56 protein-coding genes (2 of these 56 running past the window's edge) are annotated in these 54957 nt (G+C 65.8%); 27 read left to right on the top strand and 29 right to left on the bottom strand.

Annotated features, from left to right (window positions below; genetic code table 11):
• From CI41S_RS34610 to coxB, 4 genes are all read right to left on the bottom strand, one after another.
• Nucleotides 1-240, bottom strand: partial view of a heme-copper oxidase subunit III family protein gene (locus tag CI41S_RS34610; RefSeq protein WP_139863475.1) — the 5' portion only. The gene continues 483 nt to the left of window position 1, outside the view; only the first 240 of its 723 coding nucleotides appear in the window; the start codon lies at nucleotides 238-240; the stop codon falls past the left edge of the window.
• A 16-nt stretch (nucleotides 241-256) separates the two neighbouring features.
• Nucleotides 257-961, bottom strand: a complete 705-nt coding sequence (locus CI41S_RS34605; RefSeq protein WP_139863474.1) for a cytochrome c oxidase subunit 3 — start codon at nucleotides 959-961, stop codon at nucleotides 257-259.
• Nucleotides 958-2733 carry a cytochrome c oxidase subunit I gene (gene ctaD / locus CI41S_RS34600; protein WP_139863473.1) on the bottom strand — a complete coding sequence of 592 codons (1776 nt, stop codon included), beginning with the start codon at nucleotides 2731-2733 and terminating at the stop codon, nucleotides 958-960. The genes CI41S_RS34605 and ctaD overlap by 4 nt, the downstream gene beginning before the upstream one ends.
• 71 nt (nucleotides 2734-2804) lie before the next feature.
• Nucleotides 2805-3638, bottom strand: a complete 834-nt coding sequence (gene coxB, locus CI41S_RS34595; RefSeq protein ID WP_139480685.1) for a cytochrome c oxidase subunit II — start codon at nucleotides 3636-3638, stop codon at nucleotides 2805-2807.
• 549 nt (nucleotides 3639-4187) lie between these two features.
• Here coxB and CI41S_RS34590 point away from each other — a divergent pair.
• On the top strand, nucleotides 4188-5084 hold the full coding sequence (locus tag CI41S_RS34590) for a DUF2189 domain-containing protein (protein WP_139480859.1): 897 nt from the start codon (nucleotides 4188-4190) through the stop codon (nucleotides 5082-5084).
• A gap of 144 nt (nucleotides 5085-5228) precedes the next feature.
• Here CI41S_RS34590 and CI41S_RS34585 read toward each other — a convergent pair whose 3' ends face one another.
• The gene (locus tag CI41S_RS34585; RefSeq protein ID WP_139863472.1) at nucleotides 5229-5567 is read right to left on the bottom strand and encodes a putative quinol monooxygenase; all 339 of its coding nucleotides are present in this window, start codon (nucleotides 5565-5567) and stop codon (nucleotides 5229-5231) included.
• A 70-nt stretch (nucleotides 5568-5637) separates the two neighbouring features.
• Here CI41S_RS34585 and CI41S_RS43860 point away from each other — a divergent pair, with 70 nt between their 5' ends.
• From CI41S_RS43860 to CI41S_RS34555, 7 genes are all read left to right on the top strand, one after another.
• Nucleotides 5638-5790, top strand: coding sequence for a hypothetical protein (locus CI41S_RS43860; RefSeq protein WP_172628297.1), 153 nt, complete (start codon nucleotides 5638-5640; stop codon nucleotides 5788-5790).
• 201 nt (nucleotides 5791-5991) lie between these two features.
• The gene (locus CI41S_RS34580; protein WP_139863471.1) at nucleotides 5992-6681 is read left to right on the top strand and encodes an ArsR/SmtB family transcription factor; all 690 of its coding nucleotides are present in this window, start codon (nucleotides 5992-5994) and stop codon (nucleotides 6679-6681) included.
• Nucleotides 6682-6713: 32 nt separating this feature from the next.
• Nucleotides 6714-7952 carry an FAD-binding protein gene (locus CI41S_RS34575; protein WP_139863470.1) on the top strand — a complete coding sequence of 413 codons (1239 nt, stop codon included), beginning with the start codon at nucleotides 6714-6716 and terminating at the stop codon, nucleotides 7950-7952.
• Complete coding sequence (glcF, locus tag CI41S_RS34570) at nucleotides 7949-9265, top strand: glycolate oxidase subunit GlcF (RefSeq protein WP_139863469.1); 1317 nt, start codon at nucleotides 7949-7951, stop codon at nucleotides 9263-9265. Before CI41S_RS34575 ends, glcF begins: the two co-directional genes overlap by 4 nt.
• A 208-nt stretch (nucleotides 9266-9473) precedes the next feature.
• A complete protein-coding gene (locus CI41S_RS34565) occupies nucleotides 9474-9875 on the top strand; it encodes a histone (RefSeq protein WP_139863468.1) in 402 nt (133 codons plus the stop codon).
• A 392-nt stretch (nucleotides 9876-10267) separates the two neighbouring features.
• Nucleotides 10268-11254: a TorF family putative porin gene (locus CI41S_RS34560; RefSeq protein WP_139480678.1), complete on the top strand. Its 987-nt coding sequence runs from the start codon at nucleotides 10268-10270 to the stop codon at nucleotides 11252-11254.
• 69 nt (nucleotides 11255-11323) lie between these two features.
• Nucleotides 11324-11824 (top strand): HPP family protein, encoded by a 501-nt coding sequence (locus CI41S_RS34555; protein WP_139863467.1) that lies wholly within the window; start codon nucleotides 11324-11326, stop codon nucleotides 11822-11824.
• A gap of 229 nt (nucleotides 11825-12053) precedes the next feature.
• On the opposite strand, the gene CI41S_RS34550 is transcribed toward CI41S_RS34555, so the two are convergent.
• Nucleotides 12054-13799: an ABC transporter ATP-binding protein/permease gene (locus tag CI41S_RS34550; RefSeq protein ID WP_139863466.1), complete on the bottom strand. Its 1746-nt coding sequence runs from the start codon at nucleotides 13797-13799 to the stop codon at nucleotides 12054-12056.
• Between the two features lie 309 nt (nucleotides 13800-14108).
• On the opposite strand from CI41S_RS34550, the gene CI41S_RS34545 reads away from it, so the two are divergent.
• Nucleotides 14109-15779: an L-lactate permease gene (locus CI41S_RS34545; RefSeq protein ID WP_139480675.1), complete on the top strand. Its 1671-nt coding sequence runs from the start codon at nucleotides 14109-14111 to the stop codon at nucleotides 15777-15779.
• A 231-nt stretch (nucleotides 15780-16010) separates the two neighbouring features.
• Here CI41S_RS34545 and CI41S_RS34540 read toward each other — a convergent pair whose 3' ends face one another.
• From CI41S_RS34540 to CI41S_RS34525, 4 genes are all read right to left on the bottom strand, one after another.
• Nucleotides 16011-16838 (bottom strand): hypothetical protein, encoded by an 828-nt coding sequence (locus CI41S_RS34540; RefSeq protein WP_139863465.1) that lies wholly within the window; start codon nucleotides 16836-16838, stop codon nucleotides 16011-16013.
• A gap of 39 nt (nucleotides 16839-16877) precedes the next feature.
• Entirely contained in the window at nucleotides 16878-17135 is a 258-nt protein-coding gene (locus CI41S_RS34535; RefSeq protein ID WP_139863464.1) for a hypothetical protein, read from the bottom strand.
• A gap of 93 nt (nucleotides 17136-17228) precedes the next feature.
• The gene (locus tag CI41S_RS34530) at nucleotides 17229-18665 is read right to left on the bottom strand and encodes a YCF48-related protein (RefSeq protein ID WP_139863463.1); all 1437 of its coding nucleotides are present in this window, start codon (nucleotides 18663-18665) and stop codon (nucleotides 17229-17231) included.
• A gap of 70 nt (nucleotides 18666-18735) precedes the next feature.
• Complete coding sequence (locus CI41S_RS34525; RefSeq protein WP_139863462.1) at nucleotides 18736-20568, bottom strand: hypothetical protein; 1833 nt, start codon at nucleotides 20566-20568, stop codon at nucleotides 18736-18738.
• A gap of 230 nt (nucleotides 20569-20798) precedes the next feature.
• On the opposite strand from CI41S_RS34525, the gene CI41S_RS34520 reads away from it, so the two are divergent.
• Nucleotides 20799-21203, top strand: coding sequence for an META domain-containing protein (locus CI41S_RS34520; RefSeq protein ID WP_430650057.1), 405 nt, complete (start codon nucleotides 20799-20801; stop codon nucleotides 21201-21203).
• Between the two features lie 15 nt (nucleotides 21204-21218).
• On the opposite strand, the gene CI41S_RS34515 is transcribed toward CI41S_RS34520, so the two are convergent.
• Nucleotides 21219-21893 carry a hypothetical protein gene (locus tag CI41S_RS34515; RefSeq protein WP_139863460.1) on the bottom strand — a complete coding sequence of 225 codons (675 nt, stop codon included), beginning with the start codon at nucleotides 21891-21893 and terminating at the stop codon, nucleotides 21219-21221.
• Nucleotides 21894-22091: 198 nt separating this feature from the next.
• On the opposite strand from CI41S_RS34515, the gene CI41S_RS34510 reads away from it, so the two are divergent.
• The gene (locus tag CI41S_RS34510; RefSeq protein ID WP_139863576.1) at nucleotides 22092-22664 is read left to right on the top strand and encodes a bifunctional transcriptional activator/DNA repair enzyme AdaA; all 573 of its coding nucleotides are present in this window, start codon (nucleotides 22092-22094) and stop codon (nucleotides 22662-22664) included.
• Between the two features lie 18 nt (nucleotides 22665-22682).
• Entirely contained in the window at nucleotides 22683-23150 is a 468-nt protein-coding gene (locus tag CI41S_RS34505) for a PaaI family thioesterase (RefSeq protein ID WP_139863459.1), read from the top strand.
• Nucleotides 23151-23199: 49 nt separating this feature from the next.
• Here CI41S_RS34505 and CI41S_RS34500 read toward each other — a convergent pair whose 3' ends face one another.
• On the bottom strand, nucleotides 23200-23727 hold the full coding sequence (locus CI41S_RS34500) for an ester cyclase (RefSeq protein ID WP_139863458.1): 528 nt from the start codon (nucleotides 23725-23727) through the stop codon (nucleotides 23200-23202).
• Between the two features lie 252 nt (nucleotides 23728-23979).
• Here CI41S_RS34500 and CI41S_RS34495 point away from each other — a divergent pair, with 252 nt between their 5' ends.
• Nucleotides 23980-24222 (top strand): hypothetical protein, encoded by a 243-nt coding sequence (locus CI41S_RS34495; protein ID WP_139863457.1) that lies wholly within the window; start codon nucleotides 23980-23982, stop codon nucleotides 24220-24222.
• A 31-nt stretch (nucleotides 24223-24253) separates the two neighbouring features.
• On the opposite strand, the gene CI41S_RS34490 is transcribed toward CI41S_RS34495, so the two are convergent.
• The 5 genes from CI41S_RS34490 to CI41S_RS34470 all read right to left on the bottom strand — a co-directional run bounded on the left by CI41S_RS34490 (nucleotide 24254) and on the right by CI41S_RS34470 (nucleotide 29336).
• On the bottom strand, nucleotides 24254-25387 hold the full coding sequence (locus tag CI41S_RS34490; protein WP_430650062.1) for a hypothetical protein: 1134 nt from the start codon (nucleotides 25385-25387) through the stop codon (nucleotides 24254-24256).
• A gap of 190 nt (nucleotides 25388-25577) precedes the next feature.
• Nucleotides 25578-26897, bottom strand: a complete 1320-nt coding sequence (locus CI41S_RS34485) for a tetratricopeptide repeat protein (RefSeq protein WP_139863455.1) — start codon at nucleotides 26895-26897, stop codon at nucleotides 25578-25580.
• 14 nt (nucleotides 26898-26911) lie between these two features.
• The gene (locus CI41S_RS34480; protein ID WP_139863454.1) at nucleotides 26912-28114 is read right to left on the bottom strand and encodes an AAA family ATPase; all 1203 of its coding nucleotides are present in this window, start codon (nucleotides 28112-28114) and stop codon (nucleotides 26912-26914) included.
• The gene (locus CI41S_RS34475; protein WP_139863453.1) at nucleotides 28111-28680 is read right to left on the bottom strand and encodes a hypothetical protein; all 570 of its coding nucleotides are present in this window, start codon (nucleotides 28678-28680) and stop codon (nucleotides 28111-28113) included. The genes CI41S_RS34480 and CI41S_RS34475 overlap by 4 nt, the downstream gene beginning before the upstream one ends.
• A gap of 179 nt (nucleotides 28681-28859) precedes the next feature.
• A complete protein-coding gene (locus CI41S_RS34470; RefSeq protein ID WP_139863452.1) occupies nucleotides 28860-29336 on the bottom strand; it encodes a MarR family winged helix-turn-helix transcriptional regulator in 477 nt (158 codons plus the stop codon).
• 98 nt (nucleotides 29337-29434) lie between these two features.
• Between CI41S_RS34470 and CI41S_RS34465 the strand changes: the two genes are divergently transcribed.
• Entirely contained in the window at nucleotides 29435-29803 is a 369-nt protein-coding gene (locus tag CI41S_RS34465; protein WP_139863451.1) for an antibiotic biosynthesis monooxygenase family protein, read from the top strand.
• Nucleotides 29804-30072: 269 nt separating this feature from the next.
• Here the strand turns inward: CI41S_RS34465 and groL are convergent, their stop codons facing one another.
• Nucleotides 30073-31716, bottom strand: a complete 1644-nt coding sequence (gene groL, locus CI41S_RS34460) for a chaperonin GroEL (RefSeq protein WP_139863450.1) — start codon at nucleotides 31714-31716, stop codon at nucleotides 30073-30075.
• Nucleotides 31717-31932: 216 nt separating this feature from the next.
• The gene (locus CI41S_RS34455) at nucleotides 31933-32229 is read right to left on the bottom strand and encodes a co-chaperone GroES (RefSeq protein WP_139480663.1); all 297 of its coding nucleotides are present in this window, start codon (nucleotides 32227-32229) and stop codon (nucleotides 31933-31935) included.
• A 334-nt stretch (nucleotides 32230-32563) separates the two neighbouring features.
• Here CI41S_RS34455 and CI41S_RS34450 point away from each other — a divergent pair, with 334 nt between their 5' ends.
• Nucleotides 32564-33079 carry a hypothetical protein gene (locus CI41S_RS34450; RefSeq protein ID WP_172628296.1) on the top strand — a complete coding sequence of 172 codons (516 nt, stop codon included), beginning with the start codon at nucleotides 32564-32566 and terminating at the stop codon, nucleotides 33077-33079.
• Nucleotides 33080-33433: 354 nt separating this feature from the next.
• Here CI41S_RS34450 and CI41S_RS34445 read toward each other — a convergent pair whose 3' ends face one another.
• Nucleotides 33434-34222 carry a protein phosphatase CheZ gene (locus CI41S_RS34445; RefSeq protein WP_139480660.1) on the bottom strand — a complete coding sequence of 263 codons (789 nt, stop codon included), beginning with the start codon at nucleotides 34220-34222 and terminating at the stop codon, nucleotides 33434-33436.
• 310 nt (nucleotides 34223-34532) lie between these two features.
• On the opposite strand from CI41S_RS34445, the gene CI41S_RS34440 reads away from it, so the two are divergent.
• Nucleotides 34533-35333: a L,D-transpeptidase gene (locus tag CI41S_RS34440; RefSeq protein ID WP_139480659.1), complete on the top strand. Its 801-nt coding sequence runs from the start codon at nucleotides 34533-34535 to the stop codon at nucleotides 35331-35333.
• Between the two features lie 153 nt (nucleotides 35334-35486).
• Here CI41S_RS34440 and CI41S_RS34435 read toward each other — a convergent pair whose 3' ends face one another.
• The 6 genes from CI41S_RS34435 to CI41S_RS34410 form a co-directional block, all read right to left on the bottom strand.
• Entirely contained in the window at nucleotides 35487-36365 is an 879-nt protein-coding gene (locus tag CI41S_RS34435) for a DUF2076 domain-containing protein (RefSeq protein WP_139863448.1), read from the bottom strand.
• 131 nt (nucleotides 36366-36496) lie between these two features.
• Nucleotides 36497-37339 (bottom strand): ChbG/HpnK family deacetylase, encoded by an 843-nt coding sequence (locus tag CI41S_RS34430; RefSeq protein WP_139863447.1) that lies wholly within the window; start codon nucleotides 37337-37339, stop codon nucleotides 36497-36499.
• Nucleotides 37336-38382, bottom strand: a complete 1047-nt coding sequence (locus CI41S_RS34425; protein ID WP_139863446.1) for a glycosyltransferase family 2 protein — start codon at nucleotides 38380-38382, stop codon at nucleotides 37336-37338. Before CI41S_RS34425 ends, CI41S_RS34430 begins: the two co-directional genes overlap by 4 nt.
• A gap of 77 nt (nucleotides 38383-38459) precedes the next feature.
• Nucleotides 38460-39437, bottom strand: a complete 978-nt coding sequence (gene hisG / locus CI41S_RS34420; protein ID WP_139863445.1) for an ATP phosphoribosyltransferase — start codon at nucleotides 39435-39437, stop codon at nucleotides 38460-38462.
• Entirely contained in the window at nucleotides 39434-40603 is a 1170-nt protein-coding gene (locus tag CI41S_RS34415) for an ATP phosphoribosyltransferase regulatory subunit (protein WP_139863444.1), read from the bottom strand. Before CI41S_RS34415 ends, hisG begins: the two co-directional genes overlap by 4 nt.
• Before the next feature lie 335 nt (nucleotides 40604-40938).
• Nucleotides 40939-41685, bottom strand: a complete 747-nt coding sequence (locus CI41S_RS34410) for a 16S rRNA (uracil(1498)-N(3))-methyltransferase (RefSeq protein WP_139863443.1) — start codon at nucleotides 41683-41685, stop codon at nucleotides 40939-40941.
• Between the two features lie 207 nt (nucleotides 41686-41892).
• Here CI41S_RS34410 and CI41S_RS34405 point away from each other — a divergent pair, with 207 nt between their 5' ends.
• Nucleotides 41893-42678 carry a hypothetical protein gene (locus CI41S_RS34405; RefSeq protein WP_139863442.1) on the top strand — a complete coding sequence of 262 codons (786 nt, stop codon included), beginning with the start codon at nucleotides 41893-41895 and terminating at the stop codon, nucleotides 42676-42678.
• Nucleotides 42679-42688: 10 nt separating this feature from the next.
• Nucleotides 42689-43621: a 4-hydroxybenzoate octaprenyltransferase gene (ubiA, locus tag CI41S_RS34400; RefSeq protein WP_139480651.1), complete on the top strand. Its 933-nt coding sequence runs from the start codon at nucleotides 42689-42691 to the stop codon at nucleotides 43619-43621.
• Between the two features lie 203 nt (nucleotides 43622-43824).
• Here the strand turns inward: ubiA and CI41S_RS34395 are convergent, their stop codons facing one another.
• Complete coding sequence (locus CI41S_RS34395) at nucleotides 43825-44349, bottom strand: DUF6101 family protein (protein ID WP_139863441.1); 525 nt, start codon at nucleotides 44347-44349, stop codon at nucleotides 43825-43827.
• Between the two features lie 274 nt (nucleotides 44350-44623).
• Here CI41S_RS34395 and CI41S_RS34390 point away from each other — a divergent pair, with 274 nt between their 5' ends.
• From CI41S_RS34390 to lpxK, 6 genes are all read left to right on the top strand, one after another.
• Nucleotides 44624-45991: a TldD/PmbA family protein gene (locus CI41S_RS34390; RefSeq protein ID WP_172628295.1), complete on the top strand. Its 1368-nt coding sequence runs from the start codon at nucleotides 44624-44626 to the stop codon at nucleotides 45989-45991.
• Entirely contained in the window at nucleotides 45978-46787 is an 810-nt protein-coding gene (locus tag CI41S_RS34385; RefSeq protein ID WP_139863439.1) for a 3'(2'),5'-bisphosphate nucleotidase CysQ, read from the top strand. Before CI41S_RS34390 ends, CI41S_RS34385 begins: the two co-directional genes overlap by 14 nt.
• 93 nt (nucleotides 46788-46880) lie before the next feature.
• A complete protein-coding gene (locus CI41S_RS34380) occupies nucleotides 46881-47129 on the top strand; it encodes a DUF4170 domain-containing protein (RefSeq protein ID WP_139863438.1) in 249 nt (82 codons plus the stop codon).
• Nucleotides 47126-47839, top strand: a complete 714-nt coding sequence (locus CI41S_RS34375; RefSeq protein WP_139480976.1) for a lysophospholipid acyltransferase family protein — start codon at nucleotides 47126-47128, stop codon at nucleotides 47837-47839. The genes CI41S_RS34380 and CI41S_RS34375 overlap by 4 nt, the downstream gene beginning before the upstream one ends.
• Nucleotides 47802-49136 carry a 3-deoxy-D-manno-octulosonic acid transferase gene (locus CI41S_RS34370; RefSeq protein WP_139863437.1) on the top strand — a complete coding sequence of 445 codons (1335 nt, stop codon included), beginning with the start codon at nucleotides 47802-47804 and terminating at the stop codon, nucleotides 49134-49136. Before CI41S_RS34375 ends, CI41S_RS34370 begins: the two co-directional genes overlap by 38 nt.
• Nucleotides 49129-50157 (top strand): tetraacyldisaccharide 4'-kinase, encoded by a 1029-nt coding sequence (gene lpxK / locus CI41S_RS34365; protein WP_139863436.1) that lies wholly within the window; start codon nucleotides 49129-49131, stop codon nucleotides 50155-50157. Before CI41S_RS34370 ends, lpxK begins: the two co-directional genes overlap by 8 nt.
• Here the strand turns inward: lpxK and CI41S_RS34360 are convergent.
• A complete protein-coding gene (locus CI41S_RS34360) occupies nucleotides 50154-50381 on the bottom strand; it encodes a DUF2093 domain-containing protein (protein WP_139480993.1) in 228 nt (75 codons plus the stop codon). The two genes, lpxK and CI41S_RS34360, sit on opposite strands and share 4 nt — an antisense overlap.
• Nucleotides 50382-50588: 207 nt before the next feature.
• Between CI41S_RS34360 and CI41S_RS34355 the strand changes: the two genes are divergently transcribed.
• The gene (locus CI41S_RS34355) at nucleotides 50589-51404 is read left to right on the top strand and encodes a dienelactone hydrolase family protein (protein ID WP_430650056.1); all 816 of its coding nucleotides are present in this window, start codon (nucleotides 50589-50591) and stop codon (nucleotides 51402-51404) included.
• Here CI41S_RS34355 and xseA read toward each other — a convergent pair.
• Entirely contained in the window at nucleotides 51401-53008 is a 1608-nt protein-coding gene (gene xseA, locus CI41S_RS34350; RefSeq protein ID WP_139863434.1) for an exodeoxyribonuclease VII large subunit, read from the bottom strand. The genes CI41S_RS34355 and xseA overlap by 4 nt on opposite strands.
• A gap of 163 nt (nucleotides 53009-53171) precedes the next feature.
• Here xseA and purD point away from each other — a divergent pair, with 163 nt between their 5' ends.
• Entirely contained in the window at nucleotides 53172-54449 is a 1278-nt protein-coding gene (gene purD / locus CI41S_RS34345) for a phosphoribosylamine--glycine ligase (protein ID WP_139863433.1), read from the top strand.
• A gap of 46 nt (nucleotides 54450-54495) precedes the next feature.
• On the top strand, nucleotides 54496-54957 hold the 5' portion of the coding sequence (locus CI41S_RS34340; protein WP_139863432.1) for an adenylate/guanylate cyclase domain-containing protein. It continues 864 nt past the right edge of the window; only the first 462 of its 1326 coding nucleotides appear in the window; it begins with the start codon at nucleotides 54496-54498; its stop codon lies beyond the right edge, outside the window.

The raw sequence follows: 54957 nt of genomic DNA, 5'->3' as shown, positions 1-54957 counted from the left end.
GGCGAAGACCTCGCTCGGGTTGGGCCAAGGCACGGTCGTCGACATCCGCGCCGTCATGTACGACAGCAGGAAGCAGCTGAAGATGAAGGTGTCGCTGAGCAGGAAGATCCACATCATGGCCTTCCCCCACGACACGTTCTTGAACGCGCGCTGATCCGAGGCCCAGTCGGCGGCGATGCCGCGCAGCCCGGGAATCGTCCCGGGCGGCGCCTTGGGAGTTGCCAATGTGGTTTCTGTCATCGCGTCCTGCCCTCGCTTAACTGAGCAACTGGCGACAGATGTCGACGAAATTGTCGGTCCAGCCGGTCAGGAGACCGAGCAGCACCAGCCAGACCAACAACAGGAAATGCCAATAGATGGTGCAGAGCTCGATGCTCAGGCGCAGCTGCGCCATCGGCGCGCCGCGCCACACCTTTGCGGTCGTCCTGCCGAGCGCCACCAGGCCGCCGGTCACGTGCAGCCCGTGCAGCGCGGTGATCAGGTAGAAGAAGGAATTCGCCGGGTTCGACGCCACGACATAGCCGGCGATCTTCAGCTGCTGCCACACCACGAGCTGCCCGGTCAGGAACATCACGGCCGATGCACCACCGATCAGAAGACCGACGATCAGGCCCTCATTGTCGTCGCGGCGCGCGGCCATCAGCGCCCATTGCAGCGCCACGCTGCTGATGACGAGGACGCCGGTGTTGAACCACAATAATTTCGGCAGCGGCAGGTCGCGCCAGTCCACCATGGTGGTGCGCATCGAGTAGGCGCTGATCAGGAGCGCGAACAGCGAGCCGACCACCGCGAGAAAAACCCCGAGGCCGATTTTCGCCGCCGGCACCGACGAGCCGCGATCGCCGCGAAGATCGACGGCAACGCCCTGCTCCAGCCACGGCTTGGCGGCCAGCCGTTGCTGCGAGAGCCACCATCCCGCGATCGCTGCAATCGTAGCAATGAACAGGACGATGGCACTCACGGATGGGCTCCCTGCGCCGCCACCCTGGCCGGCGGTTCATTCTGCGGGATGAAGTCCCTCGCGGCACCGGGCACGCTGTAATCGTAGGCCCAGCGGTAGACGACGGGGAGCTCCTTGCCCCAGTTGCCATGCCCCGGCGGGGTCTCCGGCGTCTGCCATTCCAGCGAGGTGGCGCGCCAGGGATTGCCGCCCGCCTCTTTTCCTTTGACCAGGCTCCAGACCAGATTGAACAGGAAGACGATCTGGGCGAAGCCGACAATCAGCGCCGCCACGCTCATGAACGCATTGAGGTCATGGGCGGATGCCGGCACGAACGCGGTCTCGCCGATGTCGTGATAGCGGCGCGGCATCCCGAGCAGGCCGAGATAGTGCATCGGGAAGAACACCGCATAGGCCCCGATGAACGTCACCCAGAAGTGGAAGTGTCCGAGCGCGTCATTGAGCATCCGCCCGGTAACCTTCGGATACCAGTGATAGATCCCGCCGAACACGGCCATGATCGGCGCAATCCCCATCACCATGTGGAAGTGCGCCACAACGAACATCGTGTCGGACAGCGGGACGTCGACGACCACGTTGCCGAGGAACAGCCCCGTCAGGCCGCCGTTGACGAAGGTGATGATGAAGCCGAGCGCAAACAGCATCGGCACCGTGAGATGGATGTCGCCGCGCCACAGGGTCAGCACCCAGTTGTAGACCTTGATCGCGGTCGGGATCGCGATGATCAGCGTCGTGGTGGCGAAGAAGAACCCGAAATACGGGTGCATGCCGCTGACATACATGTGGTGCGCCCACACGACGAAGCTCAGCGCCCCGATCGCCACGATCGCCCAGACCATCATGCGATAGCCGAAGATGTTCTTGCGCGCGTGCGTGCTGATCAGGTCCGAGATGATGCCGAACGCCGGGAGCGCGACGATGTAGACCTCGGGGTGGCCGAAGAACCAGAACAGATGCTGGAACAGGATCGGGCTGCCGCCGCCATACTTGGTCAACTGGCCCATCTCGACCAGCGTTGGCATGAAGAAGCTGGTTCCAAGGAGGCGGTCAAGCAACAGCATCACGGAGGCGACGAACAGCGCCGGGAACGCCAGCAGCGCCATCACGGTGGCGGTGAAGATGCCCCACACCGTCAGCGGCATCCGCATCAAGGTCATGCCGCGGGTGCGGGCCTGCAGCACCGTCACCACGTAATTGAGCCCGCCCATCGTGAAGCCGATGATGAACAGGATCAGCGAGGCCAGCATGAGAACGATGCCCCAGTCCTGCCCGGGCGTCCCGGAGAGGATGGCCTGCGGCGGATACAGCGTCCAGCCGGCGCCGGTCGGTCCGCCCGGTACGAAGAAGGTCGCGGCCAGCACCAGCACGGCGAGCAGGTAGACCCAATAGCTCAGCATGTTCACATAGGGGAAAACCATGTCCCGCGCGCCGACCATCAGCGGGATGAGGTAGTTGCCGAAGCCGCCAAGGAACAAGGCGGTGAGCAGGTAGATCACCATGATCATGCCGTGCATGGTGATGAACTGGAGATACTGGTTGGCATCGATGAAGGAGAATGTGCCGGGGAATCCCAGTTGCAGGCGCATCATCCACGACAGCACCAGCGCCACCATTCCGATCGACATCGCCGTTATTGAATACTGGACGGCGATCACCTTGGCGTCCTGCGAAAAGACATACCGCGTCCACCAGCTGTGCGGGTGATAGAGCTCGACCTCACCTACTTCGGCGGGCGGGACGCCTGCGACCTCATCAAACGGGATATCGACCATCGGAATACCCTCCTTGGTCTTCCGCTCGGCGACGAGTTCACCTCATATCCGGCTAACCCTCGTCGGCATGTTCATTCGCTATCCGTCTTGTACGCCGCCTTCGCGACGTTGCGCTGGCCGGACAAGGCGGCGAACGTGTGCTGCCTCTCCAGCCACGCGTGATATTCCTTCTCTTCTTCCACGACGACCTTGCTGCGCATCTGCGCGTGCGCGGCGCCGCACAGCTCGGCGCAGAGGACGTCGAAGGTTCCGGTCCGGGTCGGCGTGAGCCAGTAGTAGGTCACCGAGCCGGGGATCATGTCCATCTTCGCCCGGAACTCGGGCACGTAGAAATCATGCAGGACGTCGATCGAGCGGAGCAGCACCTTCACCGGCTTCCCAACCGGCAGATGCAGATCCTCGTTCTGGACGACGATGTCGTCCTGCCCGTTCGGATCATTGGGATTCAACCCGAGTGGGTTGTCGGAGCTGATCAGGCGCGCATCCGACGTGCCGAGCCGGCCATCCTTGCCCGGAAGCCGATAACTCCACATCCACTGTTGTCCAACGACCTCGACGTCGGTCGCGTCGGCGGGAACGGTGACGAATTGGTGCCAGACGACGAGGCCGGGCGCCAGCATGGCGACGACGCCGATCGCGGTGCCGATGCTGAGCCACCATTCGAGCTTCTTGTTCTCGGGATTGTAGTGGGCGCGCCGTCCCTCGGTGTGGTGAAAGCGCAGGACGCAATAGGCCATGAACGCGATCACCGCGCAGAATACCGCTCCGGTGATCCAGAATGTCAGGTTGATCGTGTGGTCGATATAGCTCCAGTTCGAGGCAATCGGGGTCCACCACCAGGGGCTGTACAGGTGGAACAGCACCGAGGCGACGGCAACCAGGAGCAGTATGAGTGCTACAGCCATCCCTCATTCCTCCTTGCCATCGAAGGCTGCGGAGACGAACGAAAGGGCGGAGCTCACGTCAAAGCGACGGTGTCACGGTCACCATCGCCGTGCCTCTTGCCTCGCCCATTCTACCGGTCGCGACGTCGGACATGACAAAGGCTCAACGTCACGGCCGCAACCTCATCGGAGCTTGGGGGCGTTCACTGCTTCAACATGGTACCCGTCGAGCCCGGCGTCAATAGAGGAGTATGCCCGCCTCTGTCCGGCGCGTGTTGGCGGGAAAGCATTGCATGCCGCGAATACTGACCGGCCATCCCCCCTGTCGCTTGACGCATCGCAAAACCGGGCGTGTGCAACTGCACAATTCCGTCGACCGCGTTCACCACCTTGCTTCTGCCGCGCATCGGATTAGTTTCACTGGACCGGCTGCGACAGATGTCGTCCGGCAAGCTCCTTCTGGTTGAACCTGATTTGCCGGACTCAGTCGCGATTTTCGCGGATGAGGCGGATGTGCGTGTTTTGATGGCGCTCCGTTCCCCTGCGGCCACAAGCAAGGAGACCGGAACCATGACGACAGTATTCGCACGACCCAAACTGCAAGTGTTTGGCGTCTCTACCGCCTATGTCGTTCGCAAGATCAGCCTTTCCGACTTGGGCGATGCGCTGCGCCTCGGCTGGGAAGACTTCAAAGCCATCCCGACCCACGCAATCGTCCTGTGCGTGATGTATCCCGTCCTCGGCCTCGTCCTCTTCAGACTTGTGCTCGGCTATTCGGTGCTGCCGCTGCTGTTTCCGCTCGCGGCCGGCTTCGCCCTGATCGGTCCTTTCGCCGGACTGGGCCTTTACGAACTGAGCCGCCGCCGCGAGCGTGGAGAAGAGCCGGGTGCCTGGGATGCAATGCAGGTGCTGCGTGCGCCGTCGTTCGGCGCCATGCTCGAACTTGGCGTTCTCCTGCTGGTTCTGTTCGGGGTCTGGATTGCCGCCGCGGACGCGATCTACATTGCGACTTTCGGCTATGCTCCGGCTGCGAGCATCCCTGATTTCGCACAGCGCGTGTTGACGACGCCCGAAGGCTGGACGCTCATCATCATCGGGTGCGGCGTCGGCTTCCTTTTTGCCCTGGTTGCACTGTGCGTCAGCGTCGTCTCATTTCCACTGATGCTCGACCGCCATGCGACGGCGATCGATGCGATCCGCACCTCGATCAGGGCTGTGACGATGAATCCGATTGAGATGGCCGCGTGGGGATTGATCGTTGCGGTGTTGCTGGCCGTGGGCTCACTGCCATTCTTCGTCGGTCTCTGCGTCGTTCTGCCGGTGCTCGGTCATGCCACCTGGCATCTTTACAGGAAGGTGGTCGAGCCTGACCCGAATCCCCCGCAAGAAGAGCCCCGCCCGCCGATCGGACACCGTTACGCGGCCGATTTCCCGGCCTCTCTCTTCCCCTGGAGCCGTGAGCGCTAGAGCGCTTTCGAGCGAAGTGGATACCGGTTCGCGTGAAGAAACGCGTCAAAACAAGAATCCAGAACCCCGTTCCGGCGCTCTGGATATCCGAGACTTGTAAGCCGCGGGGAAGGGCTGGCGTTGCGGTCCTTCCCCGCGGTCTGCTTACAGCAGCGCGTATTGCGCGCGCTCGCGTTTCGCCAGCAGCGGCAGCGCCTGCTCCGCGATGTAGGTCTTGAAGTAGGTGCTGTCCTGATGCGCCTTGAATGCGGCCTCGTCCTGGAACAGCTCGTAGAACAGGAACTGCGCCGGATTGTCCTTGCCGCGGCCGATCAGGAACAGCTTGGTGCCGGGGTCCTTCTGCGCCTCGGGCAGGAAGCGGTCGAGGATCTCCGCGATCCTGTCGGCCTGTCCTTCCTTGGCCTCCCATTGCGCCACCACCAGCAGGCCGCCGGTGTTGACGGCGTCGCTGATGGTTCTCGTGCTCATTGCATAGTGCTTCATCGGTCTTCCTCCGTTGCTTGGCTCTGATCGGGATTGCGACACGGCCCAGGGCGAGACGCTGGCGATCGCCATGATCGCTGCTACCCTGCCGATGGCCGCTCGTCGGCTGGGCATCGTGGCGATGTCGACTTCAGACGGCTGCATGATCGTCTCCGATTGTCTTGCGGTGCCGAACCGCACGCAGGACATAGGCGATCGGTCGGCGCGGGCGGTTCGCCGCTGATCGAAGTGTCGATGTCGTGAACACTTCGACAATGATCGAAGCGTTGTGGTGGGGGAGCCGTGCGACAAGCATCGTGGTCCCTAGAGCCATTCCCGTTCCGATGGAATCGGAACGGGGCTCTGGATTCCTGTTTTGACGCGTTTTCCTTACGCGAACCGGTAATCCACTTCGCTGGAAAACGCTCTAGCGCCGGAGCTGGCCATGCAGACCATCGCACCAGAGCTTGCCGACTTTGCCGCCTTGATCGCCGACCCCGGTCGCGCCGGCATGCTGACGCGGCTGATGGATGGCCGTGCGCAGACCGCGAGCGAACTGGCGCGGGTTGCCGGGGTGACGCCGCAGACGGCAAGCTGGCATCTGGCGCGGCTGGCCGCGCGGGCGCTGCTCAAGGTCGAGCGCTCCGGTCCGCGCCGGCTCTACCGGCTGGCGACGCCGCTGGTCGCGCAGATGCTCGAAGCCATGATGACGGTCGCCGCCGTTGAGCCGAATCCGTCCCGCTCGCCACCGCGGATCGACCCGCAGATGCGGCGGGCCCGGACCTGCTACGACCACCTTGCGGGCGAACTCGGTGTCGCCGTCACCGACGCGATGCGGCAGCGCGGCCACCTCCGTCTGGATCGGGAGGCCGGCGAACTGACTGCGGCAGGCATCGCCTTTCTCGGCGATCTCGGCATCGATCTGCGCTCTCCGGCGCGCAGCCGCCGGCTGCTCTGCCGGCCCTGTCTCGACTGGAGCGAGCGGCGTCCGCACCTTGCCGGACGGGCAGGGGCCGCGCTTGCCGACCTCGCGTTTCAGCGCGACTGGATCCGGCGCCGTCCGCAGGGCCGTTCCGTCGAGATCACCGCAGACGGGTTAGCGGCGTTCACGACACTGTTCGGTGCGCGCATTTGATTTCGGCGCGGAATTTCGATACCGGCTAACGCGTGGATACGCTCAAAGTCAGAGACGCCAAAGACGTCGAAGAGGTGGTGCGCGCGGCGATTGCCGGCGAGCAGCCGCTCGAAATCATCGGCCATGGTTCGAAGCGCGCCATCGGCCATCCGATGGTGACCAATGCGGTGCTCGACGTCTCGGCGCTGAACGCCGTCACCTCCTATGAGCCGAGCGAGCTGATCATCACGGTTCAGGCCGGTGCGCCGCTCGCCGACGTGCAGTCGCTGATCGACGCCAGGAACCAGCAATTCGCCTTCGAGCCGATGGACACGTCGGTGCTGCTCGGCACCGCGGCGGCCGGCACCATCGGCGGCATGATCGGCGCAGGCCTCGCCGGTCCCCGCCGCATCAGGGCGGGCGGCGCCCGCGATCACCTGCTCGGCGCCCATGCCGTGTCCGGGTTCGGCGACGGCTTCAAGACCGGCGGGCGGGTGGTGAAGAACGTCACCGGTTACGATCTCTGCAAGCTGTTGACCGGCTCCTGGGGCACCCTTGCGATCATGACCGAGGTGACGCTCAAGGTGATGCCGAAGCCGGAAAGCGAGCGCACGCTGATCTTGCGCGCCCTCGACGACGTCACCGCCAACAAGGCGATGACGGCAGCGCTCGGCTCGCCCTACGACGTCTCGGGGGCGGCGCATCTGCCGGGCTCCGCGTTCCGGTCCGGGGCGGAGGCGTTCGCTTCCCTCGCCGACGCCGGGCAGGCCGTGACGCTGGTGCGGCTCGAGGGCATCGCGGCGTCGGTGACGCACCGGGCGGGGTCGCTAAGCCAGACGCTGTCTTCTTATGGGACGGTCGACAGCCTCGCCGATGATGCCTCGGCGGTGGTCTGGAGCGCGCTGCGCGACGTCAAGCTATTCGCGGCCGACGGCGCGCTTGGGGCGTCGCCGGTGTGGCGCATCGTCTGCCCGCCGGCCGTCGGCGGTGCGCTCGGCCAGGCGCTGGCGCGCGAGGCCGGCGGCGACGTGATCTACGACTGGGGCGGCGGGCTGATCTGGGCCGCGCTGCCGTCGAGCGCCGACGCGCAGGCCGCGCTGGTCCGCAGGCAGGTCGAGGCGATCGGCGGCCATGCCACCCTGATCCGCGCCGCCGAGGAGGTGCGCCGCAGTGTCGATGTGTTCCAGCCGCAGGCGGACGGGCTCGCCGCGCTCGCCGAGCGGGTGCGGGCGAGCTTCGACCCGAAATCCATCCTCAACCGCGGCCGGATGAAGCGAGGCGGCGGCGCATGAAGACCGAATTCTCCCTGACGCAACTCGCCGATCCCGACATCAGGGAAGCCGACAAGATCCTGCGCAACTGCGTGCATTGCGGCTTCTGCACCGCGACCTGCCCGACCTACGTGCTGCTCGGCGACGAGCTCGATAGCCCGCGCGGCCGCATCTATCTGATCAAGGAGATGCTGGAGAAGGACAAGCCGCCGACTCCTGACGTGGTCAAGCATATCGACCGCTGCCTGTCGTGCCTCGCCTGCATGACCACCTGCCCGTCGGGCGTGAACTACATGCACCTCGTCGACCAGGCCCGGGTCAGGATCGAGCGGGATTACACCCGCCCGCTGAGCGAGCGGCTGTTGCGCTCGGTGCTGGCCTACGTGCTGCCGCGGCCGGGGATGTTCCGGATCAGCATGATCCTGGCCGGGCTTGCCCGTCCGTTCACTGCGCTGCTGCCGACCCCGTCGGTCGGCGCGGCAAGCCCCACGCTGCTGCGGCGGATCAAGGCCATGCTGGCGCTCGCGCCGCGCGGTCTGCCGCAGCCGGGTCCGGCGGCGGGAACCGTGTTTGCGCCGCTCGGCCGGCGCCGCGGCCGGGTCGCGCTGCTGCAGGGTTGCGCCCAGCAGGTGCTGGCGCCGCGCATCAATCAGGCCGCGATCAACGTGCTGACCCGGCATGGCATCGAGGTGGTGCTGGTCAAGGACGAGCAATGCTGCGGCGCGTTGACCCATCACATGGGGCAGGACGCCGACGCGCTCGCGCGCGCGCGGGCCAACATCACGGTGTGGCAAAAGGAGGCGGACAGAGGCGGGCTGGATGCCATCCTGGTGACCACCTCGGGCTGCGGCACGGTGGTCAAGGACTATGGCTATCTGCTGCGCGAGGACGCCGTGTTCGCCGAGCCGGCGAAGCGAATCTCCGCGCTGGCAAAGGATATCACCGAGTATCTCAGCAGCCTCGAGCTTGCGCCTTCGACGCTACGCGACGACGTCACCGTCGCCTATCACTCGGCTTGTTCGCTGCAGCACGGGCAGAAAATAACTGAACTTCCGAAAGAATTGCTTTCCAAGAATGGATTCGTGGTGAAAGATGTACCTGAGAGCCATTTGTGTTGCGGTTCGGCGGGCACCTACAACATTCTCCAGCCCGACATTGCGAGCAGATTGCGCGATCGCAAGGTCGCCAATATTGCGCTTGTCAAACCGGACATGATCGCTGCGGGCAATATTGGCTGCATGGTTCAGATTGCCGGCGGTACGTCAGTTCCTGTGGTGCACACGATTGAGCTTCTCGATTGGGCGACAGGAGGTCCCCGGCCAGGATTGAATTGATCGACTGCCATTCGAGCATGATCCGGACCTGAGCTCGGCGTGACGTTCAAGGACCGGCGCCGCTTCACCACAACGCGAAGCGTTTGCGGGGGGACCATGCCCGACCAGCGAAGCGGATGAAGCTTCTCGCGAAGCCCGTTCGGTTTTCGGCAAGCGATCACTTCAATGCGCCCGGCGGCCTCACATCAGCGGCAACAGGAGGACTACGATGGCGAAGTCGAAGAAGGCGAAGAAAAGCAAGAAGGCCAAAAAGGCCAAGAAGGCGGTAGCGGCCAAGAAGAAATCTGCGAAGAAGTCGGCCAGGAAGGCTGCGAAGAAGTCGGTGAAGAAGAAGGCGGCCAAGAAGGCGGCGAAGAAAGCCGCACCGAAGAAGGCTGCCAAGAAGGCCGCCAAGAAAGCCGCCAAGAAAGCTGCGAAGAAAGCTGCCGCGAAGGCCGCGCCGAAGAAAGCTGCCAAGAAGAGCGCTCCGAAGAAGGCCGCGGCGCCGAAGCCGGCCGCTGCGCCAGAACCGGCGCCCGAGCCGCAGCCGGCGCCGAGCTGGGCGACGCCGAGCCACGAGCCGGCCCCGGGCTGGATCGCCGGGACCTCGTCTGACGGCGAGCACCACTAATCGCCTCGAACGCGGGCGGGGCTAGCGATGGATCAGAAAGCCGCAGCGGACGCCGCTGCGGCTTTTTCCATGCCGGGACGGCCGAGAGCCCCGTGATTTTGCGGGCACAGCGATTCGGCTTGGATCCCCTTCGCGGCTTTCTTGAGCGGTCGCCTTCTCGCCGCTCGACTGCAGCGTGAGCACCCTTCTAGTGTTACAAATGCAACACCCGGCGACCAACATGCGACGAATTGGCTGGAACGCCTAAAAAGTCGGCACATGCATGTCTTTTTGGCTTCACGGTCTCGTGCACGCGTTCCAGATTGGCCACACGCGATTTCGTTGCAGTCCGCTGTCGCGTGCCCTGGGGGGCCACCGAAGATGGGCTGTCTGGACAGTAGATGGGGACCGTCATGAAGAAACTGGCTTTGTTAGCAACGGCGCTAGCAATGATCTCGAGCTCGGCAATGGCAGCTGACATGGCGGTGAAGGCCGTCAAGGCGCCGCCGCCGGCTCCGTTCGACCCATGGGATGTCGCCTTCGGCGCCGGCATCATGAACGACTACATCTTCCGCGGCGTCACCCAGTCGAACCACAACGCCTCGGTCTCCGCTTATTTCGAGCCGCGCTACAACGTCAGCAAGGACCTGCAGCTCTATGTCGGCGTGGCCGGCGAGAGCATCTCGTTCCCGAACCGTGCTGCGGCCGAGATCGACGTCTACGGCGGTATCCGCCCGACCTTCGGTGCGTTCGCCTTCGACTTCGGTGTCTGGGGCTACCTTTATCCGGGTGGAACCTGCTACTACGGCGGCGGCGCCGTGACCGATTTCGCGGGTAACCCGCTGAGCGCGGACTGTATCGCCAACACCCTGACCAACCTCAACGTGGCCAAGAAGGACGCCAGCTTCTTCGAAGTCTATGGCAAGGTCACCTACACCATCAACGACAACTGGGCGTTCACGCTGAACGAGTACTACTCGCCGAACTTCCTCAACCTCGGTGCGTGGGGCAACTACACCTCGATCATCGGCAAGTACACCGCGCCCGCCTTCTCCAACGGCGTCGGCATGTATGTGTCGGGTGAGTTCGGCCGGCAGTGGCTCGGTACCTCCGACAGCTTCTACGGCGTCCCGGCGTTCCCGAACGGCATCAAGTACGCCGACTACAACACTTGGAACGTCGGTATCGGCTTCACCTACAAAGTGTTTACGCTCGATCTGCGCTACTACGACACGGATCTGTCGAAGGGTGACTGCAACGCCTTCACCAGCGACTACACCGCGCGCGGCACCACCAACGTCACCCCGATCAACCCGACCGGCGTCGGCTCCAACTGGTGCGGCGCGGCCGGTGTCGCCAAGCTCTCGGTCGACCTGACGGCGGCATCGAACCTGAAGTAGACTTCTCTCTCCGGAGACGCGAAGGGGTGGCAGAGCGATCTGCCGCCCTTTTTGTTTGTGGGGGTTCCGATGAGATCAATGCGGCCGTTGGCGACGGCGATCATGCGCGGGCGGCGGCGCGATCTGGTTGCGGGCGCCGTGGCCGGTCTTGGCGGCGCCATCGCCATCGGCACGATGGAGTGGTTCTCCATCGAGGCCGGCTACCCGCTGGCGGTGATCCCGTTTGCGACCTCGATCGTGCTGATCATGGGATCGCCCGAGGCCGAGCCGGCGCAGCCGCGCGCCCTGATCGGCGGCCACCTGGTCTCCGCACTGACCGGTCTTGCCGTGCTGTCGCTGACCGGCCCGCACGCCTGGGCGGCCGCAGCCGCGGTCGGGCTCGCGATCCTCGCAATGGTCCTCACCGATAGCTTCCACCCGCCGGCGGGGATCAGCCCGCTGCTGATCGTATCGGGCAGCCTGCCATGGACGTTCCTGCTGGTGCCGGTGCTCACCGGCGTGCTGCTGCTTGCCGGCTTTGCCTATGCCTGGCACCGCTGGGTCAGCCACAGACCGTGGCCGCGCTGGTAGATGCGGACCGTTGTCCCCATCGCCCCGCTTGCGGGGAGAGGGTGGGGTGAGGGGGGCCGTCCAGGCATGCGGTGGGAGACGGAATCGTGGAGACTCCCCCTCACTCGGATTGCATCTGCGATGCAGCACAGCCGAAGCTTCGCTTCGGCGTTCTTCAGAGCCGCCGCCGAAGGCGGCCTACGCCTCTCCCCGCACGCGGGGCGAGGTGAAGTTCGAATGCGGTCAAGGTCTACGACGCGGCGACCTTGACGGCGTCGCGCAGCGCAAAACGCTCGCCGTCGCGGACCAGCGCGATGTTGCGCTGGTGGAAGGCGTCGAGCGTCGAGCGGTGGCCGATCGAGACCACCGTGGTGTCAGGCAGCTTCGCGGCGATCAGCTGGTAGAGCGCGGCCTCCGAGGGCTCGTCGAGCGAGGCGGTCGCCTCGTCCAGGAACAGGAATTGCGGCGTGTGCAGCAGCGCCCGCGCGATGCCGAGGCGCTGCTGCTCGCCGAGCGACAGCATCCGGTTCCAGTGTGCCTCTTCTTCCAGCCGCGTCGCGAGTTGCGGCAGTCCGACTGCGGTCAGCACCTCGCGGACCCGGCCGGCATCGTAGCCGGCGGCCTCGCCGGGATAGACCACAGCGTCATGCAGCGAGCCGATCGGCAGATAGGGACGCTGCGGCAGCATCATCAGCGTCGCGTCGCGCGGCACCTCGATCGCGCCATTGCCGAACGGCCAGATGCCGGCCACCGCACGGAACAGCGTCGACTTGCCGGCGCCGGAGGGGCCGGTGACCAGCGTCCGCTCGCCGGGGCGGAAGCTGAAACGGCTGACCGAGACCAGCGGCGCGCCGTTCGGCAGCTTGACCAGCAGCTGCGGCAGCGCGATGTCACCGCCCGACGCGGGCCTGGTGTGGATCGAGGCGGGGTCGGCCGCGAGCTTCTCGGCGCTCGAAATCGAGTTCTCGAAGCCGTCGAGACGGGCGACGGTGGCGCGCCACTCGGCCATGGTGCGGTAGGCCGTGACGAAGAACGAGAGCGCGTCCTGTACCTTGCCGAAGGCCTCGCCGATCTGGATCAGCACGCCGAGTTGGATCGACTTGCTGACGAAATAGGCCGGACCCGCAAGTACGAAGGGAAAGATCACCGAGGCCTGCGCATAGCTCTGCGTGAACGCGGTCAGCCGCTTGGTCCGGCTCATGATGCCGTACCAGTTGCCGACGACGCGGCCGAACCGCTCCGACAATCGTCCGCGCTCGGCGCTCTCGCCCCTGAGCAGCGCGATCTGTTCGGAGTTTTCGCGCACCCGCACCAGATTGAAGCGGAAGTCCGCTTCCAGCCGCTGCTGGTTGAAGTCGAGGTTGACCAGCGGCGAGCCGATCCACTGCGTCAGCATGGTGCCGAACACGGCGTAGACCAGTGCGGCCCAGACCAGATAACCCGGAAACGTCAAATCGCTGCCGAACAGCAGCAGCGGCAGCGCCGCGGACAGCCCCCAGAGGATGATCACGAAGGAGGCGAGCGTCACCACCGCGCTCAACAGCCCGACGCCGATCGCCAGCGTCTGGCTGACGAACAGCTTGACGTCGTCGCTCATGCGCTGGTCGGGGTTGTCGGCCGCATCGCCCGCGAGCTGCATGCGGTAGTGGTTGGCGTCATGCAGCCACTCGCCGAGATATTTGTTGGTCATCCAGTTGCGCCAGCGGATCTGGAGCCACTGGTTGAGATAGAGCTGGTAGACGCCGAGCACGACCGAGACTGTCGCGAGGCCGCAGAACACCATCGTCTCGAATTTGAAAGTGTCCCAGTCCTTGTTCTGCAGCGCCGTGTACCAGCGGTTGCGCCACTGGTTGACCAGCACGTCGTTGCCGACCAGCAGGAGCTCGATCGAGATCACCGCGCCGAGCAGGCCGCGGCCCGCCCACTTATCCTCGGAACTGAAATAAGGCGAGGCGATCCGCCATACGGTCGCGAGTGTCGAGCGAATGTTGTTCACAGATTATCGTCTCCGGGGAATGGCCCGCAAAGGCCTGAAGAATCAGGGTAATCGGAACGGTCCCCGACTAAAGTCGTAGGACTGGCATGCAAGCGTTGGCTTGTCCCGGTGTTGTAGTCAACTCTAGCATGCCGGCAATGGCGAGGGGGCGGGGGACCTTCGAATTTCGCGAGGATGTGAGCGATCCTTAAAGATCGTCCATCTGCGAGCCGGGCCTCAAGCAATACCAGACGGACTCCCGCAATCGCATCAGCAGCCCCTGCCAGCAGGCGGGCAGGGGCGCTGCATAATAAATGGGGGTATCCCAAGATGAACACCTGGAATCAAATCTACAATCCGCTGAACAGTGCGGCGCTGTCGACGATCGCCGCCGCTATTCCCGTGGTCACGCTGCTGATCCTGATCGCCAGCGGCAAGGTGAAGGCGCACATCGCCGCCATCATCGCGGTGATCGTGACCAACCTGATTGCGATCTTCGTGTTCACGATGCCGGCGGGGATGTCGATCCGCGCCTCGCTGCTCGGCGTCGTCTCCGGCTTCTTCCCGATCGGCTGGATCGTGCTCAACGTCATCTTCCTCTACCAGGTGACCGTGCGGTGCGGGAAGTTCGAGCTGCTGAAGCGCGCCATCGGCGGCGTCACCGAGGACCGCCGGCTGCAGCTGCTCCTGATCGCGTTCTCGTTCGGCGCTTTCTTCGAGGGCGCCTCGGGCTTCGGCACCCCGGTTGCGATCACCGGCGCGGTGCTGATCGGGCTCGGCTTCTCGCCGCTCGCGGCCTCCGGCCTGTCGCTGATCGCCAACACGGCGCCGGTCGCCTATGGCGCGCTCGGCACGCCGATCCAGGGCCTTGCCTCGGTCACCGGCATCGATCCCTACATCCTCGGCGCCATGGTCGGCCGGCAGCTGCCGGTGTTCTCGCTGATCGTGCCGTTCTGGGTGGTGTGGGCGTTTGCCGGCTGGCGCGGCATGAAGGAGGTCTGGCCGGCGATCCTGGTCACCGGCGTCTCGTTTGCGATCCCGCAATATGTGATCTCGAACCACATCAATCCCTGGATCGTCGACATCGGGGCGTCGCTGATCTCGATGGGCTGCCTGATCCTGTTCCTCAGGGTCTGGCAGCCGCGTCAGCTCTGGCTGTCGCCGGCGCTGCGCGGCCGCGATGAATCGGCGGCGACGATGGCGGCGGCCCAGCCGCTCGACAAGACGCCGTTGACCCAGGGTGAATTGTGGAGCGCGCTGCTGCCGTGGATCATCGTCTGCATCCTGATGCTGATCTGGGGCAACGGTGCCTTCAAGGCCTGGGCCAACGCGAACTTCGTCTGGAACTATCCGGTCCCCGAGCTCGACAAGTTGATCAACAAGGTGCCGCCGGTGGCCGCCAAGCCGACGCCGGAGGCCGCCGTGTTCGGTTTCACCTATCTGTCCTTCACCGGGACCGGTATGCTGATCGCCGCGATCATCTCCGGCTTCCTGATGGGAATGACGCCGGGCAAGCTGATCGCGGAATACGGCCGCACACTGAAACTGTGCGCGATCTCGCTGATCACGATCTCGGCGATGCTGGCGATCGGCACGCTGACCCGGCTGTCCGGCATCGACGCCACCCTCGGCCTCGCCTTCGCCGCCACCGGCGTGCTCTATCCCTTCTTCGGCACGCTGCTCGGCTGGCTCGGCGTGGCGCTGACCGGATCGGACACCGCCTCCAACATCCTGTTCGGCAATCTGCAGAAGATCACCTCCGAGCAGCTCGGCCTGTCGCCGATCCTGATGGGGGCGGCCAACTCGTCCGGCGGCGTGATGGGCAAGATGATCGACGCGCAATCGATCGTGGTCGCCTCGACCGCGACCAACTGGTACGGCCACGAGGGCTCGATCCTGCGCTACGTGTTCCTGCACTCGATCGTGCTGGCGTGCCTGGTCGGCGTGCTCGTGACACTGCAGGCCTATGTCTATCCGTTCACCATGATGGTCCTGAAATGACCGGCGCCTGATGATCCGGAAAGTGTGAAGCGGCTTTCCGGGAAAGATCATCATGCTCAAACAAAGAGCTAAAGCGCGATGACGATTCAACCTGATCTCATCGCGCTTTAGCTGGCGATCCCCGCGGGATTGCCGCGGCCTCGTGGCGAGGAATGCGCGGGCGATTCAGCGGCGCAACCGACAAATCCGCAAAATCGCTGCTTCCAGCGTGTGCGTATCCAACCGCAGTATTCATTGCGATGCTGACAACAAGCCCTGTTCGTCCTCGCGGAACCGCACCCACAGTGGACTGCCTTCGCGCGCCAGAACGCAGGGAAAGCTGTGGTACGCGGCGGTCCGCTTGCAGGTGAGGATGATGTCCGTGCCGGCAGAACAGGATTCGATCGCATCCTCGATCCGGTGCGCGCCATCCGAAGCCATGATCACCATCGTTCCATCGCGTCGCAGCAGCGAGAGGGTCGAGGAGATCGAGGTCCTGGCAACCTCCGTCGGATCACCATCCTCATTCGCAAGCAGATTGTGAAAGATGGCCCCATGGTTCTCGTAGATGAAATGATAGGTCTGTTCGCGCAGGATGATCTCTCGCGGAAACCTGCCAATGTATTGGTCCCGGACGAAGGGAGAGCGACGCGGGCCGTAAAGTCGTGACAGGCACTGTTCGTCGGTAATTTGTTCCGCGATGTGGTCGTACACATCGTCCCGGCGAAATCTCAAATAGGGATTGAGCGGTGTCAGGGAGACGGTGTCGATGATTGCGCGGGGTAACAGGCGGCTTGCTGTTGCACAAGCAACGCCGGCGCCTGGTCCGAGCTCCAGAATTCGAACATCCGCATGATCGCGGTACAGCTCAAGGATCCGGCCGGCGATCGCCGACAGCGGTCGTGCATTGGTATATTTCAGCAGCGGCGCGCCGCCGTCGTGGCGAATGTGGCTATAGTCGTCGGAGATCGGACATTCGCCGCCGCTGTTGTCGCGCCGGTAGTGAATCAGACCATCTTGCTCGGCCCGTCGAATGCCCTGCTCGTACCAGCTCCGTCGATCCGGCCCGATCATGCTCAAGCAAACGACCTCCCGCGGCCTAGCATCGCATCGGGCCGGTCACACAATAGGGCTTGCAGCCGGATTCTGACTTTTCCACCAGTCTAGAAAATCCGCGACCATTTGCGGACTCCAGCGCGGCTCGCCGATCGGCATGCGGCCGCTGGAGACCGAGGCGTGAATCTGCGTCGCGTAGTAGAGAACGCTGGCCTCGTCATGCAAATCCATCACCTTCGGCCAGTTTGCCGACACGCGTTTCATATGCTCGACATCCATATCCGTGAAGTACGCTTTTATCGTCGGCCAGGTCACTGTCATCTCAATCCTCCTGTCATCCATGCCTGAAGCGCAAACATCTGAAGAGCATATCGCCGCTCCGGCCGCAGCCGCGGCCGGCCAATTGGTTCGTCCTTATTTTGGCAATCGAACCGTCTGGCTCTCTCCTGTCCTGCCGTCGACGGACATCCTGCAGATATAGAGGTCGCCGCCGAGAGGCTTCCCGCTGTCGTCCGTGCCGTCCCACGTGATGGTGTGCCGGCCGGCCTTCAGGCTTCTTCCGTCGACAAGCGTCCGCACGTGGAAGGCGAAGTGGTTCCATATCCCAACAAAAACACTCGCGGCATCTTGCGGCAGCACGTAGGTGATTTCGACGGAGCGGCTGCTGAAATTGGCGGTGTGGGACAGCGCCAGACCTGCGGGTTGCGGCGTCGCGCGCCTCGCGGCAGCCATGGCGATCGTCGGCGCACCAGGCGCGGCACGCTTGTAAACCTGCGCTCCGCTGCAATACCCCTTCGAAATCGGGCTGCCGAGGAATCGATAGCGATTGATCCTGATCCGCGGGTCGGTAGCCGGATTACCCGGCACATTGTTTTGCGCGGTCCATGATTTCCCGCCGTCGACGGTCAGACTGTTGAAGAGGCCCTCGAAGTTGTCGGCCCATCCGCCGACCCAGCCGGACTGCCCATCGATGAAGCCAACGCCTTCGAGATCCATGTTGATCGAACGGCCGGCAGCGTCGACGATCGGCAAGCGCACCCAGGTCTCTCCCCCGTCGGATGTCTTCAGAATGGCCGCCGTGGTGAAGTTTTCCAGAGCAACGAAGCCCGTCCTGGCGTCGAGAAATTGAATTTTCCACCCCCACTCGCCGCAATCAAGCCCGTCGACGCCGGCGGCCTTGTTGACCCAGGTCGCACCGCCGTCGGTGGTCTTCAGCACCACCGGCTTGAGCTGCGAATATTGCGGGTGAGTCTCGTAGCCGGGCTTGATTGCGGGACATGAAGATTGCTTTTTTCCACCGACGATCCACCCGGTGTTTTCATCGGAAAAATAGACGTCGATCAGATTGTCGGCGTGCTGGCTCAAATCCGTGTGCGTCCATGTCAGGCCGCCATCGGTGGTCTTGACCAATCCTGGACCGGGCAGGTCCGGATCATTCGTTCCGGCTCCGTAAACGATCCTTTCGTTGACCGCGAACATGCCGCAAATGCCGGCGGGTGAATTGTCGGGCATGTTCGACATGTTTTCCCAGCTTGCACCGCCGTCGGTAGTTCGATGCAGCAGAACCTGCAGATAGTCCTTGTTGCCTGCGTCGAACGCCGTAACCGCCCCGACCCAGCCGATCCTCTCGTTCGCCCAGCCCATGCAGCGCAGATAGGGGAAGCCCTTTGAATTCGGATCGATGAATTTCTTCATCGTCCACGTCTCGCCACCGTCGAGGGTTTGACTGACCTGGCCGTTGCTGTTCACCAGCCAGCCCTTCTGTTCGTCGAAGAACCAGATGTCGTCGGTCCGTGAATTTGCCGTCGGCGAGTTCGTCGCCACCCATTTCCATTCACTTGCCGGGCTCATGGTGGAATCCTCTCGAAGTGCAAATGACGGGGCGCGCGGGCCGGCAGCGTGAAATCAGCTTCCGGACTTTTCAGGGAAACAGTGGGCGTGTAGCGGCCCAGATATGGCTCAGACCTCCGCTGAAACCATCCGGACCGGACGGCGTGCCGAGCATGTTGCCGCCGTCGTCGGAGTGGCAGTCGAAACAGTTGCTCGGCTGGAAGAACGTTTCCATTGTCGAATTGGCCATCTGCGGCGTGCCGGTTATTACGCCCTTGCTTGGCGGGCCGCCGCCGAGCACCCAGGTCGCACCGACCAGCAGGTAGTTCTGGCGCGCATCGCCGGCGGCCAGCAGGCCGATGACGTTCTTGTTGAGCGACACGATATCGGTGTTGTTGGCGGTAAACTGCGCGCTGGACGAAGCGGTCCCCCACGGGTTGATCCGGACGACATCGCTCGGGCCGATCGTCTGGCCGGGCACTGCGTTGAGGGCTGTACCGTTTGGCGTTATGCGCAGATTGTTGGGGTTGGCGGTCGTTGCGCCGGTCGACGAGAAGATCCAGCCGCCGGGCCCATCCGCCGGCTGGGTGCCCACGCCGCTCGCGGTCGTGGTGAAGGTGTATTGCGGATTGGGGCTGTTGTTGACGTGCTCGAACGTGGCCCACAGCATTTCCGGATGATCGAGCGTGCTGCCGACAATGTGGATGCCGACCAGCGCGAGTTTGGTCTGTTTCGTGCCCGACTGAACCGACTGGGTATTGTTGGGCTGAGTCAGCGGCGGATTGTAGGTTGGGATGGTCGCGTCGATCGTGATGTAGTCGTCAGGGTTGGCGAGGCCGGTGGTTTCTATCCATGAGGACTTCACCTCGACAGCCATTGCGACGTTGTCCGGAAATGCGGATTTCGTAAATGGCGCGGGCGCCTGTTGCGCGAAGGTGGTGATCTGGCCGAGACCGCTGCCCAGCGTCGGGAATGTAGTCGGGGTCGGATTGGTGATCTTGTTGTCCTTCATTCCGGTATTGAAGTAGGCCCATACGTCGTTCACCTGGAGCAGGTAGAGCACAAGCGATCCGTTCTGTGCCATCAGCGCGCCGCCACCGGCCTGACCTTCCTCGGTCTGAATCACCGCGCCTGACGTCGTCACCAACTGTGGACGGCCGTTCACCAGCACGGTGTCCGGCCGCAGCGCGAGCGGCGCACCGGTGTCGCTGAACAGCGTCGGCGCGCCGGCGCGCGTCGCCTGGAAGTCGACCGGCCTGTTCGCGCGGTCGAGCAGGATGGGTTTGCCGTCGGGAGCCGCTTGAACGCGCTCGATCTCGACCGGCTGGCCCGCTCTATCGCGCGCCAGCAATCTTCCGTTCGGCCCGACCGCCGCGCGGACGACGTCGTGGAGTTTTCCCTTGCTGTCGAACACGACCTCCTGCCCCTTGTTTCCGCGCTGGCTGATGAGCGGCAGGAATGGCAGGGACCGGCCGGGCGCCGCAGGAATCAGGTCACGTTGACCGTTCGAATCGAGCGGAGACACCGCAAAAAAGACCGGAGAGTCGAACACGTGTGTGCCGCCGCCGGCGCGCGACGGTGCCGGCGAGGTCAGCCAGAGAAACATCTGCGTCGACCACTTGTAGAAGGAGCACAGCGAGTTCGGCGTGAATGCGAAGCTGTTTGCGGGCTGAACGCCGCCGTTCTTCGAGACGCTTCCGGACTCGAATATGCCGCCGAACTCCGCCGGCGTGAAGGCGCAGGTCGACATGACGTTGGGGGGTAGGGTGGTCCCGGCGTTGGCGTCCTGGCTCAAGAACGCAAGCGAAAACGCCGCCAGCAGGCAACGGGCGCTGTGTCGTGTCGCAATGTGATTGTCGAAACTCAACGCATCCTCCCCGGATCGAAACGAAAGGGCGGAGGTAATCAACCTGAAGTTGATCACAGCATTGCGACGAGTGCAATAGAGATTTGCAACCTTGGGGCGTTGTGTCGTCTTGGCTGGTCGAGCGCGCGACCGCCCGGTGGGTTGCAGCGACGCTTTGCCGTGGGCATCACGCCATAGGGGCCTTGGTTCCGGAGATTTTATCGCGCGCGACGCTGGCCAAGCACGGCCTCGTCCCATACAAGGACGGCCGTTGGGCGGCGGCGCAATTTCAGGGAAGCATGATGGCGATGAGGCGGATATTGAACGGCATGGCCGCGCTGGCGCTGGTTGCCGCCGCATTTGCATCGATGTCGGCCGAGGCGCAGGAGGAATTCCCGTTCGGCTTCGTGATGACGCTGGACGCCGCGCGCATGCCGGGCTCGAAGCGGATTCCCTCGATCGAGATCGGCGACGACGGCGAGGTGATCCTCGAGCTCTGGTGCGACGGCGGCAAGGGCAAGTTCTCGGTCGCCGGCAACACGCTCGTCTTCATTCCCGGCGCGATGGAGAACCGCACCTGCTCGCCGGAGCGGGCGCAGGCCGACCGCGATCTGCTCGCCGCGCTCGGCAGCACCGCGACCTGGCAGCGGCAGGGCGAAGCGGTCACCCTGATCGGCAGCAAGTCGCTGCGCTTCCTGATCAACGGCAACTGAGAAAAGTTTCGCCGCTCAGGGCGTCGCGACCAGACCGTTCGCGGTGGCGACGATCCAGCGGTTGCCCCAGCGCACGATCGAATCGACCCGGCCTAGTCCGGGCACGACGTCGCCGCGGGCGACCATCTTGACGCCGTCCGGTCCCTCCAGCACGGCGGTGCCGTCGCGGACCTCGAGCACCGACCATCCGGGCACGGTGCTCGGCCGCGTCTCGGGCCCCGCCGGCTGTGGCTTGGTCGCGAGCGCTGCGGCCTGCGCGTTCAGGGTGGTGGGCGCGGCTCCCAAGGCGGTCGGGCGCGGATTGGCCGTAGTCTTCGGAATGCTGCCGGTGACGGCAGGCTCAGTGTTCGATGCAGTCCGCCGGGTGGCTTCGCCTCGCGCGTTTGGCCGTGTCTCCGCCACGCGCGGCGGCGGCGCTTCCTTCTGGGCCACTACAGCCGGCTCGGGCGCACTCGTGAAGTGATTCCAGCTCACATTGCCGGCCCATCCCAGCACGAAGCTGGCCGCCAGAGCCGTCGCGACCAGCAGCGCGGTGCCGATGCGGTCGGCCAGCGGCTCGCGCAGCAGCAAAGCGGCGTCGTGGTTGGCGTTGGAGAGATCCCAGAGGTCGCCTGCCGGCTCGGCCGACCGGCCGCCAGCCAGATCTGTCGGCCAGACGTTGTCAGGACTGATCGGCGCGCGGTCGTGCATGGCGTGACCTGTGTTCGGATCACGCAAATGATGAGCCCGGAAACTGAATCGAGCCTTAATTTTCGGTGACCGAACTGGGGCAAAGCATGGCCAATCGGTCGCAGGCCGCGTCGGCCCTGCCTGCGCGTGCGGTCGTTTCCGGACGTCGTCTCCGGGAAGCGGGTCGTCATGGCAAGCGGCCGCGCCTATAGCGGGAGCATGCTCGACTTCGCCGCCCAGTATGCTGCCTTTCAACGCCGCGATCCCGCCTGGGACGGCATCGTGTTCGTGGCGGTCAAGACCACCGGCGTGTACTGCCGCCCGGTGTGCCGGGCGCGCACGCCGCTGGCGCGCAACGTCGCGTTCTACGGCAGCGCGGCGTCGGCGGAGCGCGCCGGCTTCCGGCCGTGCCTGCGTTGCCGGCCCGAGGCGGCGCCGTTCTGCCCGGCCTGGAAAGGCACCAGGACGACCGTCGAGCGTGCGCTGGTTCTGATCGAGCAGGGTGCGCTCGATCGCGGCCATGTCGATGCGCTGGCCGAACGGCTCGGCGTCGGCGCGCGGCATCTGTCGCGCCTGTTCGCCGAACATCTCGACGCCTCGCCGCTGCAGGTCGCGCTGTCGCTGCGCGTGCAGCGCGCCAAGCGCCTGATCGATGGCAGCGACCTTCCGATCGATCTGGTGGCGAAGCGTGCCGGCTTCTCCAGCACGCGGCGCATGAGCGCTGCATTCGCTAGACTTTACGGCCGGCCGCCCTCGGCGATGCGTAACAGCAGATCAGCGAACCCCCGGTAAATTTCATGGAGATCGGCAATGACCAAGTCCTATGGCACCGTCAGTGCCGAGCAGAAGCGGCAGATGAGCGGTCTCGAATTCGTCCAGGGGCTCGCCAGCGGCGCGCTGCCGCTCAACACCATCGCGCGAACGCTCGGCTATGACGTTGCGGAGGCCGAGCGCGGCCGCGTCGTTGTCACGTTGGTGCCGACCGACGCGCATCTCAATCCGGCGGGCACGGTGCATGGCGGCCTCACCGCGACGCTGCTCGACAGCTGCATGGGGCTGGCGGTGCAGTCGACGCTCGATGCCGGGACGAGCCAGACCACGCTCGAATTCAAGATATCGCTGATCCGTCCGATCACGCCGGAGACCGGCCCGATCAGGGCGGAGGGACAGGTGCTCAATTGCGGCCGCCGCATCGGCACGGCGGAGGGCAGGGTCACCGATGCAGAAGGCCGCTTGCTCGCCCACGGCACGACGACGTGCCTGATCTTTCCGGCATAGCGTCCTGGAAGCCGGTGCAAGCGCCGGCTTCCAGTTTGGCCGGCCACGTTCAGCGCGCGCTCTCCGGCTGCTTCGGCATGTTGTTCCAGCCAGGCGGCAACGCGCCGCCGGGCCGCGCCGCGGCAGCGTCCTGCTCGGGCAGGCGAATGAGACCGAGCTGCAACATGGCGGTGATCGCGTCTTCCTGGCCGAGCTCCTCGGCGATCCGCCCCTGCTGCAGGCGCAGCACGGTGGTGCCGGCGAACTTCATCTTGCGGCCGGAGGCGGCGGGCAGCGAGCCGAGCCGGAAGTCGCTGAACGCGGGTCCGGTGTGGGTGCCGCCGCCTTCCCAGCGGCCGACGACAAGGTCGCCCTCCGCGACGAGTTGGCCGAGGCCCCGGAAATTGAGGTCGGAAAAGGCTTCGCGAAACTCGGTCATGAACTGCAGCACCGCGGCGCGTCCGCACTTCGGTTCATGCATCGGGTAGTGCACCACGATGTCGGCCGTGGCGAGCTCGTTGACGATGCGCGGATTCCAGGGATTGCCCCAAAACTCCTTGAACCAGCGGGCTACCACGCTCTTGTTCTGTTCTGACATCGGTTCGTCTCCGTTTTCGCTGCCGGCTTTCGCGATCGGCAACACCGGCGTTGCGACGTCGGCAGTCAACATTCGGAGACGGCTGCCGGACCACCCGATTCCCGATCGGATGCGGCGCGGGCCCTTGCGTGAGATTACGCTTTGTCGGCGAGGCGCTTGGCGCAGCTTTGCGCGCGCCGTCGCTGGCTCCGGAATCGGGTGGCTCGCGGAACGACGATGCGAAATCCTGGCCTGAACACAGAGGAGCACATCATGCACAACTTCGACGCCATCGCCGCGTTGCGCGGCGACGGCTTTCGCCCCGAGCTGCGAGCGCTGCTCGATCGCACTGCGACAGCGCGCAGCGCCGAGCTGTTCGTCAGAGCCGACGGGATGCTGCAGTCCGGCCCGAACGCCTCGCCGGTCGTGGCACGCCACAACGTCGTGCCATTCAGGTGCGAGCCTTCCGAGGGCGCCGACGACAAGCGTGAGACGACGAGAACGTCGACAAGTTAGGCGGGGAGGATCACCGTGGCCGCCACAGCCCTCACTTCCACACCGACTTGTCGGCGTCCCAGCGCTGGCCCTTGAATTCCTTGGTCAGCGCGTCGATCGTGCCGTTGTCGTCGCGCGGCTCGCCGCCTTCCTCGTCGCCGCTGGAATCATCGGACAGATTGAGCTTGGCGCCGGCACTGTCGTCCGAGGTCGAGGTCACCGGGCTCGACACCCACAGCATTAGCTTGTCGGTGCTGCCGGGCTTGTCGGGCGAGACCAGCGCGGTGATCTCGAGATTTTCGACGAGGCCCAGCGCCGGATAGACGCCGCTCGGCCGCTTCAGCACCAGCTTCAGCTTGCCGGTGTTGGCGTTCCACGTAGCGGAAGCGGGCTTGGCCTGCAGCGTCCGCGCCAGCACGGCCGAGATCGCGCTCGCGAGCTTGTCCTTGTTGATCTTGTCGCCGCTCGACCAGTCGGCGGCGGCAAAGCGGATGGTGCGGTCCATCTCGACCGCGCCGCTGGTCCACCCCGCCGCGGTCACGCCGGGCATCGCCTTGGCCTTGGTGAGCAGGGCCGAAGCGCGCTCCGGATCGACCGTGAGGTTGATGGTCTGCTCGCCGGCGCGCAGCGCATCGCAGCTCACCGCGAGGCTGGAGGTGCCGATCTCGACCGGTTCGCCCTTCAGGCTCTTGAGGAAGTCGGCCGCGGTGTCGAGCTTGATCCGGACGCCGACCGATTCCGGCGAGACGTCGGTAAAATCCTTCGGCTGCGGCGTGATGCCGTCGTCGGTGGTCTGGTTGTCCAGAAATTCCTTCTCGCTGAGGTCGGAATTGTCCGACGAGGCGACCTCGGTCACGGCCTGACCGATCGTGATCTGGCCGCGGAAGTCAAAGCTGTCGCCGCTCTGCTTGCGGGTCAGCTTGATGCTGACCGGCTGCTTGTCGGCGATGCTCTGGGTCGAGCCGGACAGCGTCTGGCCGTTGACGGTGAGCGTGGCGACGAAGCGGTCCTTGCGATCGGACGCCTTGTCGGCGGGATAGCAGACGTCGAGCACGGCGGCGGTGACGGTCTTGCCCTGGCGCGTTTCCTTGAGAATGACGTCGGCATTGCCGTCCATCAGCCCGTCGATCGCGGTGAAATAGCGCGTTTCGGGCCCGCCGGGCGCCGCTTTCGGCTGGAGCTTCATCTGGGCGAGAGCCGGTGCCGAGGAGACCAGTGTCGATCCAACCGACGACAGCAGAAGAAGAGCGACAGACACAGCGGAGCGCATGCAAACGACCTCGTCACCGATGGGGGCTGATTCGGGCTCACCATCCCAGAAGTGCCGGGGATTTGCGACAGAATTATTGTTGCAGGATCGTTGTCGAAGCCTGGACTCAATGACCGTCCAGCGGCGTTGGAACCGGCGCGTAGTTGCCGAGGACCGGCCGCCGTGTGCCCGCCATATATCTCTCGCGGACCTCTTGCGCGAGATGACGCGCTTTTGCGAGATCGCCGCCGGACAATTGCTTCTCGAGGTCCGCCAGCCGCTTGCGGCCTTCCGACGTGTCCTTGACGTCGTTGGACAGGCGATAGAAGGCATGGGCGCGCACCAGATCGATAGCGGTGCCGTGGCCGTTTTCCAGCATGGTCGCGTAGGCAAAGGTGCAGCGGCTGTCCAGCGTCTGCCGGCTGCATGTCTCCAGCAGCCCCGTGCCACGCACCGGATTGGAATAGCTCGTGGACGGTTTGATGGATGTGTAGAACATGCCGAGCGCGAACATCGCGTCGGGTTCATTTTGCTCCGCGGCGCGCGACAGCCAAGTGATCGCCGGTCCGGCGTCGGTGGTGAGTTGACGGTTGAAGTCGATCAGCCGCGCAAGGCCGAATTCCGACTGCGCGCCGGCGTGACCGCGTTCGGCGGCGCGCAGCAACCAGGCCTCGCCTTCGACCGCGCTCTTGGTGACGCCCAATCCCCTGACCAGCATGATTGCATATTGGAACATCGAATCGGTGTCGCCGCGCTCGGCGGCGCGGCGCATCAGGCCGGCGCCGGCGACCGGATCGACCCGCCCCGCCCAGCCGGTGAAGTAGCCTGCTGCGAGGACGTGGGCTGCCCGCGCATCGCCGGCGTCGATCGCCTGCTGCAGGTATTGCCGGCCGAGCTCGGCATTCTGGTCCTGGCCGCCGTGTCCGAGGATCATGGCAAGGCCGAGGATCGCCATCGCTTTCGCCTCGCCCTGCCTGGCCGCCTGCCTGAGCAATTCGAGTCCCGCCGAATAGCTGCGCGGATCCGGCGACATCAGCGCCGCCGTGCCCTTCACGAGTTGCACGGACGGGTCGTTCGCATCTGTGCCGGCAAGCAGGCGCTCGACCTCACCAGACTGTCGGGCCTGAATGGCGATCGTGGCAAAGGTCAGCTTGGAATGAAGCGGCTCCGGTCTTGCCGCGAAGTAGCTGCCGTCGAACATGACATCGGACAGCATCGGCGGACGTGCCGTCCAGCCCTTGCTTGTGACGGCGCTGGCGATCTTGCTGCCAACCGCAGAGCCGACCCACTTCAGGACGCCGAAATTTGATCCGTGCAGAAAGGCGACGACCACCGCGCCGATCGCGGCGAATTCGAGAAAGCCGCGAAAGCTGCCGTTGCCATGCCAAAGCTGCAACAGGCGCTGCCAAGCGCTCTTCTTGACGGCCGGGAAAATCGACTGGGGCACTGGACCAATTCCAATCAGTTGTTCAAGACTTCGGCCGACTGCGGCTGCAGCGGCTCGGCCGTGGCGTTGCTTCGCGTGACCTCGACGGTGACGCCGGAGCCGCGATCGATCAGGCGGACTTCAACGGCACCGGCCGCGCGGGCATCGATCAGCTTGTCGGTGACTTGGCGCTCGAGCGCCCGCGTCAGATCGCGAACGCCGCCCTGGAGGCGGTTCGACAGCGTCTCAATCGAATCCAGCAGGATCTTCGGATCGATGCCGCCGCCCGCGATCCTGAGGCCGAATTGCTGCGCGATCGCTTCGATCTCGAGCGCGACGACGCGTGCGATGTCGAGCCCCTTCAGCGGACGGAATGCGAACACCTCGTCGATCCGCGACAACACCTCCGGCGCGAATTGGGCGTCGAGCAGCGAGGCCTTGGCGAGGCGCCCACGGTCCTCGGCGGTCTGGTTCTGCTCGGCGATCTCGCCGATCCGGCGCGACGCCGCATTGGTCGTCAGGATGAAGATCGCGTCGCTGGTCGCGACGCGCGCGCCGTCGCTGACCTCGGTGATGAAGCCGTCGTTCCAGGCCGTGAGGAAACGCTTATGAACCTCCGGATGGGCTTTCTCGAATTCGTCGAGCAGTACGATCGAGTCCGGAACGTCACGCAGTGCTGCGGTCAGCGCGCCGTAGGTCTGCGAGCCGACATAGCCGCGCGCCTGGCCGAAAAGGCTGGCTGCCGCGTGCGGCTGACCGAACTGACTCATGTCGAAGAAGTGGAGATGGCCCTTGCCGCCATAAAGTTCGTCGGCCAGCACCTTGGCGAAGTGGGTCTTGCCGGTGCCGGGCGCGCCCGCGAGGCAGAACACCGCGATCGGCTTGTCGGCGCGGCGTGCCGCGAAGCGGCGGCGCAACTGCATGGCGATGCTATGCACTGCATCGTTCTGCCCGATCACCCGGGCAATGATCCTGTCGGCGAGCTGATCCGCGTCGATCGTGACCAGCTTGCCGCTGCGCTGCGCGTAGGCCTGTTCCAGCGAAGCCTTGTTGGTGAGACGATCCAGTACGTCCATGATGAACCTCGGCAGATAGGAGCCCTGATAGAGAAAGATGAAGACCGCGACGACGGCGGCGCCAACGACCAGCGTCCGGGCCAGCGCCGGCGACGCGTGATCGATGGTGATGAGGCCCAGCACGATGAACAGCCGGCCGAGCCATGGATTGAGCCCTGTCATGGCATCACCTCGAGTGTTTCTCCGGGGCTCAGGATGCGAAGCGTCATTGGCCCGTTTCGTGTTGCGAGCGCCACCGTGATGCCTCCGCCCAGGCCGTCCCTCACACCGGTCACTTCGATCGGTGATCCCGGCGAGATCGGCACTGCAACCGGTGTCCAGGCCTTTGAGAGCGTAATATTTTGGGTGAGGCCCGAGGCGCGGACCGCGACGACGTCGCCGTCCGGGTCCATGCTGTCGACGAACACGAGCCAGGCCATCTGCCGCTGGTTCGTCTGGACCGCGCGCGCTATCTCCGATCGAGCCGTCTCGGACACGTCGACCGCGGCAATCGCTGACTTGATTCCGATGCTGTCCTCGGGCGCAACCACCGTCACGACACCCGCGCTCAATTCCTCGGCCGTCGCAGGCGGCGCATTCAGGCCGGTCCTTGCCGCAGGGAAGGCATATAAGGCGCACGACAGCGCGAGGATCGCTGCCAGCACGCCGCCGCCCACCCCGAGATAGGAGCGCGCAGGCATGAGGCTGGGACCGGCAAGTTCCGGTGCAGCGGAGTGATGAGAGTCCATGGACCCGCCCAACAGAGTGTCGGCGCGGAGCGTGCGAGCAAATTCACAACCACTGGGTTAAAGTCGCGCTACCGATCGCGTAGAGATTGACGATGGTAAGGACTTCGTTTGCGAGGCCGGGAAAATTTGAGTCATTCCCGCCGGCGCAGCGCGAGGTCGTGGCTTCGCGCCGCCGTTGGTCATGCCCGTGCGTCAGGTTCCACGCTGCTTTCCAGCTTCTCGCGCAGCGCGGCGACGATGCGGCCCATGGTTTCGATGTCCTTGACCGCGAGCCCCTCCGACAACCCGTTCACCCAAGGCGACTGCAATCGCATGGCGGCGTCAAACGCCTGCCGTCCCTTGTCGGTCAGCACGACGAGCTGCGCGCGGCGGTGATGCGGGTTGGTCTCGAAGCTGACGAGTCCGTCGCGGTCCAGATCGTTGACGATCCGCTGCACGTTCTGGCGGTTGGCGCCGAGGTCGCGCGCCAGCCAGGCGACGGGCTGCGGGCGTTCGGCGGCGACGATGGCGCCGAGGATCTGCCAGCGCGCGCTGGTCAGCCCGAGCCCGGCCACCAGACGGTCGCCGGCGGTGAACAGCAGGCTGTTGAGCCGGAACAGGTCGAGAATCAGGTCGCTCAGGGCATCGCCCGCCGGGGTGCGCTTGGTCTGTGGCATTTGTCACCATAAGAGTTAATTGACATCATAATGTCAATATTGCTATGTATCCATCGTAACGGAATGACCTCATAGCACCAAACTGGATGGAGTTCACCATGCCCCAGATGCGCCCCCTGGATCCTGCATTCCCGATCGAGCGTCAGCTTGCGGTCGATGCCGCCGCCGTCGTGCTCGTCAACCTGTTCACGCTCGATGCGGCCGACGAGGAGACCTTCCTCAAGGCCTGGCAGGACGACGCCGCGATCATGAAGCGGCAGCCGGGCTTCATCTCGACCCAATTGCATCGCGCGCTCGGCGACAGCCCGGCCTATCTGAACTACGCGGTCTGGGAATCCACCGCGGCCTTCCGCACAGCCTTCGCCAATCCCGAGTTCCGCGCAAAACTCTCGGCCTATCCGGCCTCGGCGGTGGCCTCGCCGCATCTGTTCCAGAAGGTCGCGGTGCCGGGCGTCTGCGTGGCGTAGAGCGTGACAACAGCGCGATGGCGTTGTGCTCTCTCTCACCGTTCTTACGGGGAGAGGGTCGGGGTGAGGGGCCGTCTCCGCATAGATGGTGATAGTCGCGCTCGCGGAGACTCCCCCTCACCCGGAACGCATCTAGCGATGCGTTCCGACCTCTCCCCGCACGCGGGGCGAGGTGAAGCGGAGCCTGCTGCCCGACCGCGATGCCCCACCGAAAAAAGAAGGCCGCCCGGAGGCGGCCTTCGATCTCGGTAGCGATGCGCGGTCGGGGCTCAGAAGCCGCCCATGCCGCCCATCCCACCCATGCCGCCGCCCGGCATCGCCGGGGCCGCGTCCTTCGGCACTTCGGCGACCATGGCTTCGGTGGTCACCAGGAGGCCGGCCACCGAGGAGGCGTCCTGCAGCGCGGTGCGCACCACCTTGGCGGGGTCGATGATGCCCTTGTCGACCATGTCGACATAGTCCTCGGTCTGGGCGTCGAAGCCAAAGGTCTCCGACTTGTTCTCGAGGATCTTGCCGACCACGATCGAGCCCTCGACGCCGGCGTTCTCCGAGATCTGACGGACCGGAGCTTCCAGCGCCTTGAGCACGATGTTGATGCCGGCCTGGACGTCGGCATTGTCGTTGGAGAGACGGCCGACCGCCTTCTTGGCGCGCAGCAGCGCCACGCCGCCGCCGGGCACGATGCCTTCCTGCACCGCGGCGCGGGTCGCGTTCAGCGCGTCCTCGACACGGTCCTTCTTCTCCTTGACCTCGATCTCGGTCGCACCGCCGACCTTGATCACGGCAACGCCGCCGGCGAGCTTGGCGAGGCGCTCCTGCAGTTTCTCACGGTCGTAGTCCGAGGTGGTTTCCTCGATCTGCGCCTTGATCTGGCCGACGCGGGCATCGATGTCCTTCTTCTTGCCGGCGCCCTTGACGATCGTGGTGTTCTCCTTGTCGATCACGATCTTGCCGGCGCGGCCGAGCATGTTCACCGTGACGCTTTCGAGCTTCATGCCGAGCTCGTCGGAGATCAGCTGGCCGCCGGTCAGGATCGCGATGTCCTCCAGCATCGCCTTGCGGCGATCGCCGAAGCCCGGCGCCTTGACGGCGGCGACCTTGAGCCCGCCGCGCAGGCGGTTGACCACCAGCGTCGCCAGCGCCTCGCCCTCGACGTCCTCGGCGAGGATCAGCAGCGGACGGCCGGACTGCACCACGGCTTCCAGCACCGGCAGCATCGCCTGCAGGCCGGACAGCTTCTTCTCGTGCAGCAGGATGTAGGCATCCTCGAGCTCGGCGGTCATCTTCTCGGCGTTGGTGATGAAGTACGGCGACAGATAGCCGCGGTCGAACTTCATGCCTTCGACGATGTCGACCTCGGTATCGAGCGACTTGTTCTCCTCGACCGTGATCACGCCCTCATTGCCGACCTTCTGCATCGCCTGCGCGATCATCTTGCCGATCGCGGCGTCGCCATTGGCCGAGATGGTGCCGACCTGGGCGACCTCGGAGGAGGCGGCGACCGGCTTGGCGCGCTTTTCGAGATCCTTGATCACGGCCGATACCGCGATGTCGATGCCGCGCTTGAGGTCCATCGGGTTCATGCCGGCGGCGACCGCCTTGCCGCCCTCGCGGACGATGGCCTGCGCCAGCACGGTCGCGGTGGTGGTGCCGTCACCGGCGGTGTCGTTGGTCTTGGAAGCGACCTCGCGCAGCATCTGCGCGCCCATGTTCTCGAACTTGTCCTCGAGCTCGATCTCCTTGGCGACGGTGACGCCGTCCTTGGTGATGCGCGGGGCGCCAAAGCTCTTCTCGATGACGACGTTGCGGCCCTTGGGGCCGAGCGTCACCTTGACGGCATTGGCGAGCACGTCGACGCCGCGCAGCATGCGCTCGCGGGCCTCTCCGGCGAATTTCACGTCCTTGGCAGCCATTGAATTTTACTCCTGAATGATTGGTGGCGGTCGCCGGTTCTTCACTTGTCATCGCCGGGCTAAAGCACGAAGTGCGTCTTCGTACAAAGTGACCCGGCAATCCATCGCTCCTGCAAGACTCTTCCGAAGCTTGATGGATGCCCGGGTCGTCGGCTTGAAGACGCGCTTCGCGCTTACGCCCGGGCATGACGGCACGAATTGTGGGAGAGGGCGCGCTTACGCCAGCACGCCCATGATGTCGGACTCCTTCATGATCAGGAGTTCCTGGCCGTCGAGCTTGACCTCGGTGCCCGACCATTTGCCAAACAGCACGCGGTCGCCGACCTTGAGATCGATCGGGATCAGCTTGCCGGCCTCGTCGCGGCCACCCGGGCCGACAGCGACGATTTCACCCTGGGAGGGCTTTTCCTTGGCGGTGTCCGGAATGATGATGCCGCCCTTGGACTTCTCCTCGGCATCGATACGCTTGACCACGACGCGGTCATGCAGCGGGCGGAAGGTGGATTTAGCCATGGCGTTTCCTCTGTTGAGGTCCTCTTGGAGGCTCGGTTTCAGGTCCGGTTCATCGCGACCGGCGCTGAATGCCGGTCCGGGTCGGCGCCGGTGCGGGAACGCCGACGTCCTTAGCAATCGCGGTGCGAGAGTGCTAATAGCGCGCCGGGAATATGGCTTGGCGCGGTTTCTGTCAAGCAATGGGGTTAAGGCCTTCTTGAGGCCAATATAGGATGGTGGACCGGAAACCAATTCGTAGCGATGCTGTCACTTTGCCGGGACGTCATTGCTCCGCTTTACGTTTTACGCTTGGCTGCAGGACGGGTGCGGCCGGGATCAAGTTCGGGGGATGCAGATGATCAGGTCATTCAACGCGCGATTGGTCGCACGGTTCGCGGCCATTCCGGCGCTGACGCTATTCCTGGGGGCGTGCAGCAGCATGAGCCTGCCGTCGTTCTCGTCGAACGAGCCGCCGCCGACGGAGCCGGGCGTGGCCCCGGAGATGCCCGCGACGATCCGCGCCGACGAGATCGTCGGCCGCTGGGGCCTCGCCTCATTCCAGAATCCGGCCGATCGTCCGCGCACCGAAAAGGCCGCGCGCGACCAGTGCAAGCAGCCCTACGTGATCGGCGCCGGCCAGTCCGGCGGCGTCATCATGCACCTGGCCGATCAGGCCACCCCGCAGGAACTGCGGCTGAAGGGCTCGCCGAGCGGCAAGAACTATATCGGCCCGCCCGGCCCGACGCCCGGCGAGCAGGACCGCGAGATCGTCTCGTTCGACGGCCGCGTCCTGATCACCCGCTTCGTCGACAAGGACGCCGGCGTCCGCTACGGCAACATGGTCTACGTCCGCTGCGCGCCAAGGGCGTAAGCGGCGGGGAGTAGCTCCTCCATTCACTAGTGCGGCATCGGTAGTGCACCTCTCCCCTTGTGGGAGAGGTCGGATTGCATCGCAGATGCAATCCGGGTGAGGGGTATCTCTCCACGAGTCCCCTCTCAATTCTGAGTCCGCGGAGAGATACCCCTCATCCGGCGCTTCGCGCCACCTTCTCCCACAAGGGGAGAAGGGAAGGGGCCGTCATTGCGAGCGGAGCGAAGCAATCCATACTTCCGCAGCGCCGCTATGGATTGCGTCGCTTCGCTCGCAATGACGGGTGGATAGACTATCGCGCACAAACAAAAACGCCGGCCCGAGGGCCGGCGTTTTGCGTCTCTCTGCAAGACCTCAATTGAACATCGCGTCGATGTCGTCCTGCGAGGCATGGCCGGCGTCGCCGTCGAGCTTCGGGCCGTTGAGCAGGCGGGCGTCGCCCTCGCGGGTGTCGACGATCGGCGGGGTGTGCGCCTTGATGGCGTCGACGCCGCCCCAGATCTCCATCATCTCGTTGATGTGCTGCTCGATGAATTTCATCGTCTGCATCACCTTGTTGATGCGCTGGCCGGTGAGGTCCTGGAAGTTGCAGGCTTCGAAGATCGAGACCACGCGCTCCTGGATGTCCTCGCTGAGCCGCTTCTGCTGATCCGGCGTGACGTTGTTCGACAGCGCGGACGCGGCCTGGTCGATCGCTTCCGCCGCCTCGAGGATCTGCTGGGTGGCCTGTTCGGTGCCGCCGACCACGGCGCCGAGCTCGCCATTGACCTTGGCCATCTCCTCGCCGTTAAAGCTCTTGCCGTGCAGCACGGCAATCTCGCGCTTGGTGCGGCTGATCGCGTCGTGGATCAAATCGAGCTCGACCTTGAGCTTCTCGCACTGCTCGACCTGGGCGCGGTAGGTGTCGAGCATCGCATGCATCTCGGCGACCTCGCGCGCCACGATGGCGCCGGCGCTCTCGGTGACGGCGACGGCGCCCTGGGCCGGCGCGGCGGCCATCTGGGCGCGGATCGAGCGCAGCTCGGCCATGATCTCGCGGTGCATCGGCCCGAGGTCGACGCCGCCCGTGGCTTCCGGCTCCGGCATCGCCACATCGCCCATGATCGCCTGCTCGACACGAAAACGCTTGCGCTTGACTGACATGATTACATTCCCACCCCTTTAATCCGCCCGTTCTAGACAGAGGCGATTTAACGTGAGGTTCACGCGGGAACAGATTGCGCGCACAGCGTGACGCGCGGCGAACACCCGCGGTTAACCATGTTGTCTCGACATTTATTCAAAATAAACGCTGTCCGGCAAAACCGCGTGCGCTTGGCGGGATGGTGAATCGAAACGCGGCTTCTGTTTACCAAACCGATGCGGTTTTCACTGCTTATTGACCACGTGCAGCGGCGCAGGGTCTCAGCGCCGTCGCGAAACAGGTCACGACGAAACAGTACAGAGTACGTCGATGTTCAGGAAAACCACGCTTGCGCTGCTTGCCGGCGCGTCTTCGCTTATTGCCGCTCCGCATCACGCCATGGCGATCGATGCGGCGCCGCTCTCCGAGCCCACCGTGCTCTACGCGCCGCAGCCGCAGATGCGCACGGCCTATGTGCAGCCGCAACGCTCCAGCAACATGGGCGGCGGCCTCATCGAATTCCTGTTCGGCGACGCGCCGTCGTCGCAGGGCTACGCGCCGCAGCAGCCGGTGTATCAGCAACAGCCAGGCTATTACGGCCGGCAGTCGCTGCCGCCGATGGATCCACAGCAGCAGATGCTGCGCCAGCAGGAAGAGGCGGCGGTCGATCCGCGCGAGCGCCCGTTCGATCCGAGATATGAAAAGCAGACCGTCGAGTATCACGGCAAGGAAGGCGCCGGCACCATCGTGGTCGATACGCCGAACAAGTTCCTCTATCTGGTGCAGGGCGACGGCCGCGCGCTGCGCTACGGCATCGGCGTCGGCCGGCCCGGCTTCACCTGGGCTGGCACCAAGACGATCTCGGCCAAGAAGGAATGGCCGGCCTGGACCCCGCCGCCGGAAATGCTGGCGCGCCGTCCCGATCTGCCGCGGCATATGGAGGGCGGTCCGGAAAATCCGCTCGGCGCCCGCGCGATGTATTTGGGATCCTCGCTCTACCGCATCCACGGCTCCAACGAGCCCTGGACCATCGGCACCAACGTCTCCTCCGGCTGCATCCGGATGCGCAACGAGGACGTCATCGACCTCTACGGCCGCGTCAATGTCGGCGCCAAGGTCGTGGTGATGTGAAATTTGTAGCCCGGATGGAGCGCAGCGAAATCCGGGAGCAGTCTCACCGCGGATAGGCTTTCCCGGATTGCGCTTCGCTTCATCCGGGCTACGGGTCAAACAAAAACGGCCGCTCTCATCGAGCGGCCGTTGTCGTTTTACGCGATCTGCGCCTTACGCGTAATCGCTGTCGTTGCCGCCGCCATCGAACCCGCCGTCGTCGTCATTGTCGAAGTCGTCGGAATCGTGGTCGTTGTTGTTGTAATCGTCGTTGCGGTTGTCATCGTTGTTGCGGTCGTTCGACGCCTGGTCGAACAGGCCGGCACGCGAACCTGAATCATTGCCGCGGCCGGACGAGCCGATGTCGCTGATGCCGGCGTCACGCGCGAGATCGCTCGATGACTGGTCGCCGCCCCACGGGCGCGAACCGCCACCGAGCCCGCCGGCGTCGGAGAACGCCTGGTGGTTGCCGCCGCCCATCAGGCCGCGGATGCTGCTCATCAGCATCGAGCCGCCGACCACACCCGCCGCAGCTGCCGCCGCCGTGCCGAGGAACGAGCCGCCACCGCCGCCGAACGCCGGCTGCTGCGGAGCGCCATATTGCTGGCCGTAGGGCTGAGGGGGTTGGCCGTACGGCTGCGGCGGCTGGCCATAGCCGCCGGCCTGCTGCATCGCCTGGCCCGAGTTCCAGACCGGGCGGCCGCCCTGATCACGGCCCATGTCCGGGGCGCGCACCGGTGGCACCGAACCGTGCGGCTGTCCCTGTGACTGGCCGAAGATCGCGTCGCGCATCGAATCGAGGAAACCGCCGGACTGCTGCTGCCCGCCCTGCTGCTGGGCGACTGCGGCCTCCAGCTCCTGGATGCGGTCGTGCGCGCGCTTGAGCGCCTCGTCCTGCACCAGCGCCGTCTGCACCAGCGCGTAAACCGCATTCGGCGCACTGCGCAGGCCTTGCATGATCGCGGACATAGCCTCGTTGTCGCGCGGGGCATTCTCCAGCTTGGCGAGCCGGTCGAAGAGATCGTCGATCAGTTGGCGTTCTTGCGGATTCATGGCGTTCTCCTTCGCGTCGAAACGAATCGGCGCGTTCGGGATGTAGGGCCGGCTTTGTGGCGCAAGGAGTGGGCGGCCGGATTAAATTTTATCTATGCGACAAAACGACCGGACGATTTATTTGAACCAATTCAGCCCAGTGTAACATTGTTCAGGGCGAGCAAAGCGGGGAAATCGTCGCTCGCCAGATAGCCATGTTCCTTCTCCCGCTGGGTGGTCAGCGGATCGAGACTCCGAAGCGTCTCGTCGACGAAGCCGGGGTGGCACATCACCAGACCCCCCTCCGGCAGGCCATTGAGGAACTGGGCCATCAGCGGTCCGAAATCGGGCTCGGTGGTGAAGTCATAGGCGCCGGCGAAGGTCGGGTTGAAGCGCAGGCCGAGCCGCGCCGCCTTGCTGCGGAATTGCGTGCTAAGCACGTCGAGCACCAGCGTCTTCAATCCGGTGATGCGCTGCGTGAGCGGCAGGTTGAGCCCGCCCTGGCGCACCCACGCCTCCGGCGCGCGCTGCTTCACCGCGCGCAAAAAGCCGTCGCGCACCTGCGGGAACAGCTGCGCGTGCTGGTGGCCGTCGACATAATCCGGCACGCGGCCGAATAGCTCGCGAAACGCATCGAGCTGCGCCAGCACCTCGGCATGCACCAGCTCGGCGTCGAGCCGCCGCAGCATCCCCGCGCGCAGCAGCTTTTGGAACGGCAGAAACATGTCGCCGTCGAGCGGGCGGAAATGCAGCGTCAGCGGCCGGAACGGCGCGGTCAGCGTCACATGCAGGCCGATCGCGCAGCGCGGGTTTTTCGCCACCGCAGCCTGCAGCGCAGCCGCTGCGTCACGGCCGATCGCCGGCGTCACCATCATGACGGAGGTCGCGTTGAGGCGGCCGCGCTCGATCAAATCGAGAATGGCGCGGTTGACGCCGTCGCTCAGTCCGTAGTCGTCGGCACACAGCCAGATCCGGCGCGGCGCGGTGTCATTCATTCGGCGGCGGTCCGCTCGCTGGCGCTTTGCGCCGCGCCGCCGTCGGCGTGTTTCTCGGTGTGCTCGGCGACGAAGTAGATCGGCCGCGCCTTCAGCTCGGACAGGATCTTGCCGATATATTCGCCGACGATGCCGATCATGATCAGCTGCACGCCGCCGATCGTCATCAGGCCGACCACCAGCGACGGATAGCCGGGGACCTGCTTGCCGGTGGTCCAGACTTCCCAGAGAATCGAAAGGCCGAACAGGAAGGCGACGCCGGCGAGCAGCACGCCGAGCAGGCTGGCGAAGCGCAGCGGCGCCACCGAGAACGAGGTCAGGCCCTCGATCGACAGGCCGATCAGCCGTCCGGCGTTGAAGGTGGTGACGCCATGTGCGCGCGGCGCCGGCTCGTAGTCGACGCGGATCTGCTTGAAGCCGATCCAGCTTGCCAGCCCCTTGAAGAAGCGGTTGCGCTCCGGCAGCTGCCGCAGGGCGGCGGCAGCGCGCGGCGACAGCAGGCGGAAGTCGCCGGCATCCTCCGGAATCTTTTGCCGCGCGCCCCAGTTGATCAGCGCATAGAAGCTGCGCACCGCAAGCCGCCGCGCCGCCGATTCATTGTCGCGGTTGGCCTTCGCGGTATAGACCACGTCGTAACCGTCATCGATCCAGTGCGCCACCAGCCGCTCCACCAGCGTCGGCGGATGCTGGCCGTCGCCGTCCATGAACAGCACGGCGCCGCGGCGGGCATGGTCGAGGCCGGCCATCAGCGCCGCCTCCTTGCCGAAATTGCGCGACAGCGACACCACCTGGACGTCGAGCGTGTCGGCGGGCAGGCCGCGCGCGACCGCGAGCGTGTTGTCGGCGCTGCCGTCGTCGACATAGACCACCTCGCAGGCGAGGCCGTAGCGGGCCTGCAGCGTCTTGGCGAGCCCGATGAGCCGCTCGTGCAGCGCCGACAGCCCGGCGCCCTCGTTGTAGACGGGCACGACGATGGACAGGCCCTGCGCGGCGGCGGTCCTCGTGGTTGTGGTCAGGCTGGAAACGTCAGAGCCCAGCGTCATCGATCGGGTTCCAGAAACACATCAAGACAATATGGTACCGTCGGCCGGCTGTCGCCAAGATGAACGAACCTGCGGCCTCATTGTCGCAGGAACGCCTCGAGCCTGGCGAACAGCGGGTTCTCGCGGTCGAACACGTAGTCGAGCGACACCACCGACACCGTATCGGCGCCGTGGTCGCGCAGGAAGCTGCCGAGCGCGTACAGCTTGCCCGGTGGGCAGTGCAGCGTAAGCATGCCGGACGAGGTCGGCCCGCCGAACGGGGCGACCACGCCAAAGCGCTGATGCGCCTCCGCCAGCAGCGCGTCGTTGCAGCCGGCAAAGCGGGTACGGACCTCGCGGTACTTGCTGGCCCGCGCCCGCGCCGCGATGTGGTCGAGGATGACGCGCGCGGTCTCGCGGTGGCTGGTCGACCAGTCGGCATCGCGCGACGCGACGAGATTGGCCTGGCTGCGCAGCATCACGCCGTCGTCGAGCACCTTCAGCCCGTTGGCGGCGAGTGTCGCCCCGGTCGTGGTGATGTCGACGATCAATTCGGCGGTGCCGGCCGCCGGCGCGCCCTCGGTGGCGCCGGCGCTCTCGACGATGCGGTAGTCGCCGACGCCGTGGCGCGCGAAGAAGCTGCGGGTCAAATTGATGTATTTGGTCGCGACCCGCATGCGGTGATTGTGCTGCTCGCGGAAGCCGCTGGCGACGTCGTCGAGGTCGGCCATGGTGCGAACATCGATCCAGGCCTGCGGCACCGCGACCACGACATTGGCGTGGCCGAAGCCGAGGCCGTCGATCATCAGCACGCGCTTGTCGGCATCCGGAATGCTCTCGCGCACCAGGTCCTCGCCGGTGACGCCGAGATGCACTGCGCCGCGCGCCAGATTGGCCGCGATCTCGCTCGCCGAGAGGTAGGCGATCTCGACATTGTCGACGCCGGCGATGATGCCGCGATAGTCGCGCACGCCGCCGGCCTTCGACAGCGTCAGCCCGGCCCGGGCGAAGAAGCTTTCCGCGTTTTCCTGCAGGCGTCCCTTCGACGGGACGGCGACGACGAACGGGGTGCTCATGCGGCGCCTCCCCGCGAGGTCGCCTTGCCGTGCCGGGTCAGCGCCTCGATCCAGACCGAGAAGCCGACGGCGGGAATCGGGCTCGTCGCGCCGAGCTGCGTCATCAGCCCGTCATAGCGGCCGCCGGCGACCAGCGGCTCGGCGCCATTGCCTTTGGCGTGCAGCTCGAATTCGAAGCCGGTGTAGTAGTCGAGGCCGCGGCCGAACGCGGTCGCGAAGCGGGTGGTGCCGGTGTCGATGCCGCGCGCGGCCATGAAGCCGACCCGGCTCTCGAACTGGTCGATCGCCGCCGAGAGATCGAGCTTGGCGTCATCGGCCAGTGCGCGCAGCTGCGCCACTGCATCGTCCGGATCGCCTGATATCGACAGGAAGCGCTTGATGATGTTGACCGCATCGCGCGGCAAGGCGCCTGCCTTCAGCGTCGACTGTTCGAGGAAGCGGTCGGCGATCTCGGCCACCGTGCGGCCGCCGACATTGGTCGTGCCGGCGATCGACATCAGGTCGGTGACCAGCGCCAGCGCTGCCTTGCGGTCGGAGCCGGCCAGCGCGGCGAGCACGCCCTCATATTCGTTGCGGCCGGGCGCGGTCGCAAGCGTCAGCCGCTCGATATCGTCGGTCAGCGAGACCTTGCGGTTGAAATCCTTGATCAGGCGGCGCCGCCACACCGGATAGAGCCCGAGCGCGTCGATCAGGGCGTTGAACAGCGCGACGTCGCCGGTGCGGATCTCGACATCGCTGACGCTGAACGCGGTGGTCGCCTCCAGCGCCAGCGCCAGCATCTCGGCATCGGCCGCGGCGCGGTCCTGCCGTCCGAAGGATTCGATGCCGGCCTGCAAAAACTGGCTCGGCTGGCCGCCGCGATAGCGGAACACCGGGCCGAGATAGCTGAAGCCCGCCGGCTGGCCGGCGCGCGGCGAGGCGAGATAGTCGCGCGCCACCGGGATCGTCAGGTCGGGGCGCAGGCAGAGTTCCTCGCCAGTCGGATCCGTCGTCAGGTACAGGCTCTTGCGGATGTCCTCGCCGGACAGGTCGAGGAACGGCTCGGCCGGCTGCAGGATCGCCGGCTCGGACCTGAGGTAGCCGGCCTGCGCGAACGAGGCCAGCAACGCATCCGCCCACCCGGAGGCGGATCCGGCGGCGGATCGAGTGGCAGCAGCGTCGGTCATCTCAAAAGTCCAGCAAGGTCCAAAAGGCGCGGAATTCGGGTTCCGCCGCCGGTTCCAGGGTCGATTGGCGCAGGCTCTACCACGGCCGAAGCAGGCTTTCGATAGCGATCGGCCAGATGGCTTAATGATTGCGTGCGTTAACGATTTTACGACAGCTTGGCTAGGGGTGGGGTCGCCCCTTGTTTCCCGTCATCCCCGCGCAAAGGCTCCGCCTTTGTCGCTGGAGGTGCGAGCCCTTGCGAGCCTCGAAGGATGCACGGCCCGGATGGTGGCCGATTCATCCTTCGAGGCTCGCAAGGGCTCGCACCTCCGGATGACGGGGATGGAGTGCTGAGCTACGCGCCCCGCCAATCTCCGAGCGCGGCCTGCACCAGTGCCAGCGCCGCCACCGCGGCGGTATCCGCCCGCAAAATGCGTGGGCCGAGCGCGAGGCGGAGAATGCTCGGCTGCCGCAGCAGCAGCGCGCGTTCCTCCTCGGCAAAGCCGCCTTCGGGGCCGATCAGGACATCGATGCCGCCACTCGCCGCTGCCGTCTGCAGCGCCTGCACCGGGCTCGCGACCTCGGCGGCCTCGTCGCAGAACACCAAAAGTCGAGACGGCGCGCGGCCGGTGAGGAACTTGTCGAGCGAAACGGGATCGGCGACCTCGGCGAGCGAGATGATGCCGCACTGCTCGGCCGCCTCGATCACGTTGGCGCGCATCCGCTCGCCATTGACCCGCGACACCTGGGTGAAGCGCGTCAGCACCGGCACCAGCTTTGCCGCGCCCATCTCGACCGCTTTCTGCACCATGTAGTCGAGCCGGGCATGCTTCAGCGGCGCGAAGGCGTAGGTGATGTCGGGGAGGCGATCCTGCGCGCGGGTTTGCGTGGTGATCGCAAGCGTGTCGGCCCGCTTGCGGCCGGAAATCTCCGCCCGCCATTCGCCGTCGCGGCCATTGAACGCCAGCACGGTGTCGCCGGCCGCGAGCCGCAGCACGTTGCCGAGATAGTTGCTCTGGTTGCGGTCGAGCTCGACCGTCGCGCCGGCGCTCAAGGGTGCGTCGACGAACAGCCGCGGGCTGCGAAAATCCAGTTCAGGCATATTTGATCGTCCATTTTACCGCCGTTCGTAGCCTAAAGGCTTAGAATCGGGGAACAATTTAATGTGGCCGGTGTGGCCCAACGCCGCGCTGTCGCCCAAATCCACGGGTTGTTAAGGCGGCGCAGGAATCGTAAATACACCCCTCAATTCGTCGCTTTGTTTTGTTGCGCTGGGGTTGCCTGGACCTTTGCCGGAGAACCACCCTCGATGATCCGCCGCCTGATCGTGCTGACCGTTGCTGCGACCGCCTTGTCCGTGGGACAGGCCGCGGCGCAAGGCGCTTTTCCGGCGCCGCTGCCCGGTCAGACCGGCACCGTCAACGACCCGGCATTTCCGCCGGTGAACGGCGCGCCGGCAAAGCGGGCCGCATCCGACTCGCCGTTTCCGCCGGTCAACGGGGCGCCTGCACTGCGGCCGAGCACTCCGCCCGACTCGGCGTTCCCGCCGGTCAATGGCGCGCCCGCGGCCAGGGTGGGTGCCTCGCCGGCAGCATTTCCGAGCGGTGGTGCCGCCCCGATCGCCGGCGGCGGCGGCGGGTTTGCCGCGCCGCCTCCGCCCGGAGGCGGGGCAGGTGGCCCGTCCGACGCCTGCATGAAGAACTTCGTTCCGCTGCGCGAGGAGGCCGAGAAGCGCGGCAAGGCGATCAAGACCGCGAGCGACAAGCATGCCAGCGCCGCCGAGGCCTGCAAGCTGATCGGCAATTACGGCAAGGCCGAGCTCAACATGATCAAGTATGTCGAGGCCAACGCGGCGAAGTGCGGAATCCCGCCGCAGATCGCCGATCAGCTGAAGGCCGGCCACAAGAACACCGAAGGCCTGCTGAAGCGGGTCTGCGGCGCCGCCGAGCAGCAGGCCCAGGCGCAGTCGCGCGGCCCCGCCGGTCCGTCGCTGAGCGACGTGCTGGGTTCGTCCGCCTCGTTGCCGGAGGCGACGCCGACCAAGAAGGGCGGCAGCACCTTCGATACGCTGAACGGCAACGTTCTCACGCGATGACCCGTGGCACATGAGTGACGTAACCGCCCGCGTTGCCGACTCCACAGGCAACTGGGTGGATACGCACGCGCCGGTCTGGACCCGGCCGTATCTGCGGCTGGCGCGGGCCGACCGCTCGATCGGCTCGTGGCTGCTGCTGATGCCGTGCTGGTGGTCGGCGGCGCTCGCCGCCGGCGTCGCCCACGATGTCAGGCCGCTGCCGTTGGTGGTGCTGTTGTTCTTCATCGGCGCCTTCGTGATGCGCGGCGCCGGCTGCACCTGGAACGACATCACCGATCGCGATCTCGACGACAAGGTCGAGCGCACCCGGTCGCGGCCGATCCCGGCCGGGCAGGTGACGGTGAAGCAGGCGCTGGTGTTCATGCTGCTGCAGGCGCTGATCGGTCTTGCCGTGCTCTTGCAGTTCAACCGCTTTGCGATTCTCACCGGCATCGCCTCGCTCGCGATCGTCGCGGTCTATCCGTTCATGAAGCGCATCACCTGGTGGCCGCAGGTCGTGCTCGGCCTCGCCTTCTCCTACGGCGCGCTGATGGGATTCGCGGTGACCTTCGGGCGGATCGACCTTACCGCGGTCGTGCTCTACGCCGGGTCGATCGCCTGGGTGATCGGCTACGACACCATCTACGCCCACCAGGACGCCGAGGACGACGCGCTGATCGGCGTCAAGTCCACCGCGCGGCTGTTCGGCGAACGCACCCATCGGGCGCTGGCCGTGCTCTATGGCCTCGCCGTGCTCTTGATCGGCGTGGCGCTCGCGCTCGCCGGCGCCGGCTGGCCCGCCTGGCTCGGCCTCGCCGCGTTTGCGCTGCATCTCGCCTTGCAGATCAGGAGGCTCGACATCAAGGATGGCGCGCTCTGCCTGCGCATCTTCTGGTCCAACCGCGAAGCCGGCCTGCTGCTGTTCGCCGGCCTCGTCGTCGACGCCGTGCTGCGCGCGATGTGATCACTCTCGTCATTCCGAGGCTCGCGAGGCAGCGCTCGACCAAACCATCCCCGTCATCCTGAGGTGCGAGCCTCTTCGGCGAGCCTCGAAGGATGAATCGGCCCGGCTGGTGGCCGTCGATCCTTCGAGGCTCGCAAGAGCTCGCACCTCCGGCGACAAAGGCGAAGCCTTTGCGCGGGGATGACGGGACCAACAGCGGCGATTCAATCCCGCGCGATGATCTCGCGCTCGCCGCGATGGATGCTGGCTTCGTTGAGGCGAAAGCCGGCGCGGCGGCGGACCAGGAATTTGGGGCGGCGGGCGCGGATCGCGTTACGGCGGCGACGGCGCGGGCCCGCTTCGGCCGGCGCCGGCTCGGTCAGTTGCGGCAGCTGAAAGATCTCGCTCCACATCTGCCAGGCTGCGGCGATCTCGTCGGCATCCGAACTCGTGCCGAGCGGAATCGAGAGCGAGGGATCGCGATGCACCAGCACCAGCATCTGCGCGTCGTCGATGCCGCGCACCGCAACGCCGAGGAAATCGCTGACGCGGACATTGACCGCCATCCGCATGCCGAGAACGGCGCGGCGCAGCACGACATGTTCGCGATGCAGTTCGACCTGCCGCATCCCGCCATCCGCGCGCGCGTCCTGGGCGTGGAAGGAGAGCGGAAGAGAAAGAGGGTCGAGCCGCAGTGCACGGCTCGACCCGGCGGAATTGATTCCGCTTGTTGGTGTTTGACGCCTCACGCCTTTGTCTCCCCGCCGGGATTATGTTCCCGGTCGATGCGTGAGACCTTAGCCGACGCCTGGCCGTTTCGACTTAAAAAGCCTGGTTAACCCGATCTGACTCGCCGCCATGATTGACAAGAGGTTGGCTCGCATGATTGACGAAGCCTTGCACGGACCGCTCAAATCTTTGTTGTCCGGCGCCGCAAAGCGCTTGAAATCCCTGTGAATCCGGCACATCTGGAGGGTTCGTGACCTGGTCCCGCCCCGCCGTCCAATCCGCAGGAAATCGTTCGTGAACCCTTCACCATCTGCCGATCTGTTCGACCAATCCGCCCTCAGCGATCTCGCGCAGCGCCTGGTCGACGCCGCCCGCCGCGCCGGCGCCGATGCGGCCGATGCGGTCGCGGTGCGCGGCGTCTCGCAGGGCGTCGAGGTGCGCGACGGCCGCGTCGAGGAAACCGAACGTTCCGAAGGTGACGACGTCGGGTTGCGCGTGTTTGTCGGCCAGCGCCAGGCGGTGGTGTCGACCAATGATGTCAGCGGCGACGGCATCGCAAAGCTCGCCGAGCGCGCGGTGGCGATGGCGCGCGTTGCGCCCGACGACAAATATGTCGGCCTCGCCGATCCGGCGCTGCATGCGCATGATTTCCCCGACCTCGATCTGCTCGACCGCAATGTTCCCTCGACCGCCGAGCTCGAGCGGCGCGCGATGGAGGCGGAGGCCGCGGCGCGCGCGGTCGCGGGCGTCAGCAAGTCGGGCGGCGCGTCGGCCTCGACCGGAATCGGCGGCATGGTGCTGGTCACCTCGACCGGATTCCACGGCTCCTATCTGCGCTCCAGCCATTCGATCTCGACCACCGCGATCTCGGGCGAAGGCACCGCGATGGAGCGCGACTATGATTTCAGCAGCGCGCTGCATGCCTCCGATCTCGAGTCGCCCGCATCCGTCGGCCGCAAGGCCGCCGAGCGCGCGGTGGCGCGGGCCAATCCGCGCAAGGTCGAGACCTGCAAGGTGCCCGTGGTGTACGATCCGCGGGTCGCGGGCTCGATCATCGGCCATCTGGTCGGCGCCATCAACGGCGCCTCGATCGCGCGCAAGACCTCGTTCCTGAAGGACAAGCTCGGCGAGCAGCTGTTCTCCAAGGATATAAGGATCATCGACGATCCGCTGCGGGTGCGCGGCCTGCGCTCGCAGACCTTCGATGCCGAGGGCGTCAAGGTGCGCAAGCAGGCGCTGATCGATGCCGGTGTGCTGACCAGCTGGATTCTGGACTCCGCGACCGCGCGCGAGCTCGGCCTCGTCACCACCGGCAACGCGCATCGCGGCGTGTCGTCCTCGCCGTCGCCTGGATCCTACAATCTGCATCTCGAGCCGGGTGCGCTGACGCCGAAAGAGCTGATATCCGACATCAGGCAGGGTTTTTACGTCACCGACCTGATCGGCTCCGGCGTCAACGGCGTGACCGGCGATTACAGCCGCGGCGCGTCCGGCTTCTGGATCGAGAACGGCGAGATCACCTATCCGGTCAGCGAGGTCACCATCGCCGGCCATCTGCTGCCGATGTTCAAGTCGCTGGTCGCGGCCAACGACCTGGAATTCCGCTACAGCGTCAACGCACCGACGCTGCGCATCGAGGGCCTGACGCTTGGCGGACGCTGATACGGACGACTGGACCAGGGCGCGCGACGCGGCATTGCTGACCAGGACGGTGCAGGAGGCGGGCCGGCTCGCCTTCTCGCTGTTCCGCACCGAGCTGAAGAACTGGATCAAGGGTGCGTCCTCGCCGGTCTCCGAGGCCGACATCGCGGTCAACGACCTCCTGGAGCAGCGGCTGCGCTCGGCGACGCCGGATTACGGCTGGCTGTCGGAGGAAAGCGCCGACGATGCGGCGCGGCTTGGCAAGCGGCTGACCTGGATCGTCGACCCGATCGACGGTACCCGCGCCTATCTCGCCGGCCGCGAGGATTGGTGCGTCAGTGTGGCGCTGGTTGAACGCGCTTCGCCGATACTCGCGGCGGTCTATGCGCCGGCGACCGGCGAATACTTTTTTGCCGCGCGCGGCCAGGGCGCCACCCTCAACGACACCGCCGTGCATGCAACCACAGGTTCTGATCTCAGTTTTCCGCGCATGGCGGGACCCAAGCCGCTGGTGCAGCGGCTCAGTCCGGGCCGTGAGGAAATCGAGTTGCATCCGCGGATCGGATCGCTCGCCTTGCGGCTGTGCCGGGTAGCCCAAGGTCGTCTTGACGCGGCGTTTGCGGGCGGGCAAAGCCGCGACTGGGATCTTGCCGCGGCGAATTTGATCGTGCAGGAAGCGGATGGTAGGATGACTGCGCTCTCGGGGGACACGATTGAATACAATCGCCGCGAGGTGACGCATGGGATGCTGGTGGCAGCGGGACGCGATCGTCATGCACGCATTGTCGAGCATTTTCGCAAGCATCCATTGCCGTGAGGCCCGGCCGATCCGCGATCCCCATGCAACGAACCACTTTATGAAGATTATCACCCAACTTGCTTGCCGGGCATACCGCTAGGAACAGCCATCATGTCAGACAATGCCCAGCCGCAACTGCTTCACCTCGTCATCGGCGGCGAGTTGACCGATCTCGAGCACAACACCTTCAAGAACCTGGACGAGGTCGACATCGTCGGCGTGTTCCCGAACTATGCGACCGCCCATGCGGCCTGGAAGGCGAAGGCGCAGCAGACCGTCGACAACGCCCAGATGCGCTATTTCGTCGTTCACCTCCACCGGTTGCTCGATCCCGAGCAGGACGCAAAGCCCTCCCATTGAAACGTTTTTTTCGCGATTTGCTGCGCAGCGCCGTCGTACAGCGCGCGTTGGGAGTGCTTGCGGCCGAGTATCTGCGGCTGGTCTGGCTCACCAACCGCTTCAGCTACGAGCCGACTGACGTCTATCAGATGGTCGAGCCATGGATGCCGGCGATCTTCGTGTTCTGGCACGGCCAGCACTTCATGACGCCGTTCATCAAGACCAAGGACAGCTACCGCGCCAAGGTGCTGATCTCGCGCCACCGCGATGGCGAGTTCAATGCGATTGCGGTCGAGCGGCTCGGCATCGGCACCATCCGTGGTTCCGGCGACCATTCCGGCGCGTTCCAGCGCAAGGGCGGCGTCGGCGCCTTCATGGAGATGGTGCGGTCGCTGCAGGACGGCTGCAATATCGCGACCACGGCCGATGTGCCGAAGCGGGCGCGGGTGGCGGGGCTTGGGCCGATCATGCTGGCGCGGGAAACCGGCCGGCCGATCATTCCGTTCGCGATGGTCACCAGCCGGTTCATTCGGTTGAAAAACTGGGATTCCACCACCATCAATTTGCCATTCGGGCGCGGCGCAGTGGTAGGTATTGAACCGGTCTACGTACCGCCGGATGCCGACGCCGACACGATGGAAAAGCTCCGGCAACAAGTGGAGTATCTTCTGAACGAATCGACCCGGCGCGCCTATGAGGTGGTCGGGCGGCCGGAGGCAGCGCTTGGCTAGCTCGCTCCCGATGACGTTGCGTGTTTACCGCAAGCTGTCGTCCGCGATGGTGCCGCTCGCGCCTGCCCTGATCAAGCGCCGGCTCAAGCTCGGCAAGGAAGACCCCGAGCGCGTCGGCGAGCGGCGCGGCATGAGCGACGATGTCCGGCCGCACGGACCGCTGGTGTGGATTCACGGCGCGAGCGTCGGCGAGGTGCTGGCGGGGGCCGGGCTGATCGAGCGGTTGCGCGCGCTCAATTTGCGCATCCTGCTGACCTCGGGCACGGTGACCTCGGCGGCGATCGTGGCCAAGCGTTTCCCGCCCGACGTGATCCACCAATACGTGCCGTATGACTCGCCGCGCTATGTCGCGCGCTTCCTCGACCACTGGCGTCCGTCGCTGGCGCTGTTCATCGAGTCGGATCTGTGGCCCAACCTGATTCTGTCGAGCGCCGCGCGGCGGCTGCCGATGGTCCTGATCAACGGGCGGATGTCGCAGCGCTCGTTCCCGCGCTGGCAGCGGCTGTCCCACACCATTGGCACGCTGCTCGGACAGTTCGACATCTGCCTCGCGCAGTCGCAGATCGACGCCGAACGCTTTGCCGCGCTCGGCAGCCACAACGTCATCGTTACCGGCAACCTCAAGCTCGACGTCGCGGCGCCGCCGGCCGATCCGGCCAAGCTGGAGCGGCTGATGTCGGTGACGCGCGGCCGTCCGATCGTGGTCGCGGCCTCCACCCATCCGGGCGAGGAGGAGATCGTGATCGAGGCGCACAAGTCGCTCGCCGGATTCTTCCCCGGGCTGCTGACCGTGATCGTGCCGCGCCATGCCGATCGCGGCGAGGCGGTCGCGCGGCTGGTGACCGACGCCGGCCTGCATCCCGGCCTGCGCTCGCACGAGGACCTGCCGGTTGCGACCACCGATATCTACGTCGCCGACACCATGGGCGAACTCGGCCTGTTCTACCGGCTGGCGCCGATCGTGTTCATGGGCGGCTCGCTGGTCGCGCACGGCGGCCAGAACCCGATCGAGGCGATCAAGCTCGGCGCCGCCATCGTGCACGGGCCGCACGTCTTCAATTTCACCGAGGTCTATGACGCGCTCGATCGCGGCGGCGGCGCCCGGCGTGCCGATGACCGGGAGGCGCTGGTCAAGCAGCTCGGCCGGTTCCTCGCCGATCCCGCCGCGCGGGACGCCTCGCTCGTGGCCTCCGAGCGCGTCGTCGAACAGCTCGGCGGCGCGCTCGAGCGCACGCTGACCTCTCTCGAGCCCTATCTGTTGCAGCTGCGGCTCGAGATGGGAGCCGCCAATGCGTGAGCCGGCCTTCTGGCACCGGCCCGCGTCTTGGACCTCGCATCTGTTGACCCCGCTTGCCGCGCTATACGGCACGATCGCCGCGCGGCGCATGCAGCGCCCCGGCACCGCCGCAGATGTTCCGGTGTTTTGCATCGGCAATTACCATGTCGGTGGCGCCGGCAAGACGCCGACCGTGCTGGCGCTGGCAAAGCTGTTGCGCGAGCTCGATGAGCGGCCGGTGGTGCTGAGCCGCGGCTATGGCGGCGCGCTACACGGCCCGCTGAAAGTCGATCCGGCCAGCCACATCGCGGCCGACGTCGGCGACGAGCCGCTGATGATGGCGGCGGCATTGCCGGTCGTGGTGTCGCGCGATCGCGCCGCTGGGCTGCCGCTCGCCTCCGCGCAGGACGCCAGCGTGATCCTGATGGACGACGGCTTCCAGAATCCGAGCGTGGTCAAAGATGCGTCGCTCATCGTGATCGACGCTGCGCGCGGCATAGGCAATGGCCGCGTCATTCCGGCAGGCCCGCTGCGTGCGCCGCTGCCGCCGCAACTGTCGCGGACCGACGCGCTGATCGTGGTCGGCGAGGGTCGCGCGGCGCAGGCCATCGCCGCCGAGATCGGCTCCCGCGGCAAGCCGTTGCTGTCGGCGCATCTGAAGCCGGATGACGCTTCGCTCGCCGTGCTCCGCGGCAAGCGCGTGCTGGCCTTCGCCGGCATCGGCGATCCGGCGCGCTTCTTCAACACGCTGCGCTCAAGCGGCGTCGACGTCGTGCGCAACAAAGCGTTCGCCGATCACCATGCCTTCACCAAGGGCGAGATCGATGCGCTGGTTGCCGAAGCCCGGCGCGATGGCCTGACCCTGGTGACGACGGAAAAGGATTTGGCGCGGTTGCGCGGCGCCGGCGGCCTGCCGGCCTGGGCGCAGGCGATCGTGCCGTTCGCGGTGACGCTGCAATTCGAGGATGCCGACGCGCTGCGGCGCCTGGTGACGGATCAGTTGTTCAAGGCAAGGGAGAGGAGGGCGCGCAGGTCAACCTAGCCTTGCGGCTTGAGCACGCCGGGGTGGTGCCGCTGCAGCACGGCGGTCGGCGTGGCATAGGCCTCCTGCAGGTCGACGCTCCAGTACTTCAGCTCGTCGAGCGGAATCCGGACATCTGATATCGCGCAGCGCACATAGGTGCCCGGCGAGATCACGCGGAAGTCGCCGTCGAGATACTGCACCTGCGCTTCGCCATGGCCCGAGGGACCGAACTTGTTCAGCACGATTGAGCTCTCCGCCTTGCCCCGGACGAGGCTGAATGGATGTTCATGAAGCCGTCTATCACAGATAGGGAGGCATGTCCGCCCATTAAACCACCGAGTTGTGATGATTTGGCGGCAGCCGCGCATGGTAGCTTTGCGCGCATGGTTCGCTGTGTTTCCCGCGCCATAACGCGCCGGCCGGATCGGATGCGCCTCGGATCAGTCCTGATGCTCCTGGCGATGCTTGCCGTGCCGGCCGCGGCCGCGACGTCGCTGCCGGCGCCGCGCCAGGTCGAGATCCCCGAAGGCAGCGTCACGCTGCATGCGGAGCTCTATCGGCCCGACGGCGACGGACCATTCCCGACCGTGATCGCGCTGCATGATTGCAGCGGCCTTGCCGGCCGTTCCGAACAGGTCGCGCCGCGCTATCGCGACTGGGCCGAGCAGCTGCTGACCACCGGGCATGCGGTGCTGCTGCCGGACAGCTACGGCGCGCGCGAGCTTGGGCCGCAGTGCCGCATCAGCAAGGAACATCAGGTCCAGATCCGGCGCCAGCGCATCGCCGATATCAGCGCGGCGCGGCAGTGGCTGGTGCAGCAGAAATGGGTGGCGAAGAGCCGCATCAGCCTGGTCGGCTGGGGCAACGGCGCCGCCGCGCTGCTCTGGGCGGTGCGGCCGCAAATGTGGTCGCGCAACAGCGAGCCGGATTTCCGCTCGGCGGTCGCGTTCTATCCGGATTGCCGTGCCTCGTCCGGCCTCGGCTGGAGCACGCGGGTGCCGACCCTGGTGCTGATCGGCGCGCGCGACGACGTGGCGTTGCCTGCTGCCTGCCGCCAGATGGTGGACGGCGCGCGCGGCCGCAGCGCGCTGGCGCGGATCGTGGTCTATCCCGACGCCTATCACGATTTCGACCGCGCCAACCTGCCGCTGCACGCGATCGCCGCCTCGGCCGATGCGGCGACGCCGGAACGCGGCCATGTCGGCACCGATGCCGATGCCCGCAAGGACGCGCAAAAGCGCGTCGCGGATTGGCTAGCGCGCTAAAACAAGCTGCCCTGATCGACCGGCTTGACGACGCGCTTCGGCGCCGCGGGCTTCTCGCGCGGTGCTTGCGGCTTGCGCGGGCTCGCCGGGGGCCGGTCGGCATCGGTGGTGACCGCGACCCGGCCGTCGGCGAACTCGATCGAGAGGCTGGCGCTCGGGCCGATATCGGCGGCGGCATGGACCGAGTGGCCGCGCTCGTCGCGCACCAGCGCAAAGCCGCGCTCCAGCACGCCGCGATAGGACAGCGCCGCCAGCAACTGCCCGCGATGGGTGACGCGCGCCTCCAGCCGCTGCAGCGTGGTGAGGAGGGCGCGGCGGGCGCGCTCGGCGAGGCGGTGAGTGCGCTCCAGGTCGCGCGCGATCGCGTTGCGCTGCGCCTTGGCGTTGGCGAGCCGGGAGGCCTGCAGCCGGATCTCGAGCCCGGCAAAGCGCTCGCGGCGGCGGTGCAGCAGCGCCCGCGCCGACAGCGTGATGCGTTCGCCGGAGACGGTGAGCCGCTGCCGCGCATGGGCGACCTGGCCGCGCAGCACGCCGATGGTGAGCCGCGCGCTGCTGGCGGCGAAGCGGCGGAAATGCGCGTGGGTGTTGGCCTTCAGCCCGCGCGGCAGGGCAGACGCGAGATAGTCGAGCCGCTGCCGCGGGATCGCCAGCAATTCGCTCGCCGCCGGCAGCGCGCGCGCCGCGGCGCGCAGTTCGTTGCGGCGGGCCTCCTGGCCGCGCTGCCAGCACACCATGGTGCGGCGGGCGAGCGCCGCCACCTCGACGAACAGCTCGCTGCGCACCGGCACCGCCATTTCGGCGGCCGCCGTCGGGGTCGGCGCGCGCTTGTCGGCGGCAAAATCGATCAGCGTGATGTCGGTCTCGTGGCCGACCGCCGAGATCAGCGGGATGTGGCTGTCGGCGGCGGCGCGGACCACGATCTCCTCGTTGAACGACCAGAGGTCCTCCAGCGAGCCGCCGCCGCGCGCGACGATCAGCAACTCGGGCCGCGGAATCCGGCCGCCCTCCGGCAGCGCATTGAAGCCGCGGATCGCGGCGGCGACCTGCTCGGCCGAGCCGTCGCCTTGCACCTTGACCGGCCACACCAGCACGCGGCGGGGAAAGCGGTCCTCCAGCCGATGCAGGATGTCGCGGATCACGGCACCCGTCGGCGACGTCACGACGCCGATCACCTCGGGCAGCCAGGGCAACAACTGCTTGCGCGCCTCGTCGAACAGGCCCTCGGCGGCGAGCTTCTTCTTGCGCTCCTCCATCAGCGCCATCAGCGCGCCGACGCCGGCCGGCTCCAGCGAATCGATGACGATCTGGTACTTCGAGGAGTTCGGGTAGGTGGTCAGCTTGCCGGTGGCGATGACCTCGAGCCCTTCCTGCGGCTTGAAGCGCATCCGGGCATGGGCGAACTTCCAGATCACCGCCTCGATCTTGGCGCTTTCGTCCTTCAGCGCGAAATAGCAGTGGCCGGACGAGTGGGGCCCGCGGAAACCGGAGATTTCGCCGCGGACGCGGACATGGCCAAAGCGGTCCTCCACCGTCCGCTTCAGGGCGGAGGAGAGTTCCGAGACGGTGAATTCGGGCGCGTTGACGAGATTCGGAGCAGCAGTCATCTGAACTATAGAATCGGGGTTTTTGCCACCATGTGCAAGGTCCACCCGGCCCAATTCGGGCATCGCCTCACATATCCACATATCGGCCGAGCGCTCGATTGCGGCGCCCCTCGGCCGTGCTAAACCATCGCAAAATGGCCTCTCAAACCCTCGATCGGCTTCGATGAACATTCTCCTGCTCGGTTCCGGCGGCCGCGAACACGCGCTGGCGTGGAAGATCGCAGCCTCCCCGCTGGTAACAAAGCTCTGGTGCGCGCCGGGCAATGCCGGGATCGCGCGCGAGGCGGAGTGCGTCGCGCTCGATGTCGCCGACCACGCCGCGGTGATCGAATTCTGCAAGCGCAATGCGGTCGATCTGGTCGTGGTCGGGCCGGAGACGCCGCTGGCGGCCGGCATCGTCGACGACCTCGCCGCCGCCGGCATCAAGGCGTTCGGGCCCGGCAAGCAGGCCGCGCGGCTCGAGGGCTCCAAGGGCTTCACCAAGGATCTCTGCAGCGAGTGCAACATTCCGACCGGCGCCTATCGCCGCTTCGACAATGCCGGGAATGCGCTGGCCTATGTGAAGGCGCAGGGCGCGCCGATCGTGGTCAAGGCCGACGGGCTCGCCGCCGGCAAGGGCGTCGTGGTGGCGCAGACGCTGGCCGAGGCGGAAGCCGCGATCGCGATGATGTTCGAGGGCGGCTTCGGCGCGGCCGGGGCCGAGGTGGTGATCGAGGAATTCCTCTCCGGCCGCGAGATCAGCTTCTTCGCGCTGTGCGACGGCGACACCGCGATTCCGCTGGCGACCGCGCAGGACCACAAGCGGGTGTTCGATCACGACCAGGGCCCGAACACCGGCGGCATGGGCGCCTATTCGCCGACACCGTTCGTGACGCCTGAAATCCACGACCAGATCATGGCGCGGATCATCCTGCCGACGGTCGCCGGAATGAAGCGCCGCGGCACGCCGTTCAAGGGCGTGCTCTATGCCGGCGTGATGCTGACCGCGCAGGGCCCGAAGCTGTTCGAATACAATGTCCGCTTCGGCGATCCCGAGTGCCAGGTGCTGATGCTGCGGATGATGTCGGACATCGTGCCGGCGCTGCTCGCCGCCTGCGACGGCCAGCTGAAGAACTTTGACCTGCGCTGGTATCCGGAGCCGGCGCTGACCGTGGTGATGGCGGCTAAGGGCTATCCCGGCGACTACGCCAAGGGCACCCGGATCGACGGGCTCGATGACGCCGCCAAGGTCGAGGGCGTCGAGATTTTTCACGCCGGCACGGCGGCGAAAGACGGCGCGATCCTTGCCAATGGCGGCCGCGTGCTGAACGTCTGCGCGATGGGCAAGACCGTGACTGAGGCGCGCGACCGCGCCTATCAGGCGATCGATCGCATCAACTGGCCGGACGGTTTCTGTCGCCGCGACATCGCCTGGCAGGCCGTGGAAGCGGAGCGGGGTTGATCCGATGAACTCCAGCGGCGACAATGGTGCGCCCCGGAGTCTCTCGATGACCGACTTCAAACTGCCCGAGACGCGCTACGCGCAGAGCGGCGACGCCAGCATTGCCTACCAGGTGATGGGCAACGGGCCGGTCGACATCATTCTGGTCCCCGGCCTGTTCTCGCATATCGAATACATGCACGAGCTGCCGGGTTACACCGCCGTGCTGCGCCGCCTGTCGCGCTTTGCCCGCGTCGTCGCCTTCGACAAGCGCGGGCAGGGATTGTCGGACCGCATCAGCGGCGCGCCGACGCTCGAACAGCGCATGGACGACGTCCGCGCCATCATGGATGCCATCGGCTCGCAGCGCGCGGCCCTGTTCGGCTTCTCCGAGGGCTGCCCGATGAGCGTGCTGTTTGCCGCGACCTATCCGGCGCGGGTCTCGCATCTCGTGCTGCTCGGCAGCTTTGCGCGCTCGAAGGACCGCTCGTCCGAACAGGAGTGGCGCGCGCGCTGCGACGAGATCGTG

Source organism: Bradyrhizobium ivorense (assembly GCF_900696085.1).
Classification (GTDB): Bacteria; Pseudomonadota; Alphaproteobacteria; order Rhizobiales; family Xanthobacteraceae; genus Bradyrhizobium; species Bradyrhizobium ivorense.
The sequence above is the reverse complement of the archived record's forward strand: the minus strand, read 5'-3'. Positions and strand labels throughout refer to the sequence as shown.

What these genes read in the sequence shown, in the direction of transcription:
- ctaD (WP_139863473.1), bottom strand. Translation starts at nt 2,733, where the DNA reads ATGGTCGATATCCCGTTTGATGAGGTCGCAGGCGTCCCGCCCGCCGAA.
- coxB (WP_139480685.1), bottom strand. Translation starts at nt 3,638, where the DNA reads ATGGCTGTAGCACTCATACTGCTCCTGGTTGCCGTCGCCTCGGTGCTG.
- CI41S_RS34590 (WP_139480859.1), top strand. Translation starts at nt 4,188, where the DNA reads ATGACGACAGTATTCGCACGACCCAAACTGCAAGTGTTTGGCGTCTCT.
- CI41S_RS34585 (WP_139863472.1), bottom strand. Translation starts at nt 5,567, where the DNA reads ATGAAGCACTATGCAATGAGCACGAGAACCATCAGCGACGCCGTCAAC.
- CI41S_RS43860 (WP_172628297.1), top strand. Translation starts at nt 5,638, where the DNA reads ATGATCGCTGCTACCCTGCCGATGGCCGCTCGTCGGCTGGGCATCGTG.
- CI41S_RS34580 (WP_139863471.1), top strand. Translation starts at nt 5,992, where the DNA reads ATGCAGACCATCGCACCAGAGCTTGCCGACTTTGCCGCCTTGATCGCC.
- glcF (WP_139863469.1), top strand. Translation starts at nt 7,949, where the DNA reads ATGAAGACCGAATTCTCCCTGACGCAACTCGCCGATCCCGACATCAGG.
- CI41S_RS34565 (WP_139863468.1), top strand. Translation starts at nt 9,474, where the DNA reads ATGGCGAAGTCGAAGAAGGCGAAGAAAAGCAAGAAGGCCAAAAAGGCC.
- CI41S_RS34560 (WP_139480678.1), top strand. Translation starts at nt 10,268, where the DNA reads ATGAAGAAACTGGCTTTGTTAGCAACGGCGCTAGCAATGATCTCGAGC.
- CI41S_RS34555 (WP_139863467.1), top strand. Translation starts at nt 11,324, where the DNA reads ATGAGATCAATGCGGCCGTTGGCGACGGCGATCATGCGCGGGCGGCGG.
- CI41S_RS34545 (WP_139480675.1), top strand. Translation starts at nt 14,109, where the DNA reads ATGAACACCTGGAATCAAATCTACAATCCGCTGAACAGTGCGGCGCTG.
- CI41S_RS34535 (WP_139863464.1), bottom strand. Translation starts at nt 17,135, where the DNA reads ATGACAGTGACCTGGCCGACGATAAAAGCGTACTTCACGGATATGGAT.
- CI41S_RS34530 (WP_139863463.1), bottom strand. Translation starts at nt 18,665, where the DNA reads ATGAGCCCGGCAAGTGAATGGAAATGGGTGGCGACGAACTCGCCGACG.
- CI41S_RS34520 (WP_430650057.1), top strand. Translation starts at nt 20,799, where the DNA reads ATGAGGCGGATATTGAACGGCATGGCCGCGCTGGCGCTGGTTGCCGCC.
- CI41S_RS34515 (WP_139863460.1), bottom strand. Translation starts at nt 21,893, where the DNA reads ATGCACGACCGCGCGCCGATCAGTCCTGACAACGTCTGGCCGACAGAT.
- CI41S_RS34510 (WP_139863576.1), top strand. Translation starts at nt 22,092, where the DNA reads ATGCTCGACTTCGCCGCCCAGTATGCTGCCTTTCAACGCCGCGATCCC.
- CI41S_RS34505 (WP_139863459.1), top strand. Translation starts at nt 22,683, where the DNA reads ATGACCAAGTCCTATGGCACCGTCAGTGCCGAGCAGAAGCGGCAGATG.
- CI41S_RS34500 (WP_139863458.1), bottom strand. Translation starts at nt 23,727, where the DNA reads ATGTCAGAACAGAACAAGAGCGTGGTAGCCCGCTGGTTCAAGGAGTTT.
- CI41S_RS34495 (WP_139863457.1), top strand. Translation starts at nt 23,980, where the DNA reads ATGCACAACTTCGACGCCATCGCCGCGTTGCGCGGCGACGGCTTTCGC.
- CI41S_RS34490 (WP_430650062.1), bottom strand. Translation starts at nt 25,387, where the DNA reads ATGAAGCTCCAGCCGAAAGCGGCGCCCGGCGGGCCCGAAACGCGCTAT.
- CI41S_RS34480 (WP_139863454.1), bottom strand. Translation starts at nt 28,114, where the DNA reads ATGACAGGGCTCAATCCATGGCTCGGCCGGCTGTTCATCGTGCTGGGC.
- CI41S_RS34475 (WP_139863453.1), bottom strand. Translation starts at nt 28,680, where the DNA reads ATGGACTCTCATCACTCCGCTGCACCGGAACTTGCCGGTCCCAGCCTC.
- CI41S_RS34470 (WP_139863452.1), bottom strand. Translation starts at nt 29,336, where the DNA reads ATGCCACAGACCAAGCGCACCCCGGCGGGCGATGCCCTGAGCGACCTG.
- CI41S_RS34465 (WP_139863451.1), top strand. Translation starts at nt 29,435, where the DNA reads ATGCCCCAGATGCGCCCCCTGGATCCTGCATTCCCGATCGAGCGTCAG.
- groL (WP_139863450.1), bottom strand. Translation starts at nt 31,716, where the DNA reads ATGGCTGCCAAGGACGTGAAATTCGCCGGAGAGGCCCGCGAGCGCATG.
- CI41S_RS34455 (WP_139480663.1), bottom strand. Translation starts at nt 32,229, where the DNA reads ATGGCTAAATCCACCTTCCGCCCGCTGCATGACCGCGTCGTGGTCAAG.
- CI41S_RS34450 (WP_172628296.1), top strand. Translation starts at nt 32,564, where the DNA reads ATGATCAGGTCATTCAACGCGCGATTGGTCGCACGGTTCGCGGCCATT.
- CI41S_RS34445 (WP_139480660.1), bottom strand. Translation starts at nt 34,222, where the DNA reads ATGTCAGTCAAGCGCAAGCGTTTTCGTGTCGAGCAGGCGATCATGGGC.
- CI41S_RS34440 (WP_139480659.1), top strand. Translation starts at nt 34,533, where the DNA reads ATGTTCAGGAAAACCACGCTTGCGCTGCTTGCCGGCGCGTCTTCGCTT.
- CI41S_RS34435 (WP_139863448.1), bottom strand. Translation starts at nt 36,365, where the DNA reads ATGAATCCGCAAGAACGCCAACTGATCGACGATCTCTTCGACCGGCTC.
- CI41S_RS34430 (WP_139863447.1), bottom strand. Translation starts at nt 37,339, where the DNA reads ATGAATGACACCGCGCCGCGCCGGATCTGGCTGTGTGCCGACGACTAC.
- CI41S_RS34425 (WP_139863446.1), bottom strand. Translation starts at nt 38,382, where the DNA reads ATGACGCTGGGCTCTGACGTTTCCAGCCTGACCACAACCACGAGGACC.
- hisG (WP_139863445.1), bottom strand. Translation starts at nt 39,437, where the DNA reads ATGAGCACCCCGTTCGTCGTCGCCGTCCCGTCGAAGGGACGCCTGCAG.
- CI41S_RS34415 (WP_139863444.1), bottom strand. Translation starts at nt 40,603, where the DNA reads ATGACCGACGCTGCTGCCACTCGATCCGCCGCCGGATCCGCCTCCGGG.
- CI41S_RS34410 (WP_139863443.1), bottom strand. Translation starts at nt 41,685, where the DNA reads ATGCCTGAACTGGATTTTCGCAGCCCGCGGCTGTTCGTCGACGCACCC.
- CI41S_RS34405 (WP_139863442.1), top strand. Translation starts at nt 41,893, where the DNA reads ATGATCCGCCGCCTGATCGTGCTGACCGTTGCTGCGACCGCCTTGTCC.
- ubiA (WP_139480651.1), top strand. Translation starts at nt 42,689, where the DNA reads ATGAGTGACGTAACCGCCCGCGTTGCCGACTCCACAGGCAACTGGGTG.
- CI41S_RS34380 (WP_139863438.1), top strand. Translation starts at nt 46,881, where the DNA reads ATGTCAGACAATGCCCAGCCGCAACTGCTTCACCTCGTCATCGGCGGC.
- CI41S_RS34370 (WP_139863437.1), top strand. Translation starts at nt 47,802, where the DNA reads ATGAGGTGGTCGGGCGGCCGGAGGCAGCGCTTGGCTAGCTCGCTCCCG.
- lpxK (WP_139863436.1), top strand. Translation starts at nt 49,129, where the DNA reads ATGCGTGAGCCGGCCTTCTGGCACCGGCCCGCGTCTTGGACCTCGCAT.
- CI41S_RS34355 (WP_430650056.1), top strand. Translation starts at nt 50,589, where the DNA reads ATGCTCCTGGCGATGCTTGCCGTGCCGGCCGCGGCCGCGACGTCGCTG.
- xseA (WP_139863434.1), bottom strand. Translation starts at nt 53,008, where the DNA reads ATGACTGCTGCTCCGAATCTCGTCAACGCGCCCGAATTCACCGTCTCG.
- purD (WP_139863433.1), top strand. Translation starts at nt 53,172, where the DNA reads ATGAACATTCTCCTGCTCGGTTCCGGCGGCCGCGAACACGCGCTGGCG.